Here is a 57,325-nt window from a genome sequence, read left to right as displayed (position 1 = left end):
TCCGACCAGGACACGGTGACCGCAGCGGTGCAGGGCGGGTTCCTGTCCGTGACCGCCGACGGGGTGAGTGTGCTGGCGGAGTCCGCGGAACTGGCCCAGGAGGTCGACGTCGCGCGTGCCCGCGAAGAGGCCAAGGGCGACGACGAAGAGGCCAAGACCAGGGCGCTGAGCCGACTGCGCGCGGCGGGGCACTCCGCCTGACGGGCCGCTGCAGATGGGCTCCGCGGGCGTGTGGTCTCTGGCCGGTGCAGGGCTGGTACTGCTCCTGCTGGTGGTCGGCCTGAGCGCGTTGTTCATCGCGCGGCGGCGGATCCTCCAGCTGCGCGCGGGCGGGATCGACGTGGCGCTGCGCACGCGCACCGGTGAAGGAGCCCGCGGTTGGCACCTCGGCGTCGCCCAGTACCGCGGTGAGGAGTTCACCTGGTACCGGGTGCTGAGCCTGCGCTCCGGTCCGAACTGGATGATCAACCGCGGGGACGTGGAGATCACCGCGCGGCGGGAGCCGTCGCTGGCCGAGTCCTACACGTTGCCGCAGGCGTCGACGGTGCTGCACCTGACGCGGCAGAACGGGCTGGAGCTCGAGGTGGCGATGGGTGCCGACGCGCTCACCGGATTCCTGTCCTGGCTGGAGTCCGCACCGCCCGGCCATTCGGTGCCCTGGGCTTCCTGAACAGGTACCGCGTTCGCGACGCGCCTCGGTGAACCGGGGCGCGTTTTTCGTGGCCTGGACCGCCGCAAAGTTGCTGGCGCTGGAGTCCGCCGCCGGGCGAGACTGGGCCGCGTGCAGGACGCATCAACTGAGCAGCGAGCGTTGTCCATCACCCCGGAGCCGATCGACGGCGCGGACGCCGCGGTGGCATTGCAGTGCTACGTCGACGAGCTGCGCGAACGGTTCCCGGGCGGTTTCGATCCGGGCAAGGCCGCACCGCCCGCGCCCGGTGACTTCGATCCGCCGCGCGGTTGCTTCCTGCTGGTCCGCGACGGCGATGGACGGGTGAGCGGGTGCGGCGCGGTGCGTGCCGAGCACGGCATCGCGGAGATCCGCCGGATGTGGATCTCCCCGGCCTTGCGGGGGTTGGGCGCGGGCCGGCGGTTGCTGCGGGAGCTGGAGCAGCGCGCCCGCGATCTCGGTTGCCGCACCGTCCGGTTGGACACCGCTGCGGAGCTGAACGAAGCCAGGGGGCTGTACAGCTCGGCGGGCTACGCGGAGATCCCCGCCTACAACGACAACGAATACGCCCGCCACTGGTTCGAGAAAGCCCTCGATTGACCGCACGTAAGCTCGTCGGGGTGCGGATCGAGGAAGTGGGCTACGGGCACCCGGACGCGCAACGGCTGGTCGCCGAACTCCAGCAGGAGTACGTGGTCCGGTACGGCGGGCCGGACGGCGACGTCGTCGAGGCCGCGCAGTTCCAGGCGCCGAACGGCGCTTTCCTGGTCGGGTACCGCGAGGGCCGGGCGGTGGCATCGGGGGCGTGGCGGACGGTCGACGCCGACGGCCTGCGGGGTGCGGAGCTGAAGCGGATGTACGTGCCGCCGGACGCGCGCGGGCACGGGCTGTCCCGGCTGATGCTCGCCGAGCTGGAAAAGCGTGCCGCCGCGGCCGGGCACGTCCGAATCCTGCTGGAGACGGGCGTGCACCAGCCGGAGGCCATCGCGTTGTACCGCTCCGCCGGTTACGTCCCGATTCCGCCGTACGGGCATTACGGCGACGACCCGTCGGCGCTGTTTTTCACCAAGACGCTCTGAACGGTTCGGCGGCTCAGGCGTTGCCGGCGGGGCGCCAGAGCACGTCGCCATCCGGGTTCGCCACCCGCGCCAGGATGAACAGCAGGTCGGAGAGCCGGTTGAGGTACTTCGCCGGGAGTTCCGCGGTGCGCTCGCCGTCCTGCTCGAGCAACTCCCAGGCGGCTCGTTCCGCGCGCCGCGCGACGCACCGCGCCTGGTGCAGCAGCGCACCGCCCGGGGTTCCGCCGGGCAGGATGAACGAGTTCAGCTTGGGCAGCTTCGCGTTGTACTCGTCGCACCAGCCTTCCAGCCGGTCGATGTAGGGCTGGGTGACGCGCAGCGGCGGGAATTGCGGATTCTCGGCGACCGGGGTGGACAGGTCCGCGCCCACGTCGAACAGGTCGTTCTGCACCGACCGCAGCACGTCGGCGACGTCGTCGCCGAACGTGGCGGTGGCCAGCGCCACGCCGAGCACCGAGTTCGTCTCGTCCACGTCGGCGTAGGCGATCAGCCGCGGGTCGGTTTTGCGCACTTCCGAGTTGTCCGAGAGCCGGGTGGTGCCCGCGTCGCCGGTCCGCGTGTAGATCTTCGTCAGGTGCACAGCCATGCGGCACAGCCTAGGCAGTCGCCGCCCGGCTCGGCACCGGCTTGGCGCACCCGCCCCCCGCGGAGCCGCCGCCGGGCCGTAACCTGCTGCTCGTGAGTGAGCACTTCCGCGTGCACGGCGGGGCGCGGCTGACCGGCGCGGTCGACGTGGTCGGCGCGAAGAACAGCGTGCTGAAGCTGATGGCGGCCGCGCTGCTGGCCGAGGGCACCACGACGATCACCAACTGCCCGGAGATCCTGGACGTCCCGTTGATGGGGGACGTGCTGCGCAGCCTGGGCTGCGAAGTGGTCGTGGACGGCAGCAGCGCGCACATCACCACCCCCGCCGAGATCAGCCACGAGGCGATCTCGCCGTCGATGGGCAAGCTGCGCGCCTCGGTGTGCGTGCTCGGGCCGTTGGTGGCGCGGTGCCGCCGCGCGGTGGTGACCCTGCCCGGCGGCGACGCGATCGGCTCGCGCCCGCTGGACATGCACCAGAACGGACTGCGGCTGCTGGGCGCGTCCAGCCACATCGAGCACGGCGCGGTGGTGGCCGAGGCCGAGAACCTGCACGGCGCGCAGATCTGGCTGGACTTCCCGAGCGTGGGCGCCACCGAGAACATCCTGATGGCGTCGGTGCTGGCCGAAGGCACCACCATGATCGACAACGCGGCGCGCGAGCCGGAGATCGTCGACCTGTGCGTGATGCTGCAGCAGATGGGCGCCAAGATCGAAGGCGCGGGAACCTCGACGTTGACCGTGCACGGCGTCTCCTCGCTGAAGGCGGTCGAGCACCGCGTGATCGGTGACCGCATCGTCGGCGCGACCTGGGCGTTCGCCGCGGTGGCCACGCGCGGGGACATCACCGTGCGCGGAGTGGACCCGCAGCACGTGAACCTGGTGCTGGAGAAGCTGCGCAGCGCGGGCGCGGAGATCACCACCGGGGACGAGGAGTTCCGCGTGGTGGCCGACCAGCGCCCGCTGGCGGTGGACTACGTGACGCTGCCGTACCCGGGGTTCGCCACCGACCTGCAGCCGATGGCGCTGGCGTTGTCCGCCGTCGCCGACGGCACCTCGATGATCACCGAGAACTTGTTCGAGTCCCGGTTCCGGTTCATCGAGGAGCTGGTGCGGATGGGTGCCGATGCGCGCACGGACGGGCACCACGCGGTGGTGCGCGGGCTGGACCGGCTCTCCAGCGCGCCGGTCTGGGCCTCGGACATCCGCGCCGGCGTGGGCCTGGTGCTGGCCGGGTTGTGCGCGGACGGAACCACCGAGGTCTGGGACGTGTTCCACATCGACCGCGGTTACCCGAACTTCGTGGAGAACCTGCGCGGTCTTGGCGCGCACATCGAGCGCGTCACCGACTGAGCGCCGCCTGCTCGCGCAACGGTGCTCGAGCCGAGTGAACGACCTGTTCGTCGCACTGGATTGGTCGAACGGACCGTTCGCCCGGGAGCCTGCCAGTCGCGAACTCAGTCGCTGGCGAACACCATCCGCAGGCCGAACCCGACCATCACGGCGCCCATCACGCGCTCCAGGGCGAGCTGCACGCGCTTCCGCGTCAGCAGCTGCCGCAGGCCGCCGACCAGCCACGAAGCCAGCCGCCAGTAGACGACCGCGACCGCGACGAACGCCAGCGTCAGCGCCAGCGAGGTCCACGCGCGCGGCTCTCCTGGCGAGATGAACTGCGGCAGCAGCGTCAGGAACAGCACGATGATCTTGGGGTTGAGCACGTTGCTCACCAGCCCCTGGCGGAACGCCGCGAGCCGGGTCAGCGGTTCGCCACCGGTGGTTTCGGCGACCGGTTCCACGGCCCGGTGCCGGTCCCGCCAGCTCTTCCACAAGGTGCTCGCGCCCAGCCAGACCAGGTAGGCGGCACCGGCGACCTTGACCGCCAGGTAAGCGGTCGCCGAGGCCGCCAGCAGCGCCGACAGGCCCAGCACCGAGATCACCGCGTGCACCAGCAGTCCGGCGCAGCACCCCAGGCCGGTCCACCACATGCCGGTCGTCCCGGCACGCAGGCTGTTGCGCAGGCCAAGTGCGGTGTCCGGCCCCGGGATCAGCGTCACCACGACGACGACCAGCAGGAACGGCAGGAGTTGAGCGGGCACGACGGAAGCCTAATCAACCATCCCCGGCTTCGGTTGCGAGATCGCTCACTCCCGGTTTCCGGCCCACGGCGGCGTAGCAGACCGAACGCTGCGGATCCGGTCCGACGTCCTCCGCGGATTCCGGGCGCCATTCCGGGGCGAACACGACGCCCGGCGAGAGCAGCTCGAACCCGGACATCATCTCGGTGAGCTGCCGCCTGCCGCGCAACGTGGCCGGGGTGGAGGTGTCGCGGTAGAGCTCGCCGAGTTCGGTGACCTCCGGAAGGTCCTCGTCGGTGCCGTGGGAGAGCGCCAGGTAGCTGCCGGGCGCGAGCAGGTCCCGGTAGCGCGCGATCAGTTCCGCGGGATGTTGCTCGTCCGGTACGAAGTGCAGCATCGCGAGCATCAGCACGCCGATCGGTTCGGCGGCGTCGAGCGTTCCGGACAGCTCCGGGATCCGGAACAGCTGCTCGGGGTCGCGCATGTCGGCCTGCACGATCGCGGCGCGCTCGTTGCCCTGCAGCATCAGCTGGCTGTGCGCGATCGCGACCGCTTCGTTGTCCACGTAGACGACCTTCGATTCCGGGGCGAGCCGCTGGGCGACCTCGTGCACGGCGCCGACTGTCGGGATTCCGGAACCGATGTCCAGGAATTGGCGGATTCCGCGGGCGACGTAGTAGCGCACCACGCGTTGCAGGAACAACCGGTTCAGCCGCGCGTATTCGCGTGCCCCCGGGAAGATCTCCAACGCGCGGTGCGCGAAATCGCGGTCGATCGCGAAGTTCGACGAACCGCCGAGCAGGTAGTCGTAGACGCGGGCCGCGCTGGGCTTGCTCAGGTCCGCACGGACGGGACTCCAGCTCGGCCTGCTGTGCACCGGGATGACACCTCGCTGATCATGGCTGCCGTCCGCCGCATCGTCGCGCACTGATCAACTTTTGCCAACCGGATCCGGCATTCTCGTGGAATCAACGGCCCGTTTCCGACCGGCGGGTTCGTTTTGGGGCTCAGCCTTCGTGCAATCGCAGTAGTTGATAGGCCGCGATCGTTTGCGCGTCGGTGATCTCTCCGCCGCGGATCATCCGCTCGAACTCCGCGCGCCCGAACCGGCCCGCGCGCATGTCCTGCTCCTCGGCCTCACGTTCGTGCTCTCCCGGGGTGAGCCCGGTGGCCAGGAAAACCCGCCCGCGCTGGCTGGACAGACCCGGCGCCACATCGAGCGATCCGAGGTCGGTGAGCCGCTCGGCGCGCAGGCCGGTCTCCTCGCGCAGCTCCCGCGCGGCCAGCTCCGGCCCGTCGACCTCGGCCCGGTCCGGCGCGGTGCCCTGCGGGAACTCCCAGCGCCGCAGGCCGAGCGGGTAGCGGAACTGCTCGACCAGGTGCAGCCGGTCGCCGTCCAGCGGGATCACCAGCGCGTAGTCCGGTTTGTCCACGACGCCGTAGATCCCGTCCGAACCGTCGGGGCGCCGGACGCCGTCCTCGCGCACGGTCATCCAGGGGTTGGCGTACACCTCGCGGGTGCTCGTCCTGTGCATGGTGGCAATGTTCCCGCGCCCGGGGCTCAGCGTTGCACGCGGTTCAGCTTCGAGCGGCGGATGCCGTAGCTCAGGTACAGCACCAGCCCGGCGAGGGTCCAGAACCCGAACACCACCCAGGTCACGCCGTACAGGCCGAGGATCAGGTAGCAGCACAAGGCCACGCCCGCCATCGGCAGCCACGGCATCAGCGGAGTCCGGAACGTTCGCTCCAGCTCTGGCCTGCGGTAGCGCAGCACCACCACGCCCACGTTGACGATGCCGAACGCGACCAGCGTGCCGATGCTGGTGGCGTCGGCGAGTTCGTTGAGCGGCACCAGCCCGGACAGCAGCGCGACCAGCGCGCCCACCAGCAAGGTGTTGAACGCGGGCACCGATCGCGCGTTCACCTTCGACAACCGCGCAGGCATCAGTCCGTCGCGGGACATCGAGACCAGGATGCGGGTCTGCCCGTACAGCACCGTCAGCACCACCGTGGCGATCGCCAGCACCGCGCCGAACGCGAGCAGCACCGACGCCCAGCCCTGGCCGGTGACCAGCTGCAACGCGGTGGCCAGCGAAGCCTCCGAAGAGCCGAGCACGTCCGTGCCGACCGCGCCGACCGCCGCGAACGCGACGAGCACGTAGATCGCGGTGACCACCGCCAGCGACAGCATGATCGCCCGCGGCAGGTCCCGCTTCGGATTGCGCGCCTCCTCGCCCGCGGTGGACGCGGCGTCGAAGCCGATGAACGAGAAGAACACCGCCGAGGCTCCGGCCGAGACACCGGCGACGCCCATCGGCGCGAACGGCGTCATGTTCTCCGAGCGGAACGCGGTCAGCGCCACGCACACGAAGAACACCAGCACGGCGATCTTCAGCAGCGTGGTGAACGTGGTGACCGCCGCGCTCTCCCGAACGCCCAGCATCAGCACCGCCGTGGCCAGCAGCACCACGACCATGGCCGGGACGTTCACCACGCCGCCCTCGCCCGGTGGCGCCGAGAGCGCATCCGGAATGGTCACGCCGACCGTGCCGCGCAAGAACTCGTTGAGGTAGCCGCCCCAGCCCACGGCCACCGCGGCCACCGAGACGCCGTACTCCAGCAGCAGGCACCAGCCGCAGATCCACGCGACCAGTTCACCCAGCGTCGCGTACGCGTAGGAGTAGGCGGAACCGGAGACCGGCACGCTGCCCGCGAGCTCCGCGTACGACAGCGCCGAGCACAGCGCGGCGAGCCCGGCCAGGACGAACGAGACGACCACGGCCGGGCCTGCCGCGGGCGCCGCCTCCGCCAGCACCACGAAGATCCCGGTGCCCAGGGTGGCGCCCACCGACAGCGCCATCAGCGGGATCAGGCCCAGGCTGCGCTTGAGCGGCGTGTGCGAGCCGTCGTCGGCGATCCGCTCGGCGGGCTTTACGCGGGTGAACAACTGGACGTAGGACACGAGCAGGCACGGTAGCCGCTCATCGCTGGTGATCCACCGGGAGTCGACGCCGGATCCGGCGATGCCGGCCCCAGCGACGCCGGATCCAGCCACGCCGAGGCGGCTTCTCGACTTCCCGATCAGCGCCCGTACCCTGTGCCGAGTGCGTCTCGTCATCGCTCGCTGCAAGGTCGACTACGTCGGCAGGCTCACCGCGCATCTGCCCATGGCCCAGCGGTTGCTGCTGGTCAAGGCCGACGGTTCGGTCTCGGTGCACTCCGACGACCGCGCCTACAAGCCGCTGAACTGGATGAGCCCGCCGTGCTGGCTGATCGAGGACCCGGGGCTGTGGACGGTGCAGAACAAGGCGGGGGAGAAGCTGGTCGTCACCCTCGAAGAGGTGCTGCACGACAGCAGGCACGAGCTCGGCCCGGAACCCGGCCTGGTCAAGGACGGCGTGGAGGCGCACCTGCAGGAGCTGCTGGCCGAGCACGTCGGCACGCTCGGCGACGGCTGGTCGCTGGTGCGCCGCGAATACCCGACCGCGATCGGGCCGGTGGACCTGATGTGCCGGGATGCCGACGGCACCAGCGTGGCGGTGGAGATCAAGCGGCGCGGGGAGATCGACGGGGTCGAGCAGCTGACCCGCTACCTCGAACTGCTCAACCGGGATCCGCTGCTGGCGCCGGTCAGCGGGGTGTTCGCGGCGCAGCAGATCAAGCCGCAGGCGCGGACGCTGGCCGCGGACCGCGGAATCCGTTGCGTGACACTGGACTACGACCAGTTGCGCGGGATCGAGCCGGACGAGTTCCGGCTGTTCTGAACCGCCACCGTGCGGAGTTTTCGAACAGAAGTTCGCTCGGCTGAGTGATGATTTTCTTGCCCGGGCGGGCAAGACTGGAAGGCATGATCACGTCTTCGATGCTTTCCCGCTCCCCGGTTCCTGGGGCCCCGGTTCCTGGGGGCCTGGGCTCTGGGTTCCCGGCTTCGCCCTCCCCGGCCCTGCACCGCCCGGCTCCGCACTGCTCGGCCGCGGGGTTTCCGCCCGCCAAGCTCGCCGGATCATCGCCTGCTCAGCTTCGAGCCTTCGCCCCGTCGTGCTCGGGTGCGGCGCTCGACGACCTACCCGTGCCGTTCGTCCGCGCCGCTCCGGCTGGGCGTTGTTCACCTCGCCGTTCGCGGTGTGCCGGAGGCTGGCCGATGGCTCGCGCGCGGAGTCCTGGCCGTCCCGGTTGATTTTCGTTTTCTCCTGTGTGGTGGTCCTGCCCGGCCGCTGCGGGCCAACGCGCTCCGGAACGGCGGCTGCGTGTCGCAGACGCCGCCGCGGGGCTGACTGACCGTCGCTGTTTCCGCTGTTCGGCGGAGTGTTCGCCGTCCGGTCGGGCGACGTTCAACGAATTGGTATCGGACCGGTGTGAGCGGTTCCACTGTGCGGTACTGTCCGTCTGCCACCGATCGGGTGGTGATTGGCGTTGGAATTTGTTGGGTCTGGAGGTGGGGTTGCCGTGAGCGTGCTAGCCCAGGATCAGTTGCGGCTCGACGCCGGCGCGGTCGACTACGTGCTGCTCGCGGTGTACTTCGCGTTCGTGCTCGGCATCGGTTACCTCGCGCGCCGCTCGGTGTCCACGAGCCTGGACTTCTTCCTGTCCGGCCGCGCGCTGCCCGCGTGGGTCACCGGCCTGGCGTTCGTCGCGGCCAACCTCGGGGCGGTCGAGGTCATCGGCATGTCCGCCAACGGCGCCGAGTACGGCATGCCGACGATGCACTACTTCTGGGTCGGCGCGGTACCGGCGATGCTGTTCCTCGGCATCGTGATGATGCCGTTCTACTACGGCTCCAAGGTCCGCAGCGTTCCCGAATTCATGCTGCGCCGCTTCGGCAAGCCCGCCCACCTGGTCAACGGCATCAGCTTCGCGGTCGCCCAGGTGCTCATCGCGGGGCTGAACCTGTACCTGCTGGCCAGCATCGTCAACGTGCTGCTCGGTTGGCCGCTGTGGGCGTCGGTGCTGGTGGCCGCCGTGATCGTGCTCACCTACACCGCGCTCGGCGGGCTGTCCGCGGCGATCTACAACGAGGTGCTGCAGTTCTTCGTGATCGTCGCGGCGCTGCTGCCGCTGACACTGGTCGGGCTGCGCAAGGTCGGCGGCTGGCAGGGCCTGATGGACCGGGTCGGCGCCAGTCCCGGCGGGCCGGAACAGCTCTCGGCGTGGCCGGCCACCGAGCTGACCGGGTTCACCAACAGCTTCCTGAGCGCGCTGGGCGTCGTGTTCGGTCTCGGGTTCGTGCTCGCCTTCGGCTACTGGACGACGAACTTCGTCGAGGTGCAGCGCGCGATGGCCTCCAAGAGCATGTCCGCGGCCCAGCGCACGCCGATCATCGGTGCCTTCCCCAAGCTGCTGATCCCGTTCATCGTCATCATCCCCGGCATGATCGCCGGGGTGGCGGTGCAGGACATGGTCGCCTTCAAGGCCACCGGGCAGGGCGGGGTCGACTACAACGATGCGCTCCTGCTGCTGATGCGGGACCTGCTGCCCAACGGCATCCTGGGCGTCGCGCTGGCCGGGCTGCTGGCCTCGTTCATGGCGGGCATGGCCGCGAACCTGAGTTCGTTCAACACGGTGTTCACCTACGACATCTGGCAGGCGTACGTCGTCAAGGACAAGCCGGACCAGTACTACCTGCAGATGGGCCGCTGGGTCACCGTCGGCGCGACCGTCGTGGCGATCGGCACCGCGTTCATCGCCGCCGGCTACGAGAACCTGATGGACTACCTCCAGCAGCTGTTCTCGTTCTTCAACGCACCGCTGTTCGCCACGTTCATCCTCGGCATGTTCTGGAAGCGGATGACCCCGACGGCGGGCTGGCTCGGGTTGGTGCTGGGCACCATCTCGGCGGTGACGGTGTTCGGGCTCGCTGAGACGGAGGTGCTGCACCTGCCGGGTCAGGGCGCGAGCTTCGTCGGTGCCGGTACGGCGTTCGTGGTGGACATCGTGGTCAGCGTCCTGGTGAGCCTGGTGACCCGGCCGAAACCGGAGGCGGAACTGACCGGGCTGGTCTACTCGCTGACACCACGGGCGACGTTGCAGGCGTCCACCTCGGGCGAGGACGCGGGCTGGTTCCGCAGGCCGGGCCTGATGGCCGGGATCGTCCTGGTGATCACGATCGCGCTCAACATCATCTTCGGCTGACGGAGGGAACCCATGGCCACTGAGACACCTCAGCGCAAGCACACCGCGGGCGCCTTCGACATCCGGTTGATCATCGCCGCGCTGTTCTTCCTGTACGGCATCGTGCTCACGGTGCTCGGCGCGACGGGCGGGCCCGAGGAGACGGCGAAATCCGCCGGGATGAACATCAACCTCTACAGCGGCGTCGGGATGCTGGTGTTCGCCGCGCTGTTCGCCCTGTGGGTGCGGTGGCGGCCGATCGTCGTGGATGCCACCGAGTCCGCTCCGGACTCCGGCGAAGACGGCTGACGGGAGGCGGTCGCAGCACCGCCCGAGGCACCCCAAGGCGCCCCCGAGGCACCCCAAGGCGCCCCCCGAGGCACGGAGTGCCGCTGGAGCCTGCCACGGGCGCGCAAGATTCCGTAGGCTGCCGAATCGCAACGACCATTGAGACGGTTGGAGGCAGCTCATGACCCGGACCGCCCGTGGCGGCGCCGATGCGCCGGTCGACGACATCGCCGAGCAGCAGCGGCCGATGTTCGACTCGCTCGATCCCCGCACCGATGAGGTCGTCGGGCGGCACCCGGTGCACGACGCCGCCGAGGTCGGCGAGATCGTCGAGGCCGCCCGCGCCGCCGGGCGCTGGTGGGCCGAGCTGGGCTTCGCCGAACGCAAGAAGCGGCTCGACCGGTGGCGGGTGCAGCTGGTGCGCAGGCTCGACGAGCTCGCCGGGGTGATCTGCGCGGAGACCGGCAAACCGCTCGACGACGCCAGGCTGGAACTGGTGCTGGTCATCGACCACCTGCACTGGGCGGCGAACAAGGCCGAGAAGGTGCTCGGCAAGCGCAAGGTCTCGCCCGGAGTGCTGATGGCGAACCAGGCCTGCACCGTCGAATACCAGCCGTACGGCGTGGTCGGCGTGATCGGGCCGTGGAACTACCCGGCCTTCACCCCGATGGGCTCGATCGCCTACGCGCTCGCGGCGGGCAATTCGGTCGTGTTCAAGCCCAGCGAGCTCACCCCGGGCGTCGGGCGGTGGCTGGTGGACAGCTTCGCGGAAGTGGTCCCGGAACACCCGGTCTTCTCGCTGATCACCGGCTTCGGCGAGACCGGCGCGGCGCTGTGTTCGGCCGGCGTCGGCAAGGTCGCCTTCACCGGTTCCACCGAGACCGGCAAGAAGGTGATGGCGAGCTGCGCGCAAACCCTCACGCCGGTGCTGGTGGAGTGCGGCGGCAAGGACGCCTTGATCGTGGACACCGACGCCGACCTGCGCGCCGCGGCCGATGCCGCGCTGTGGGGCGCGATGTCCAACGCGGGCCAGACCTGCATCGGCGTGGAGCGGGTGTTCGTGGCCGAGGCGGTGGCCGACCGCTTCACCGACCTGCTAACGGCGCGGGCGAAGAAGCTGCGCCCCGGTGGTGAACCGAGCGCGGACATGGGGCCGATCACGATGTCCTCGCAGGTGGAAGTGATCCGCGGGCACATCGACGGCGCGCTGGCCGCCGGTGGGCGGGCGCTGGTCGGCGGCGGTGACTCGGTGCGGCCGCCGTTCGTCGAGCCGGTGGTGCTGGTCGACGTGCCCGCCGAATCCGCCGCGCACGCCGAGGAGACCTTCGGCCCGACCGTCGTCGTGGAGCGTGTGCGCGACGCGGACGAAGGCGTGCAGCGGGCCAACGACAGCCGCTACGGGCTCGGCGCCACCGTGTTCTCGCGGGCGCGGGGGGCCGAGCTGGCGCGGCGGTTGCGCTCCGGAATGGTCGCGATCAACTCGGTGATCTCGTTCGCCGCGGTGCCGGGGCTGCCCTTCGGCGGCGTCGGGGACTCCGGGTTCGGCCGCATCCACGGCGAGGACGGGCTGCGCGAGTTCGCGCGGCCGCAGTCGGTGACCCGCACCCGGTTCAAGATTCCGCTGAACCCGATGAGCTTCAGCCGCGGCTCCCGCACCGTGCGGCACGTCGTGCAGCTCATCCGCGCCACCCGCGGGCGTTGACCGCGCCGCAGGGCGCCGGCGCGGCGCGGTCGATCGACGGGCCGCGCCGGGCTGGGTAAGTTCCCCGCCCGGCGATCATCGCCGCGCCTCGTGCGCCCGGCGGCGCGGATGCGATGAAGACGGCCTCGCGGGCACCTTTCGAGCGGGCGGACACGGCGGCGGAGAATCGACGGGGTGCGGGATCGGCGGCGGAAGTCGGCGGGCGCAGCGGGAACAGCCGCGAAGACGTGGACCGGGAGGCGAACGGTGAAGAAGATCATCAACGAGCCGGCGACGGTGGTCGCCGATGCGCTGCACGGCATGGCCGTCGCGCACCCGGAGCTGCTCCGGGTGCGCACCGACCCGGCGCTGGTGCTGCGTGCCGAGGATCCGGCGCCGGGCAAGGTCGCGGTGATCTCCGGTGGCGGCTCCGGGCACGAGCCGCTGCACGCCGGTTTCGTCGGCAGCGGCATGCTGTCCGCGGCCGTGCCGGGCGCGGTGTTCACCTCGCCGACTCCGGACGCGGTGCAGGCCGCGATCACCGCCACCGACGCCGGGGCGGGGTCGTTGCTGCTGGTGAAGAACTACACCGGGGACGTGCTGAACTTCGAGACGGCCGCGGAGCTGGCCGGGCTGGAAGGCGGCGACGTGCGCGCGGTCATCGTCGATGACGACGTGGCGGTGCAGGACTCCACGCACACCGCGGGCAGGCGCGGTGTCGGCGGCACCGTCCTGGTGGAGAAGCTCGTCGGAGCGGCGGCCGAGCGCGGGGACAGCTTGCAGCACTGCGAGGCGATCGCGCGGCGCACCGTCGGACAGGTGCGTTCGATGGGCGTGGCACTGACCGCGCCGACGGTGCCGCACGCGGGCGAGCCGAGCTTCAGCCTCAGCGACGACGAGGTCGAGATCGGCATCGGCATCCACGGCGAACCGGGCAGGCAGCGGCTGCCGATGGGGACCGCCGACGACCTCGTCGCCCGGCTCCTCGAACCGGTGCTCGCCGACCTGCCCTTCGCCGACGGCGACGAGGTGCTGCTGTACACCAATTCGATGGGCGCTACCCCGCTGATGGAGCTGTACCTCGCGCACGGCGTGGCCGAGCGGCTGCTGGCCGAACGGGGTATCCGCGTGCGCAGGCGGCTGGTCGGCCCGTACACCACGAGCCTGGAGATGCAGGGCATGAGCCTGACCTTGTTGAAACTGGACGACGAGCTGACCGAGCTGTGGGATGCGCCGGTGCGGACCGCCGCCTTGAACTGGTGAGCACCGGGCGGGAACGAGGACGGTCGCGGCTCGTGACCGGGTGGCGCCGGGCTGCGCGGCGCACCGCGCGGCATCGCCGCGCACAGGACAAGCAAACACGACGGGTGAACCTTGATGGGCTGTACGGCACAGGACGTGGTCGCCGCGGTGCACGCGGGCGCGGAGATCGTCGCCGCGTACCGCGACGAACTGGTCGAGATGGACCGGGTCATCGGCGATGCCGACCACGGGGAGAACATGGACCGCGGTTTCCGCGCGGTCGCCGCGAAATTGGACACCTCGGCACCGGAGACGCCCGGTTCGGCGTTGAAGCTGGTCGCCAGCACGCTGATCTCCACGGTCGGCGGTGCCTCCGGGCCGCTGTACGGCACCGCGTTCCTGCGCGCGGCTTCCGCCGCGGGGGAGGGGGACGAGCTGGACGGTCCGGCGGTCGCAGCGATCCTGAAGGCAGGGCTCGACGGCGTGGTCGCCCGCGGCAAGGCCGAAGTCGGGGACAAGACCATGATCGACGCGCTCTCGCCAGCGGCGGACGCGGCGAAGGCGGCGGCCGACGATGGCGCATCGGCAGGCCAGGTGCTGGCCGCGGCCGCTGAAGCAGCGCGCAACGGCGCCGAGTCCACCGAGCCGTTGGTCGCGCGCAAGGGCCGCGCCTCTTACCTCGGGGAGCGCAGCGCCGGTCACGTCGACCCGGGCGCGCGCTCGACCGCGCTGTTGTTGTCCGCGTTCGCAGAGAGGTCGGTGCGATGAGCGTCGGTCTGGTCATCGTTTCGCACAGCGAGCAGCTCGCCGCCGGAGTGGTCGAGCTCGCCGCGCAAATGGCTCCGGATGTGCAGGTGCGGCCGGCGGGCGGGCTGCCCGGCGGCGGTGTCGGCACCGACTACGAGGCCGTGTCGGCGGCGATGTCGGATGCCGGCTCGGGCTCCGGCGTGGTGCTGCTCTACGACCTCGGCAGTGCGCAGATGACCGCGGAGCTCGCCGTCGAGTCGCTCGGCGACCCGTCCACCGCGGTGGTCGCGGACGCACCGCTGGTCGAAGGTGCGGTCGCCGCCGCGGTCGCGGCGCAGAGCGGCAAGGACCTGGACGCCGTGGCGCGCGCCGCGTCCGCCGCCGGGGTCGGTGCGGCGGAGGAGGGCGCACCGACCGAGGCGGCCGAGGAGGTCCGCGACGAGCTCGTGCTGGAGAACGAGGTGGGTCTGCACGCGCGGCCCGCGGCGTTGCTCGCGCGCAGCCTCGCCGGGTTGCGGGCCAGCGTGCGGGTCCGGCTGGGCGACAACGAGGCCGACGGTGCCAGCGTGCTCGGTCTGATGGGGCTGGGTGCCCGCAAGGGCGACCGGATCACGTTGCTCGCCGACGGCGCGGACGCGCAACAGGCGATCCAGCAGGTCCGCGACCTCGCCGCGCGCAACTTCGACGAGTGAGCCGCACCGTCCGCGCAACGCGGGCGTTGCGACCGGTGCTGCGGCCGGTGATCGAGCGTTAGGGTTGCGAAATGCCGCCGCGACCGCGCTTCCTTGGCGTCCTGGTTCTGCTGGCTGCGGTGCTGCTGGTCGCCGGCTGCACCGGCGGACCGCCGGGCAAGCCCGCGCAGGCGGCTCCGCCCGGCCCGACGACCGCCGAGTCGGTCCTGGGTGATCCGCGCACGATCGACGCGTGCTCGCTGGCCGATCCCGCGGCGCTGAACGAGTCCGGGCATGGCGAGTTCGGCCGGGCGGAGAACGCGGGCACCGTTTCGCTCGATTACTGCCTGCTGCGGGTGCGGTTGCCCGAGGGCGGCCTCGCCCAGCTCAAGGTCGGTGAGCTCGCACCGGCCGAGCAGCAGCAGGGCGATCCGGTCACGCGCAACGGCTCGTTCGACGTCGTGCAGGACGCTCCGTTGCCGAGCCACTGCGCGCGGCAGATCGTCTTCCCGGACCGCACGGCCATGCGCGTCAGCGCCGACCTGCTGGACGGCAAGCCGGGCGGCCGGCTGTGCGGGCTCGCCGATGCCGGCACGCGGACCGCGGTCGCGGCGATCGATCAGCACCGCGTCGAGCACCGCGATTACCCGCCGAACTCGCTGGCGCTGGTGGACCCGTGTTCGGTGCTGGACACGGCGGACGTTCGCCAGGTGCCCGGCCTGGAGCGGGCCACCCCGAGCGGGCGGCCCGCCGCGCACCAGTGCCAATGGGGCCAGGCCGATGCGGCGTCGCCGCGGGTGCAGCTGGTGCACACCGCCGGTGACCCTCCCGCGGTGCTGCACGGCTCGGCGACCGAGGAGCAGATCGCCGGGCGCCGCACCGTGACCAGCGTCGTCGGTGGTGATCCTCGGGTGCCGCTGTGCTCGGCCGAGACCGGGCACGTGCCGTTCGGCGACGACCGCGGCCAGGTCGAGGTCGCGATGCTCGTCGTGGCGTTCCCGGACGGCGACGGCATCGATGCCTGCGACTTCGCCCGCGGACTGGCCGAGCGGGCTTGGCCGCAGCTGCCGCGGACGTGATCACCCGCACTGCGGGACGCGCCCGAAGGACTCTCGGAGCCCGGCGCCGTGCCGGTTACCGTGTTGGGCGTGCCGCGCCGCAACCGTCCGCAACGCCCCTCCGGTGGCCCGCCGCAGTCCGGGAATCGTCCGCTCGGTTCCGGTTTCGGCTGGTCGCGGGTGGAGCGTGATCCGGACGGCGAGTGGAACGTGCGCACCGTGCCCGCGGCGCAGGCGACCAAGACCTACCGCTGCCCGGGCTGCGACCACGAGGTCCGGCCGGGTGTGGGGCACGTGGTGGCCTGGCCCGCCGACGATTTCGGCGACGTCGAGGACCGGCGGCACTGGCACAACGGCTGCTGGCAGGCCAGACGCCGTCGCGGCCCCACCCGCCGCTGGTCCTGATCGCCTCTCGCAAGGGCCGTCCTGCCCGGGTGGTCGCGGTCGGGTCCGAGCGGGTGCGTTGAACCGAACCCGCCGCATCTCACAGCTTTGCGGCCGCATCGCCGTGCGAGGATCGTGGCGATGAGCACCGAGATCCGCGCCAACACCGCGCTGCCCGCCCGGCGGGAGCAGATCACCTTGCACACCGCCGACGGGCTCGGGCTCATCGGTGAACTCTCGGTGCCGGAGAACGCGACACCGCGCGCCACTCTGGTGTGCCTGCACCCGCTGCCCACGCACGGCGGCATGATGGATTCGCACATCTACCGCAAGGCTGCGTTCCGGCTGCCCGCGCTGGCGGACCTGGCGGTGCTGCGGTTCAACACCCGCGGCACGGTCAGCGAGGCGGGCCGCAGCGAGGGCAGCTTCGACGGCGGGAACTCCGAGCGCTACGACGTCGCCGCGGCGCTGGAGTACGCGGAGTTCCACGACCTGCCGAACGTGTGGCTGCTCGGCTGGTCCTTCGGCACCGACCTGACCCTGGTGCACGGCCTGGACCCGCTGGTCCAGGGCGCCATCCTGATCTCCCCGCCGCTGCGCTGGAGCAGCGAGGACGATCTGCGGTCCTGGGGCGAGTCGGGCAAGCCGGTGCACGCGCTGGTGCCGGAGTTCGACGACTACCTGCGCCCGGAGGAGGCCCGGCGGCGGTTCGCCGCGATCCCGCAGGCGCAGGTAACCGGCTTCCCGGACACCAAGCACCTGTGGGTGGGCAAGGCGGAGTCCGCGCTGGACGCGATCGTCGGCGTCGTGGCCCCCGAGGTCGGCACGCCGCTGCCGCGCACCTGGGACGGCCCTTCGGAGACGCGCCAGGTGACGATCGTCGAGCAGTGATCCGGCGCCCGGGTCAGGTCCGCTCGGCCCGGCACAGGTACGCGAACGGCGTGCTGCCGATCCGGGTGAGCACGACGGTCGCTTCCGCCGCGCCGCGCGGTTTCAGCTTGCGGCGCAACGCGTCCGGGTCGATGTCGACGCCGCGCGCCATGATCTCCAGCCGGCCGACGTCGTGCCTGCGCAGCAGGCTGCGCAGGGTCTTTTCGCTGTAGCGGCCGTGGTCGAGCACCCGGAACGCGCGCACTCCCGGCGGCGGCCGGTCACCGGTGAGGTAGGCGATGCGCGGGTCGAGCTGGGCCAGCCCGTGCCGCGCGGCGTACTGCCGCACCAGTCCGGCCCGCACGACCGCGCCGTCCGGGTCGACGATCCATTCGCCGGCGTCGAGGACCGGGCACTCGTCCGACTCGTCGTCGGTGAGTTCGTCGCGTCCACCGTCCGCGCGCAGCACCGTTGCGCGGCGGCGAACTTCCGGATCGGCGAGGCCGCCGAGCCACACCGCGGCTTCCCGCACCTGGCCGGCCAGCGAGACGATCTCGATTTCGGCGCCGCCGGGGATCGCGTCGAAGTCCAGCCCCGGCGCGCACTTCACGACCACGTCCCGGCCCGCGTGCACCTCCAGCAGCTCGTCCAGCGGTGGCACCAGGTCGGCCGGGTTCCACCGCCGCCGCCCGGCGTCGTCGCGGCGCGCGGGATCGGCGACGATCGCGGTACCGGTGCTGACCGGGCGCAACGCGTCGGCTCGCGCCAGCGCGACGCCAGGTCCGAGGTTGTGCCGGGCCATCGCGAGCCGCACTTCGTCCAGATCGGAGCCGATGCAGCGATCGGCGACGGCCGCGATCTCCCGCAGGTCCGCGCCGATCGAGCAGGTCACGTCGTGCACGTCCCGGCCGGTGAGCCGCCGCGCGCGGTGCCGGGCCACGGTCGCGGTGGTTGCCTGCTGCAGTGCGTCGGCGGTGAACAGCCACTCGCGCGCATTGTCCAATTTGGACTCGGCGCGGCGCCGGAGCACCGCGGTTTCCAAGGCGGCGGAGGCGAAGCGCGCGCCCGCGAGATCGCGCGCTGCGGTGACGTCGGTGAGCCGGGAGGCGCTGCTCAGCGGCCGGTCGGCCAACGCGGCCAACGCGTCCCGGCCGGCCTCGGAACGCAGGAAGGCCACGTCGTCGAGGTCGAAGGCGTAGCCCAACCGGATTCCTCCACCGCTCGCGTCCGGACCCGCAGCACTCTAACCGGCCCGTGTTCCGCACCCGCGCCCGCGATGAGGTTCGTCCCGCTGGAACAAGCCAACTGCCCCGCTCGCTCGTGAGGCACCTGCGAGGCCGACACGCGCGGGCACTACCCGAGCAGGCGCACGGCCTCTGGAGTGAACGGACCGCTCGCCCCAATAGATTGGGCGAAGGCGACTTTCACTCGGAACGTGCCGGGGTAGCCGACACGCCCGCGCGGGACGTGTCGTCGCGGAGCGAAAGGGGCGTTCGTCCGGGGTCGAGCGAAGGAGTCCGTCAACCGGGCTCGAAGGCGGCGGTGGAATCCGGTTTCCTGCCGGTGATCAGCACGTTGTAGAACAGGTCGCGCGGCAGCAGCTTCGCCAGCAGGTTCGCGTCCACCCAGGACAGCTGCTGCCAGGCGCGGTAGGCGAACATGCTCCAAGCCCGGCCGAGCTTGTCCGCGGCCACGGCGGCTTCGAAGGTGCGCACCGGCCAGCCGAACACCGCGGCCGACAGCTCCTCGGTCGTGGCCCGCACGTCCGCCGCGCCCGCGCCGAGCGCCATCCGCTCCAGCTCGGACGGCACGAACGTGTGCACGTCCACGACCGCCTCCAAAGCCGCGGCCCGGGACGACTCGTCCGGCTCCGGCCGCGGGCGGCGCCAAGACGGCGCCAGCTCGGTGGCGTTCGCGGTCAGCCACCACGTCAGCCGCCCCAGCCGACGCGCGTAGAAATCTCCGATGCGCGTCGGGTCGCCCGCGAACACGAACCGGCCGCCGGGTTTGAGCACTCGCAGCACTTCGCGCATCGCCGCGGGCACGTCCGGGACGTGGTGCAGCACGGCGTGCCCGACCACGAGGTCGAAGCCCTCGTCGCCGTACGGGATCCGCTCGGCGTCGCAGACCCGGCCGTCCACGCTCAGCCCGAGCGAGGCCGCGTTGCGCAGCGCGACCTCGACCATGCCGGGGGACAGATCGGTGACCGAGCCGCGTTCGGCGATGCCGCCCTGCATCAGGTTCAGCAGGAAGAAGCCGGTGCCGCAGCCCAGTTCCAGCGCGTGCCGGTGCGCGCCGGTGCCGCCGGTGGCCGCGCGGAACCGGCCGACCGCGTAGTCCACGCAGCGCCGGTCGTAGGAGATCGACCACTTCTCGTCGTAGGTGCGTGCTTCCCAGTCGTGGTAGAGCACGTTGGCGAGTTTCGGGTCGGCGCCCGCCGCTCGTACCTCTCCGGCGGTGGCGTGCGGGTGCGGCGTCGGATCGCGCGGGGCTTCGGTGCTCACGTGTGCGTCCTCCCGCGGCGGCCGCGGCGATGGGTGGCTCGAGCCATGGTGCTGCTTGCGCGGCCCGAGCCGCCATTCGCGAAGTGCGCGACCTGCTGTTGCGAAGGGCGCAGCTGCTATTGCGAAGGGCACAGCCGATTCCGACCCGCGTTCCGGCCGTGGTGAGCCTTCTTCGTGACCGAACTCCGCCGACGGCTACCCGAAGGCCGCGGCATCGTGGACGTACTCGGGCGGGCCGGGCGACCCCGGCCCGCCACTTCCGGTCACCGGCCGGTGAACTCGGCCTTGCCCGGCCCGTTCTCCACGAACGAACGCATCCCGGTCTTCTGGTCCTCGGTGGCGAACAACGCGGTGAACACCTGGGTCTCCAGCTGCAGCCCGGTCTCCAGGTCCACCTCGAGCCCGCGGTCGACGGCCGTCTTGGCCGCGGCCAGCGCACGCGCCGGACCGTTCGCGAACTGCTCCACCCAGCGCTGCGCGGCCGGGTACACGTCGTCGGCGGGCACCACCTCGTCGACCAGGCCGATCCGCAGCGCCTCGTCGGAGCGGACGAACCGGCCGGTGTAGATGAGGTCCTTGGCCTTGCTCGGCCCGATCAGCCGGGCCAGCCGCTGGGTGCCGCCCGCGCCGGGGATCACGCCGAGCTGGATCTCCGGCTGCCCGACCTTGGCGTTGTCGCCGAGGACCCGGCGGTCGCAGCTCAGCGCCAGCTCCAGGCCGCCGCCGAGGGCGTAGCCGGTGATCGCGGCGACCGTCGGTTTCGGGATGGCCCCGATCGCGCTCATCGCCGCGGACAGGCCGTGCTGCTCCTTGGTGGCCATGTCCGCGTAGGACTTCTCGGCCATCTCCTTGATGTCGGCACCGGCGGCGAAGACCTTCTCGCCACCGTGCACGATCACGGCGCGGACATCGGAGCGCTCGGTGGCCTCGGCCGCGGCTTCCTTGAGTTCGGTCTCGATCTGCTGGTTCAGCGCGTTCATCGGCGGCCGGTCCAGCCGGATGGTGCCGATCGCGCCTGCTGCTTCGAACCGGACGAATTCGCCCACGCCGCAACCTCCTCGTCGAACTGCTGCTCGCGGGGAGGCTATCCCGCTGACCACGACAGCGTCAGTGTCATCGATCTCAATCGGCCGCCCGGCCGTCGCGAACGGACCGCTGGGCCCACTGGGTTGGGTGAAGAGCCCGTTCACTCGGCGAGAAGCGCTCAGGCGCGCCTGCGGGCGAAGTAGCGGTCGCCGCTGCGCTGCAGCTCCAAGTCCTGGTCGAAGGTCTTGGACAGGTTGTCCTCGGTGAGCACGTCTTCCAGCAGCCCCTGGGCGACCACCGCGCCGTCGCGGATCATCAGGCCGTGCGTGAAGCCCGGCGGGATCTCCTCGACGTGGTGGGTGACCAGCACCGATGCTGGGGCGTCCGGATCCATCGCGAGCGCGGACAGCCGCCCGACCAGGTCCTCCCGCCCGCCGAGGTCGAGGCCGGCGGCGGGCTCGTCCAGCAGCAGCAGCTCCGGATCGGTCATCAGGGCGCGGGAGATCAGCACGCGCTTGCGCTCGCCCTCGGAGAGCGTGCCGAAGCTGCGCTCGGCCAGGTGCGCGACGCCGAGCAGGTCCAGCAGTTCCGCCGCCCGCTCGGTGTCCATCGCGTCGTACTCCTCGCGCCAGCGGCCCACGACCGAGTAGCCGGCGCTGACCACGACGTCGCGCACCTGCTCGTCGCCGGGCATCCGGCCGGCCAGCGCCGCCGAGCACAGGCCGATGCGCGGGCGCAGCTCGAAAACGTTGGTGCGGCCCAGCCGTTCGCCGAGCACGTCCACGGTGCCCTGCGACGGATGGCCCTCGGCGCCCGCGAGCTTGAGCAGCGTGGTCTTGCCCGCGCCGTTGGGGCCGAGCACGACCCACCGCTCGTCGAGCTCCACCGACCAGTCCACGTCGGACACCAGCGCGGTGCCGCCCCGTCGGACCCCGACGCCGTCCATCCGGATGACCAGGTCGTCCACGTCCACCTCCAGCCGTTCGCCGGCCGCTACGCTCCAGCGCCGTTCGGACCGCCCGGCGGTCCCCTCCGGGTGAACATTCTTCCGGTTCGGCGCTGCGTGCTCGCGGCGGGGCCGTGCGGTGCGCGGCGGCGCGCGGGAGCCGGTCACCGGCCGGGCTCAGCGGCGGCTACGTGTGTTGGACGTGCGTGAACCGATCGGCCTCGCCTGCCTCGGCCAGCGCGGCCGTGCCGATCTCGTTGAGCACCAGCCGAGGTTCGTCCAACGGTGCTTCGAGCCGTTCGCGGATCCGGACGAGCGCGGCGACTCCGTCCGCGGTGAGCTGCTCGATGCCCGACAGCTCCAGCACCACCACCTGGTTCGGCGCGCGGTTGTCGGCGACGAGGCGTTCCAGGTCAGGCGCGGTCGTGGCGTCGAGGCTCCCGGTGACGGTGACGACGGTGCGCTGGTCCGCGAACATCGTCACGGGGGATTTGCGGGGCGAAGCGGTCATGCGGTTCCTCCTGAAGGGATGTGCGTAGATCTGATCATCGCGGGACCGGCGGATCGCTCCCTCCGGACGAACCCCATATCTGCCCGGAAAACGAGCAGGGCGCTCCCCGTCCCGGAGAGCGCCCTGCGATCTAGCGGTCGTACGTCAGCCCACCGGGGCGCTACCGCCTTCGACGACGGGCAGCCCGGCGCCCGCCCAGGCGCGGAAACCGCCGACCAGGTCGGTGGCCCGGCCCAGCCCGAGCTCGCGGGCCTGCGCCGCGGCGAGGCTGGAGGCGTAGCCCTCGTTGCACACCAGGACCACCGGCTGGTCGGTGCGCAGCCCGTCGAGCCGGTGCGGGCTGGAGGGGTCCAGCCGCCACTCCAGCACGATCCGTTCGACGGTCAGCGCACCCGGGATCTCGCCTTCGGCCAGCCGGTTCGACTGCGGCCGGATGTCGATCAGCAGCGCGCCGCGCCGTTGCAGCTCGGCGGCCTGCTGCGGGCCGACGCGGTCCAGTTCGCTGCGCGCGTCGGTCAGCAGGTGGTCGATGCCGTACGGACCGGGGTCCGGGGTGCGTTGCACGGGTACCTCGCTCATCCGAGCTCCCTCCGGATCGGCCCGGCGGGCGCCGGGGTCTCGTCGGGCACATCGGCCAGGTCGGTGTAGTGCCGCACCGACAGCAGCGGCGGCGAGTAGGCGTGCACGCTCGCCGAGTTCACCGTGCTGGTGTTGCGCACCTGGTGAGCCCGGCCCGCGCCGAAGCCGATGGAGTCGCCCAGCTCGTGGCTCCTGGTGCGCACCGGCCCGGCCGGGTAGCGGTAGTCCTCCCGGACCTCGCCGAACAGCACCGCGAACGAGCCGGACGCGCCGCCGTGGTCGTGCGGTTCGGTGCCCTGCCCGGGAGCCCAGGACAGCAGCCACAGCTCGACGCCCGCGGTCAGGCCGAGCCGCGCCCACCAGCGCTCCCGCTCGTCGATCCGGACGATGTCCAGCAGCGAGCCGGTCAGTTCGGTGATCACCAGGTGGGTGAGGTCGCGCAGCTCGCGCGGCGTCCACAGGTCGTGGTCCGGCCGGATCGAATCGCGCAGCAGCGGCGAGTCGATGCCCGGGTGCAGTTCGTACGCGCCGAGTTCGGGGATCTCTTCGGTCGGGGTGTACTGGGAGATGTGCGTTGGTGCGGACATGCTTCGTTCCGTTCGTTCGCAGGTGCTCGGAACGGATCGACGTGCGCGGGCGCGCCCGGCTGCTTCGGTCCGGTGCTCGTGGAGCTGGGCGGCGAGCGTGCGCGGGCGGGCTCGTGGCGGAAGGTTCGCGGTGCCGCGCCGTCGACCCGGTAGGTCGCGGGGACTGGCGCGTCAGTGACAGGCCGACGTGACGACCAGGAACAGGTCGACCACGCGGTCGCGGGTCAGGAACGAATCCGGCACGGCCGCGATCCTGGCACGACGCCCTCGGCGGGACCAACATCCGCCGTTGCCGGTCCCGCCATCTGGTCACCCCGAGTCCGGTCTTGTCGGGCGAGCAGATCGTTCACCCGGTTCGAGCTGCCCGGTCAGGGTGGTGCGTCGGCGTGTCGGCGCGGTCCGCGTGCGCGCGATCGACTTCGAGCGAACGGACCGTTGGTCCGAATAGGTTGGGCGAACAGGCCGTTCGCTCGGAAAAGCTGCTCGCAAACCGGTGAGCAGGTCAGCGGCAGGCGAGTGAGCGGCAAGCGGATCAGCGGTCAGGCGGATCAGCGGCAGGCGGAGGGGCCGCCGGTGAGGCCGGTGCGGAAGGCGTCGACCCGGTCCGCGCCGGTGAGCGCCTGGCCGCCCTGCGCGTCGCGGGACACGGCGTCGGAGACCAGCAACGTCTCCACGGCTTCGTCGAGGTCACCCGCCGACAGGTCCGGTGTCCGAGCGGTGTACGCGCCGGTGAGGCAACTGGCCGCGCGCCCGGCATCGGGCCCGGTGGTGGGCCGGCCGAGCGCGCCCAGCGCGGCGATCGCCTGCCGCGAAGCCAGCAGCGTCGCGGTCGCCTGATCCCCGATGTCGTCGTGCAGCGCGCTGAGTCCGGCGCGGTCGAACACGACAGCAGGCCCGCCCGCGCAGTAGCTCACCGGCGCGGCAGCGCAGCCCGAACCCTCGGCGGGCCGGATCGGCGGGGCGGCCGGGCCCGGCTCCGCGACCAGCTCGTCGAAGAACTCCGCGCCGGGGCGCCGGGCGAGAACATCGTCGAACCGCTGGTTGCCGTCGTCGGCACGTCCGTTGGTCAGCCGGTCGCTGTCCGCGGGAACCTGCCCGCACTGGCCGGGACCGCGCTGGTAGCCGTCCTGGAAAGCGGTGATCCGGTCGAACGAGCTGCCGTGCGCATCCCCCGAACCGGCACCGACCGGATCCCGGAACACGATCAGCGCGTGCAACGCCTGGTCCCGCTGCTGATCGGTGAACCGCAGATGCGGCGCGTGCCCATCGGCGGCCGAGCGCATGAACGCCCCCGCGTAGCAGTCGGCTCCGGCTTCGGTGCGCATCGGATCACGGCTGCTGCCGACGTCCATGCCCGCGCGCTGCTGCACCGCGTGCCCGAGCTCGTGCGCGAGCACGACCGCGACCGCCGCGTCCCCGTAGTGCTCCCGCAGCACCGGCAGCAGCGCGCCGCGGTCCCAAGCGATGGCGTCGACCGAACCGCAGTAGTACGCGTTGCCCTCCAAGCTCTGCACCGTGCCGGAGCACGGCGGCGGGCGGCTGTCCGCGGCCGAGGTGTCGGCCGAGTAGAAGCCGCCGTCGAGGTCGTGCCAGGGCTTGCCGAACAGCTCGGGGAAGGTCGCCGACCAGTACGCCTGCACGTCGGTGACCACGCTCGCGGCGAGCCGGTCGATCGATCCGCCGTCGGTGCCGTGCACGAACGCGGGATCCACCCGCGGCGGGCCCGCGTCCGGTCGCGGTGCGCGCGCGGGTGCGCACCCTGCGAGCACGAGCGCCAGCAGGGCGACGGCAAGGACCAGCAACCGTGGTGCGCGCACCGCCTCAGCTTCGCATCATCGAGTTGATCATCTCGTTGCGGCTTCGGAACACGCTGTCGAACGGCGGGCGATATCCTCGCCCGCCGTGAGAGCCGTCCACCGATTCACCGTTCGAGCGCACCTGCCGGAACCGCTGGCGGCGCTGGGCACCCTGGCGACGAACCTGCGCTGGACCTGGCACCCGCCCACCCAGGACCTGTTCGCTGCGGTGGACCCGGAGGTCTGGTCGCGGGTGGGCGGTGACCCGCTGCGGCTGCTGGAGGAGGTCCCGGCGCAGCGGCTGCGCGAGCTCGCCCAGGACGAGGACTTCCTGGCCCGCACCCGCGCCGTGGACGACGACCTGCGGCACTACCTCACGGTTCCGCGCTGGTACCAGCAGCGGCAGTCCGAGGGGGCGGTGCTGCCTTCGGCGGTGGCGTACTTCTCGATGGAGTTCGGGGTCAGCGAGGCGCTGCCGAACTACTCCGGCGGCCTCGGCGTGCTCGCGGGGGACCACCTGAAATCCGGCTCCGACCTGGGCGTTCCGCTGATCGGCGTGGGGCTGCTGTACCGCTCCGGCTACTTCCGCCAGGCGCTGTCCGAGCAGGGCTGGCAGCTGGAGCACTACCCGGTGCAGGACCCGCGCGCGCTGCCGCTGGAGACGCTGACCGAACCGTCCGGCGCGCCGATCACCGTGCAGGTGGCGATGCCGGGCGGGCGGCTGCTGCGGGCGCGGATCTGGAAGGTGCAGGTCGGCAGGGTTCCGCTGCTGCTGCTGGACACCGACCTTCCGGAGAACGACGACGATCTGCGCGGCACCACCGACCGGCTCTACGGCGGCGACTCGGACCACCGCATCCGGCAGGAGATCCTGGCCGGCGTGGGCGGTGTGCGGGCGGTGCGCGCGTACTGCGAGCTCACCGGGCACGCCCAGCCGGAGGTGTTCCACACCAACGAGGGCCACGCCGGTTTCCTCGGGCTGGAGCGGGTTCGCGAGCTGACCGGCGAGCTGGACTTCGACGAGGCGGTCGCGGCGGTGCGCGCGGGCACCGTGTTCACCATGCACACGCCGGTACCGGCGGGCATCGATCGCTTCCCGGTGGACCTGGTGCGGCACTACTTCGGCGACGGTTCTTCGCAAGCGCTGCTGCCCGGTGTGCCGACGGATCGCGTGCTCGCGCTGGGCGCCGAGGACAACCCGGGCATGTTCAACATGGCGCACATGGGGTTGCGGCTGGCCCAGCGCGCCAACGGTGTCTCGCGGTTGCACGGCGGCGTGAGCCGCAAGATGTTCCGCGGGCTGTGGCCCGGTTTCGGCGTCGAGGAGGTGCCGATCGGCTCGGTCACCAACGGCGTGCACGGGCCGACCTGGTCTGCGCGGGAACTCGGCAAGCTCATCGGTGAGTCCGAAATGGACAGCGGTGCGGGATTGCGGGGCATGGAGCCGGTGAGCGATCCGCTGCTGTGGGAGCTGCGCAGCTCGCTGCGCGCCCGGCTGGTCGACGAGGTGCGCAGGCGGCTGCGGCACGCCTGGTTGCAGCGCGGTGCCTCGGACCTCGAATTGGGTTGGTGCGACTCGGTTTTCGACCCGGACGTGCTCACCATCGGCTTCGCCCGCCGAGTGCCGACCTACAAGCGGCTGACGCTGCTGCTGCGCGACACCGATCGGCTCAAGCGGCTGCTGCTGGACCCGGACCGCCCGGTGCAGGTCGTGGTCGCGGGCAAATCGCATCCGGCCGACGAGGGCGGCAAGGCGATGATCCAGCAGATCGCGAAGTTCGCCGACGATCCGCAGGTGCGCCACCGCATCGCGTTCCTGCCGGACTACGACATGTCGCTGGCGCGCTACCTGGTCTCGGGCTGCGACGTGTGGCTGAACACTCCGGTGCGGCCGCTGGAGGCCTGCGGGACGTCCGGGATGAAGGCCGCGCTCAACGGCGCGCTGAACCTGTCGGTCCGCGACGGCTGGTGGGACGAGATGTTCGACGGCGAGAACGGGTGGGCCATCCCGAACGCCGACGGGGTCACCGACCCGAACCGCCGCGACGACCTGGAGGCCGCCGCGCTCTACGAACTCATCAACACCAGCGTCGCGCCCGCGTTCTACGAGCGCACCGCCGACGGCGTGCCGGGCAAGTGGATGTCGATGGTGCGGCACACGCTGGCCAACCTCGGACCGCAGGTGCAGGCGTCGCGGATGGTGCGGGAGTACGTCGACCGGCACTACGGCCCTGCCGCGCGGTCGGTGCAATCCGTTTGCACGCAGGAATACCGGGGTGCGCGGGAGGTGGCCGGATACCGCGCGCGGCTGGCCGCGGCGTGGACCTGGGTGCAGATCCGCGACACCGCGATGAGCGTGGAGGACGGGCGCACGCCGTTGCTCGGCGGGCGGGTGACGGTGCGGGCCGAGGTGCACCTGGCCGGGCTGCAACCGTCCGATGTGGACGTCGAGGTCGTGGTCGGACGGGTGGACGATGACGACGAGTTGCACGACTTCATGGCGCATTCGATGCAGCACGGCGGTGGCGAGCATTACGAGGCCACGGTGACGTTGCCGCACGCCGGTCCCGCCGGGTACACGGTGCGCGTGCTGCCGAAGCATCCGCTGCTGTCCGGCCCCACCGAACTCGGCAGGATCGTGCTGGCCTGACCCCGCGCCGTCGCCCGGCCGCGACCTCGCCCGACGCGCCCGCGCGCCACCCGATCAGCGCTGCTCCTCCTGGAGTGAACGGACTGTCCGGCCGACTGGATTGGACGAACGGTCCGTTCACTCGGAGTGCCTCGCCTGATCGGCGGTTGCGGAATTGGACCGTGTGCGGGGAAAGGTGCCAAGGCGTGAGCGTCGTCGGAGTCGTGGCGGCGCCCGATAGGCTGCGGCGCGGCGGAAGCGAGCGGGGGCGGATTCCGCGACCAGATCGGACCTGCGAACAGGATGGGGCACCTGAAGTGGCAGCGGTTTCGGCAGGCACCGGGCGCAGCAGGCGGATCGTCGGCGTGCTGCTCGCGCTGATCTCGTGCGTCGCCTTGCTCGGCGGCTGCTCCCGGGTGATCAGCGGTACGCCCACCACGGCGGGCCGGGCCGCCACCGACGACGTCGCGGGCTTACCCGCGAGCAACGGGCCCAGTGGCCCGAAAAGCGGTGCGCAACCCTCCACGCTCCCGGTGGAAGGCACCGACAACGGTGAGATGGATCGGCTGGCCCGCGACGCGGTCGCCGATGTGCAGTCCTACTGGCGGCAGCGGTTCCCGGAATCCTTCGACGGCAAGGAATTCGAGCCGGTCAAGAAGCTGGTCTCCTACGATTCCGGTGCGCCCGGCGGGAATCTGTGCGGCAAGAGCACGCAGGGCGCCGAGAACGCCTTCTACTGCGCGCAGGAGGACACCGTCGCGTGGGACCGCGCGCAACTGCTCCCGCAGCTGCGCGCCAGTTTCGGCCCGATGGCGGTGGTGACCGTGCTCGCGCACGAAATGGGCCACGCCGTGCAGGCCCGCGCAGGCACCGCGCCGCCGGACGCTCCGGCGATCGTGCTGGAGCAGCAGGCGGACTGCTTCACCGGCACGTTCTTCCGGCACGTCGCCGAAGGCGGCGCCGAGCACTTCCAGGTCTCCACCGGCGACGGCCTGAACGAGGTCATGGGCGTGCTCAACTACATCCGCGACACCCCTGCGGACGGCGATTTCACCGGCACCGGTGCGCACGGCAGCGCGTTCGACCGGGTCACCGCCTTCCAGGACGGCTTCAGCGGCGGCCCGCAGCGCTGCGCGGAGCTGGACGCCGCGGAGGTCAAGCAGCGCACCACCCAGTTCCGGTTCTGGAAGGACGACCAGGAGCAGGACCTGCCGGTCGACCAGCGGAACCTGACGCAGGTGCGCGACAGCCTGCGCGAGGTGTTCCGGGACACCGGCGCGCAGCCGCCGCAGATCGTCGGCGAACCCCGCAGCTGCCCCGGAATGCGCGGCACCCGGCCGGTTTCCTACTGCCCGGCCACGAACACCGTCTCGCTGTCGATGGACGGGCTGCAGAAGATCGCCAACCCGCCCGCCAAGGACGACCCGAACTCCGGTTACGGCGACTTCGCCGCCTACGCGCAGTTCGCGTCCCGCTATGCGCTGTCGGTGCAGCGAGCGGCCGGTCTGCCGCTGGAAGGCGGCAACGCGGGGCTGCGCACGGCGTGCATGGTCGGGTCGTGGAGCGGGCTGCTGGTCGAGGACCCGATCGGGCAGCGCAACCCGGTCGGCAAGCTGCGCATCGCGCCCGGTGACGTCGACGAGGGCGTCGCCGCGCTGCTCGGCGACGACAGCCTCATCGCGGCCGGCATCAACGGCGAGCAGGTACCGGCCGGATTCGCCCGCGTGGAAGCCTTCCGCACCGGATTCCAGCAAGGCTTCGCGCCATGCAGCACCAGATATCCGTGAGCCGTGATTGCGCCGGATGGCCCTGCGCCCGCTCGGTGAGACGGCCGCACCCGGTGGAAAAAACCCTTGCGGCGCAACCACTTCCATCGCCGCGCGTCTACCGGTCATGGCTGGTGTTCGAGAGCTGAACTGGGACGGCCTGGTCAACGGCCGGGACCTGGGCGGGCTGCCCGCCCGTCGGGGGCGGAGCGTGCGGCGGGCAGCGCTGGCCCGCTCCGGCAACGTCGCGCGGTTGCGCCCGAAGGGCTGGTCGGCGCTGTGGGGGCACGGCGTGCGCACCGTCATCGACCTCACCGACCCCGGCGAGGACGGCCCGGACCGCGCGCCGCGGCCGCCCGGACTCAGCACCGTGCGGTTACCGCTGGACGACAGTTCCGACACCGAGTTCTGGCAGCGCTGGGGTGGCCCGCTGTCGTGCACACCGCTGTACTACGCGGAATTCCTGGAGCGCTACCCGGAGCGCGTTGCCGAGGTGGTGCGTGCCGTGGCCCGCGCCGAACCGGGCGGTGTCCTGGTGCACTGCGGCGGCGGCCGGGACCGCACCGGCCTGATCGTGCTGGTGATGCTCGCGCTGGTCGGCGTCCCCGCGGAGGAGATCGCCGCCGATCACGCGCTGAGCCACGAGCCGCTGCGGCTGCTGGCCGCGGCCGAGGGCCGGGACGACGACGCGCCGAAGATCGCCGAACTGCTCGCCGAGCACGGGCGCACCGCCGAGGACGTGCTCACCTCGATCACCGAGACGGTGGATTTCCCGGCCTTGCTCAGCGCGGCCGGGCTTTCCGAACTGGACTTGCAGGCGCTGCGCGCCCGGCTGCTGGACGACCGAGCCGGTTCGCGGCGCAGCAGGGGCGGGCCGATGCAGGCGCGCAGGCGTTCCGCGCGCCGGTCCGTAGGCTTCCACGCATGTGGTTGTGGTTGCGCGCGTGGCTGCGACGCGACCCGCGGCAGGCTCGCTTCCTGACCGCGGCGTCGCTGCGCTGGGTGCTGCGCAACCGCGCCTTCACGCCCTGGTACCTGGTCCGGTACTGGCGGCTGCTGAAGCTGCGCGTGCGGCAGCCGCACATCGTGCTGCGCGGCATGGTCTTCCTCGGCCGCGACGTGGAGCTGAGCTGCCGGGCGGGCCTGGCCCGGATGGAGATCGGCCGCTGGGCGCACTTCGGCGACGGCACCGCGGTGCGCTGCCACGAGGGTTCGCTGCGCATCGGCGACAAGGTGGTCTTCGGCAGGCACGACACCGTCAACTGCTGGCTGGACGTGGAGATCGGCGCGTCCACGCTGGTCGCGGACTGGATCTACCTGTGCGACTTCGACCACGGCACCGGTGACCTCGCCCGCCCGATCAAGGACCAGGGCATCGTGAAGACACCGGTGCGCATCGGCCCGGACTGCTGGCTCGGCGCGAAGGTCACCGTGCTGCGCGGCACCCGCGTCGGCCGCGGTTCGGTGCTGGGCGCGAACGCCGTGGTGCGCGGCGACGTGCCGGAGAACTCCATCGCCGCGGGCGTTCCCGCGCGTGTCGTGCGCCACCGGGCCGATGCGGAATGAGCGCTGCGGCACACCGGTTCGGGGATGCCGGTTGCTTGCATGACCACTGCTCAGCGGCTACGCCGCTGACAAGACAAGGACCCAAGACCAAAGTGAGCCCTTATTCGGAGGCGCCGCCCCGGTCCGGTTCTCTATCCTGGAACGAAGTATGGGCAAGTCACCTGTGAACTCCCCGCTGGCCGATCTGCGCGAACGCCTGCCCGGGCTGATGTTCGGCGATCAGCAGCGGCTGCGCCGCCGCATCGAGGGCGCGCGCAAGATCCGCGACGCGCAGGCGCTGGACTCGGTGGCGGACGAGATCGCCAGCGACGTCGCCGCCGCCGAACTCCGCGTCGAGCAGCGCCGCGCGGCGATGCCGCGGATCAGCTACCCCGAGCAGCTGCCGGTCAGCGCCCGCCGCGACGACCTGCTCGAAGCGATCCGGGACAACCAGGTGGTGATCGTGGCCGGTGAGACCGGCTCCGGCAAGACCACCCAGATCCCCAAGATGTGCCTGGAGCTGGGCCGCGGCGTGCAGGGCGTGATCGGCCACACCCAGCCGCGCAGGCTGGCCGCGCGCACCGTGGCCGAGCGGGTCGCCGAGGAGCTCGGCACCGGGCTCGGCGACGCGGTCGGCTACCAGGTGCGGTTCACCGCGCGCACCGGCGATGCCACGCTGGTCAAGCTGATGACCGACGGCATCCTGCTGGCCGAGATCCAGCGCGACCGGCTGCTGCGGCAGTACGACACGCTGATCATCGACGAGGCGCACGAGCGCAGCCTGAACATCGACTTCATCCTCGGCTACCTCAAGGAGCTGCTGCCGCGCCGCCCCGACCTGAAGGTGATCATCACCTCCGCGACGATCGACCCGGACCGGTTCTCCCGGCACTTCGACGACGCTCCGGTGGTGGAGGTCTCCGGGCGCACCTACCCCGTCGAGGTGCGCTACCGGCCGCTGGTGGAGGAGTCCGCGGACCCGGACGAGCCGGTCGTCGAGCGGGACCAGCCGCAGGCCATCTGCGAGGCCGTCGGCGAACTGTCCGCCGAGGGCGACGGCGACGTGCTCGTGTTCCTCAGCGGAGAACGGGAGATCCGCGACACCGCGGACGCGCTGGAACAGCTGCGGCTGCGCAACACCGAGGTGCTTCCGCTGTACGCGCGGCTGTCCGCGGCCGAGCAGCACCGCGCGTTCCAGCCGCACACCGGCCGCCGGATCGTGCTGGCCACCAACGTCGCGGAGACCTCGCTGACGGTGCCCGGCATCAAGTACGTGATCGACCCGGGAACCGCGCGGATCTCCCGCTACAGCTTCCGCACCAAGGTGCAGCGGCTGCCGATCGAGCCGATCTCGCAGGCGTCGGCGAACCAGCGCAAGGGCCGCTGCGGCCGGGTGTCCGAAGGCATCTGCATCCGGCTGTACTCCGAACAGGACTTCTTGGCGCGCCCGGAGTTCACCGATCCGGAGATCCTGCGCACCAACCTCGCCTCGGTGATCCTGCAGATGACCTCGCTGGGGCTCGGCGACATCGGCTCGTTCCCGTTCGTGGAGCCGCCGGACAGCAGGCAGATCACCGACGGCGTGCACCTGCTGCACGAGCTGGGCGCGCTGCAGGAGTCCAAAAAGGACGCCCGGCGCGAGAACGGTTCCGGCCGCAAGCTGACCGAGGTGGGCCGCACGCTCGCGCGGTTGCCGATCGATCCGCGGCTGGCGCGGATGGTGCTGGAAGCCGAGCGCAACGGCTGCCTGCACGAGGTCCTCGTGATCGCCGCTGCACTGTCCATCCAGGACCCGCGGGAGCGCCCGGCGGAGCACCAGCAGGCGGCGGGCGAGAAGCATTCCCGGTTCAGCGACTCCGAATCCGACTTCCTGGCGTTCGTGCACCTGTGGCGCTACCTGCGCGAGCAGCAGCGGGAGCTGTCGTCGAACCAGTTCCGCAAGCTGTGCAAGGCGGAATTCCTGAACTACCTGCGCGTGCGCGAGTGGCAGGACCTCTACTCGCAGCTGCGGCAGATGGCGAACGGGCTGGAGATGTCGCTCAACGACGAGCCCGCCGACGCCGCGCGCGTGCACCAATCGCTGCTTTCCGGGCTGTTGTCGCACATCGGGCTCAAGGACACCGACAAGAAATCCGGCAAACCGCAGCGCGGCGCCACCGAATACCTCGGCGCGCGCAGCGCGAAGTTCGCCATCTTCCCCGGTTCTTCGCTGTTCAAGAAGCCCCCGCAGTGGGTGATGGCCGCCGAGCTGGTGGAGACCTCCCGGCTGTGGGCGCGGGTGGTGGCCCGGGTCGAACCGGAGTGGATCGAGCGGCTGGCCCAGCACCTGGTCAAGCGCAGCTACAGCGAACCGCACTGGGAGAAGAACCGCGCCGCCGTGGTGGCCAGCGAGAAGGTCACGCTCTACGGCGTGCCGCTGGTGGCGGGCCGCAAGGTCACCTACGGCAAGGTCGACCCGCAGCTGAGCCGGGAGCTGTTCATCCGGCACGCGCTGGTGGAAGGGGACTGGGACACCGATCACCAGTTCTTCCACGACAACCGCAGGCTGCTGGCCGAGGTCGAGGCGATGGAGGAACGCGCCCGCCGCAGGGACATCCTGGTCGACGACGAGACGCTGTTCGAGTTCTACGACCAGCGCGTCGGCGCGGACGTGGTCTCCGGGCGGCACTTCGACAGCTGGTGGAAGAAGACCCGCCGCGAGCAACCGGACCTGCTCAACTTCGAGAAGTCCATGCTCATCAACCAGGAATCCGCGCGGGTCACCGGCCACGACTACCCGGACACCTGGCAGCAGGACGGGCACCGGCTGGCGCTGACCTACCAGTTCGAGCCGGGCGCGGACGCCGACGGCGTCACCGCGCACATCCCGCTGCCGGTGCTCAACCAGATCGAACCGGCCGGGTTCGACTGGCAGATCCCGGGGTTGCGCGAGGAATTGGTGGTGGCGCTGCTGAAGTCGCTGCCGAAGTCGTTGCGCCGCAACTTCGTTCCGGTTCCCGACCACGCGCGGGCCGCGCTGGACCGGATGCCGGTGATGGCGGCGCCGCTGCCGGACGCGCTGGCCGAGCAGCTGCGCCGGATGACCGGCGTGACCGTTGCGCCGCAGGACTTCGACTTCGACTCGGTGCCCGAGCACCTGAAGATGACCTTCCGCGTCATCGACGGAAAGGGCGGCAAGGCCGGGGAATCCAAGGACCTCGGCGAGCTCAAGCGCCGGTTGCGGCCGAAGTTGCGCGCGGAGATCTCCGCGGCCGCCGACTCGGTGGAGCGCTCCGGAGTGCGTTCGTGGGACTTCGGCGAACTTCCGCAGACCTTCGAGAAGGACCGCGGCGGCAACGCGGTGAAAGCCTACCCGTCCCTTGTGGACGAAGGGGACAGCGTCGCGGTCCGGATGTTCGACACCGAGCACGAGCAGCGCCGCGCGCTGTGGCAGGGCACCCGCAAGCTGCTGCTGCTGAACCTGCCGTCGCCGGTGAAGTCGTTGCAGCGCGGCATGAGCCCGCGCACCCGGCTGGTGCTCAGCGCCGCACCGCACGGCGATGTGGTGCAGGTGCTCGAAGACTGCCGCAGCGCCGCGGTCGACAAACTCGTCGCGGACGCCGGTGGTCCGGTGTGGACGCAGAGCGGTTTCGCCGCGCTGCAGGAGCGGGTGCGCGGCAGGCTCGGCGAGGTCGCCGCGGACGCGGCTGCCAGGACCGAGCGGGTGCTCGCGGTGGCGCAGCGGGTCGATTCGGCGCTTGCCGAACGGTCCCGGTCGATGCCCGCGGAGTCGCTGGCCGATGTCAAGGAACAGCTGGAAGGGTTGCTGCATCCCGGTTTCGTCACCGAGTTCGGCTGGGACCGGTTGCCGGACGTGGAGCGCTACCTGCGGGCTCTCGAGCAGCGGCTGGAGAAGGTGCAGCACCACCCGCAGCGCGACCGGGACCGGCTCGCGCAGGTCGACGACGTGCAGGAGCGCTACCGGGACGCGCTCGACGCGCTGCCCGCCGGGCGCTCGCCGGGCGAGGAGCTCCTGCGGGTCGGCTGGATGATCGAGGAGTTCCGGGTCTCGCTGTTCGCCCAATCCCTCGGCACCCCGCACCCCATCTCCGCCAAGCGCATCCACCGCGCCTTGGACGAACTCACCCGCTGACCGGCTTCGCCGCCCGACACGCCCCGCCGCCACTCAACAGAACGCCTACCACCCGGAGCGAAATAGATCGGACGAATGGTCCGTTCACTCGGAAAGATCGAGTGGCGACACGGGTGGAGTGGCCGGAATCAGCGGCGGTCGAGGACGTTGCCGGTCGCGATCTTGGGGCGGGCCAGCGCGGGGTGTGCGCCGGGGACCGCGGCTGCGTAGACCGCGGCGGTGCCTGCGGCGATGGTGTGCCAGTCGAAGTCGTTGCGCAGCCGGGACTTCGCCCGCCGCGCCCGGATTCGCGCGACCGCCGGATCGGCCAGCACCCGGCTCACCGCGTCCGCCAGCCGCTCGGGCGCAGCGGGCGGGAACGTCACGCCGGTGCGCCCGTCCACCACCAGTTCGCCGAGCCCGCCTGCCGTGGAGGCCACCAGCGGCGTCCCGGCCGCGGCGGCTTCCAGCGCCACGACCCCGAACGGCTCGTACCGGCTCGGCAGCACGACCGCGTCCGCAGCGGCCAGCAGCGCGGCGAGGTCCGTGTCGGGCAGGTGCCCGGCGAACCGCGCGGAGACGCCGAGCTCGTCGGCCCGCTCCCGCAGCCGACTCTGGTAGCTGCCGCGTCCGGCGATGACCAGTTCGGTTCCGCGGTGGCGCTGCCGGATCAGCGGCAGCGCGGCCAGCAGGTCCTGCACGCCCTTCTCGAACTCCAGGCGGCCGAAGTGCAGCAGCAGCGGAGACCGCCCGCGCCCGGCCCGCGCGGCCGCCACCGCGTGCTCCGGCACCTCCCAGGTGCGCGGCTCGATTCCGTTGTGCAGCACGGTGATCCGCTCCGGCGGCAGCTCGAACAGCGCGCTGACCTCGTCGCGCATCGCCGCCGAGCAAGTGATCAGCGCGTCCGCGCGCTGCGCCAGCCACCACTCCACGGAATGGATCTGCCGGTTGTGGCTCTGCGAGAGCCAGCCGCCGTGCCTGCCCGCTTCGGTGGCGTGCACGGTCGCCACCAGCGGCACCGAGCAGGCGTCGGCGAGCGCGATCGCCGGGTGCGTGACCAGCCAGTCGTGCGCGTGCACCACGTCCGGGCACCATTCCCGCAGCAACCGGTAGCCGGCGCGGAGCATGGCGTGACCCATCGCCAGCGTCCACGCCACCAGGTCGTGCTCGAAGGTCAGGTGCGGCGGGTCCTCGGCGGCCCGCACCAGCCGCACGCCATCGGCGACCGCGTCGGTACCGGGATGCGTCGAGGCATCCGTGCCGCCGGCCTGCCTGCACAGCACGACGACTTCGTGGCCCTGCGCGGCGAGGTGCCGGGCCAGCGCGTGCACGTGGCGGCCGAGTCCGCCGACGACGACCGGCGGGTATTCCCAGGACAGCATCAGCACGCGCATGAGATGAGATTCCTTCCGGCAGCTCCCGGAACAGGACGTTTGCACGCCGGGCCCGGCCGCGCATGATCACTCGATCCGCGCGGGCACTACCGCAACGAGCGTGCGTCGAGGTGCCCGAAGATCCCGTCCTGCGACCGGAGCCCGCGAGCGAACTCGGCCGCTTCGGCGTGCGCACCGCGCTCCACCAGATCGACGAGCCGGTGCGCCCGTGCCGCGTGCAGCCGCGCGCGCCCGCGCGCGTAATCCGCACCGGTCTCGTGGCTGATCATGAACGCCCAGTCGCTTGCCAGTGCCAGCAGCACCTCGCGCAACAACTGGTCCCGCACCGGATCGCGCGCTGCTGAGCCGGGAACGCGCCGCAGGTGCCGCAGCGCCCGTTCCTGCAGCGCCCGGTTCGCCTCGGCGATGTCGGAGACCGCGTCGCCGCACCACGTCCGCCAGTCGTTGCCCACGCCCCACGAGGTTTCCGGCAACTGCACCGGCGCACCGACGTGACCGGCTTGCACGGCCCCGCGCAGCGTCGTCACGCGCACTCCCGCCGCAGGCAACGCGCGCAGCACCTTCTCCAGCCATGACGGACCCTCGAACCACCAGTGCCCGAACAGCTCGGTGTCGAAGGCCGCCACGACCAGCCCGCCGCGCTGCGCCAACCGGTTCGTGACCGCTGAGACGAACTCGCGAGCGTGGCCGTCGACCGCCGCGGCGGCTCGCGCCGGGTCGTACGGCTCCTTGTCCCCGGGATCCACGTCGCGCCCGGTGATCCGCGCCGGTTTGAGCCCCACGGCGTGGTCGAACGTGTGGAAGTCGCGGTAGTCGGAATGCGCCGGATAGCCGGTGGCCGACCAAACCTCCTCGCTGAGCGCGACGTCGCGGCCGAAGCACAGCACATCGCCGCCGACCGGGTGCGCCACCGAAACATCCTCCAGCGCGCCGCCGTCCACCAGGAATCGCCGCACCCCGGCCGCCGCGTACTCCCGCTCCATTCCGGGCCGGTGCGCGCATTCCGGCGCCCAGATTCCGTCCGGCCGCACGCCCCATCGCAGTTCTGCGTCGTTTAGTCCGATCTGCAGCGCGAAATCCCGCATTTCCGGTTCGAGCATTGGCTGGAAGGGATGCGTGGCGGGACCACCGAGCAGTTCGACCGTCCCGGACTCGATCAGCGGCCGCAGCACCGGCGAAGCGCCGTGCCGCCACCGCGCCCCGAACTCGGCCAGCCGCTCACCCGCGGCGCGGTGCTCGGCCGCGGCCAGTTCCCGCAGCACCGGGTCGCCGCGCCAGCGCGCCGCCGCTTCGTGGCTGCGCAGCCGCCAATTCCCCAGCCAGTGGTGGAAGGACCGCAGGCAGCGCGGATCGTCCAGCCCCGCGGCCAGCGACGGTGTGATCCCCAGCGTGAGCACGTCCCGGCGGCCTTCGGCGGCGAAGCGCTCCAGCATCCCCGCCAGCGGCAGGTAGCAGTGCGCCCACGCCTGGTGCAGCCATTCCTCTCCGACCGGCCAGCTGCCGTGCCCGGCGAGCCACGGCAGATGGCTGTGCAACACCAGGCAGAACGCGCCGATCGGTTCGGTCACGCGGAGACACTACGACCGCCGCAGCAGCGCCGCCGCGAGCGACCGGCGAGTGCGTTCACACCACCGGCGAGACCGTGAGGCCGAGCGCGCCAGGTCCGGCGTGCGCGCCGATGATCGCGCTGGTCTCGGCGATCACGACCCGCCGCGCCTGCGGCACCGCGGCGCGCAACTGCTCGGCCACCTCGTTGGCGCGGTCGGCGTACTGGAAGTGCTCGATGCCGATGTCGACCGGCCCGTTCCCGGCGCGCTGCGCGGCCTGCCGCACGGCCTTCTTCAGCGCCCGGTCCGGGCCGCGGCCCTTGACCATCGGTTCCAGGACGCCTTCCCGCAGCACCAGCACCGGTTTGATCGACAGGGCGCTGCCCAGCAGCGCTTGCGCCCGGCCGACGCGCCCGCTGCGGCGCAGGTACTCCAAGGTGTCCACGTAGATCATCTGCGTGGTGCTGCGCAGCCGCCGGTCCAGCACCGAGAGCACGCCCTGGGTACCCGCCCCGGCCGCCGCGGCTTCGGCGGCGGCGATCACCGGGTAACCGATTCCCAGCCCGCACAGCCGGGAGTCCACCACGTACACCGGCAGGTTGATCTCGGCGGCGGCGCTGCGCGCGGAGTCGCAGGTCTGCGAGAGACCTTCGGAGATGTGCACCGACACGATCGACTCGACGCCCGCCGAGACCGCGTCGGTGTAGTTCCAGAAGAAGGCGGGCGGCGGGGGAGGGCTGGTCTCGACCGCGACGCCGTCGCGCATGGCCTGCGCCAGGTCGGGGTGCGGGATTCGGCGTTCGTCGTTCTCCAGCTCGCCGAGCTTCAATTCGAGCTGTACGACGCAGATCCCCAGTTTGTCGGCGACATCGACCGGGATCGAAGCGGTCGAGTCCGTCACGAGGGCGACGCGGTTGTTCATGGCGTGCAGGCTAGTCCCGAGATGTTCGCTTCTGGATGTGGTTTCTGTAGGTGGCGGTACTCACCGCGGTATCGGAGTCGACGGAGTAAGTGAGTACTGTCACGGGATACGCTGGTTGCACCGGGGCTACCGACAAGTAACATCCGGGGTGGTTGGCGTCACTGTGCCACCGACACTGTGACGTGGCAAGGTCGAACTTCCCGGTAACGATGCGCAACCGTCGGCCGGAACCCCGCAAGCACGTATGAGTCGTCGTCAGTCCGCAGGAGGTCGAAGAGGACCCATGAACATCGTCGTCCTGGTGAAGCAGGTGCCCGATACGTGGTCCGAGCGCAAACTCGCTGACTCCGACCACACGCTCGACCGCGAGTCGGCGGACGCCGTGCTGGATGAGATCAACGAACGTGCGGTGGAAGAGGCGCTGCTGATCAAGGAGGCCCAGGGCGGCGAGGTGACCGCCGTGTGCATGGGTCCGGATCGCGCGACCGACGCCATCCGCAAGGCGCTGTCGATGGGTGCGGACAAGGCGATCCACCTGTCCGACGAGGCGCTGCACGGCTCCGACGCGGTGCAGACCGCGAAGGCGCTGGCCAAGGTCATCGGCACCGTCGAGTCGGTGGACCTGGTGATCGCGGGCAACGAGGCCACCGACGGCCGCGTGGGCGCGGTCCCGGCGATGCTGGCCGAGCTGCTGGGGCAGCCGCAGCTGACCTACGCCCGCAAGGTCTCCACCGACGGTTCGACCGTGAGCATCGAGCGCGAGACCGACGCCGGTGTGGTGAGCCTGGAGGCGAACCTGCCCGCGGTCGTGTCGGTCACCGAGAAGATCAACGAGCCGCGCTACCCCTCGTTCAAGGGCATCATGGCGGCCAAGAAGAAGCCGGTCTCCGCGCTGACGCTGGCCGACGCGGGCATCGACCCGTCCGAGGTCGGGCTGGCCAACGCCGGTTCGCAGGTGACCGAGTCCGCGCCGAAGCCGCCGAAGGAAGCCGGTCAGCGCGTCAACGACGAGGGCGACGGCGGCACCAAGATCGTCGAGTTCCTGGCCGCCGAGAAGCTCGTCTGAGTCCACTGGTTTCGCGAGGAGAGTCAAAGTCATGTCTGAGGTTCTGGTCCTCGTCGACCACGCCGGTGGCGAGGTGAAGAAGGTCACCGCCGAGCTGCTGACCGCGGCGCGGCGTATCGGTGAGCCGTCGGCGGTGGTGGTCGGTGAGCCGGGCACCGCCGACAAGCTCAAGGGCGCGCTGGCGTCGCAGGGCGCGGAGAAGGTCTACGTCGCCGAGTCCGCGGACGCGGGCGGCTACCTGGTGACCCCGTCGGTGGAGGTGCTGGCCTCGCTGGTGGGTTCGGCGTCGCCGGCCGCGGTGCTGGTGCCGGGTTCGGTGGACGGCAAGGAGATCGCCGGGCGGCTCGCGGTCAAGCTCGGCTCCGGTCTGCTGTCCGAGGTCGTCGACATCGACGGCGACGGCGTGGGCAGCCACTCGCTGTTCGGCGGTACCTACAACGCCAAGGCCAAGGTCGCCTCCGGTACGCCGGTGGTCACCGTGCTGCCGGGCAGCGTGGACGCCGAGCCGACCGCCGGTGCCGGTGCGGAGCAGGCCGTCGAGGTGCCCGCGCTGGACGGTTCGAAGAACGCGAAGATCACCGGCACGCAGCCGGTGGAGGCCGGGGACCGGCCCGAGCTGACCGAGGCCAGCGTGGTCGTCTCCGGTGGTCGCGGTGTCGGTTCGGCCGAGTCGTTCGAGGTCGTGGAGACCCTCGCCGACTCGCTGGGTGCCGCGGTTGGCGCCTCGCGCGCGGCGGTGGACTCCGGTTACTACCCGCACCAGTTCCAGGTCGGCCAGACCGGCAAGACCGTGTCGCCGCAGCTGTACATCGCGCTGGGCATCTCGGGTGCGATCCAGCACCGCGCCGGGATGCAGACCTCGAAGACGATCGTGGCGGTCAACAAGGACGCCGAGGCCCCGATCTTCGAGATCGCCGACTACGGCGTCGTCGGCGACCTGTTCAAGGTCGCCCCGCAGCTGACCGAGGAGGTCGGCAAGCGCAAGGGCTGAGCGCTCGAACGCTTCGGCGGGCCGCGTCCATTCGGGCGCGGCCCGCTTTTTCGTCTCAGGGCCGGGCGGCGAGCCCGCGCGGACCGGGAACGACCAGTTGGCCGTCGGTGATCACCATGAAGCGTTCGAGTCCTGGCACGACGGTGCTGACCACGGTCAGCTCCGCGCTGGTGTGCAGCTCGCGCACGAGCGGGGTGAAGCCGTGCGAGGTGAGGATGCGAACGAGCCGTTCCAGGTGGCCGTCCGGAGCGCCCGGGGCGATGGTCGGTGCGTACGGCACCACCTCGGCTTCGAGCAGCCTCGGGCCGAGGTTCATCAGGTAGCAGTCGTGGAACGGCGGGTACTCGGCGGTCCAGTCCCGTTCCTTGTCTTCGTCTTCGCGTTGCGTGCTGCCCGCCATTAGTTGCAGCAGCTCGATCAGCGCCCGCCGGATGGCGTGCTCGCGGGACAACGACGCGCCTGCACCGCGCACTCGCGCCGGTTCACCGGGCTGCGGCGGGAGGTAAGCGAGCACGGCGGGGATTCCGAGGCTCGTCGTCATGTCGATGAGCTGCACGCTCCCGCCGCTGCGTTGCCGCGCGATCCCGTGCAGTTCGGCGAGGTTGTCGGGAAGGGTAGCGGGGTCGACGACGGTCAGCGGCGCCGGGCTTGCGGCGAGGAACGTGTTGATCAGCATCAGCGAGAAGGCGTCGCGCTCCACGATCTCGTTGATCGCGTGGACGGTGGCCTCTTCCCGCGTGGAACCCGCCGCGCAGCCGCTGTTGAGCGAATAGCGCAGCACGCCCGCGTAGTCGTAGGTGTCGCCGAGTTCGCGGCGTTCCGGCTCGAAGGCGTCGCTGACGTAGTCGGGAGACGTCAGGAACGCCGGCAGCAGGGTCGCCGCGTCGTCGGACAGGTTCCGGAACGGCAGGCAGGCGATCGGCTCGTCGGGGCCTTCCGCGAGGCGGGCGCCCACGACATCACCGGTCAGCTCGGTGGCGGCTTCGCGCGCTGAGCGCAGGACGATGTCGGGGGTCTTGTGCTGCTCGCGGCCGAAGTGGTGCTCCAGCGCCTCGAAGATCGCCCCGACCTGGGCGGGCAGCCGGTATCCCTTGCCGGAGCCTGCTCCGCTCGGCACCGGCTCGCCGTTGCGGTCGTGCAGGACGCACCGCCACAGCGCGGGGTCATCGCCGAGCGGGTCGAGTTCTGCGGTCCACCCGAACCGCCGGACGGCTCGCTCGCCGTTCGACAGCGCCGTCCGCCAGTCGCAGGACCGCTCACCGGCTTGCGCGTGCTGATCTCCGTCGATGGTGCGCAATGCAACGCCTCGCTTTTGATCGAGTGTTCGTGGGAGCGGTGCAAGCGATTCGCGGACAATTCGTTCGCGCTGAACAGGAATCGTTGCTGAAACCGCACGGTCGGCTGCGTGGTGGATTTCGGCCGGGCACCCGGCGAGGTGTGCCGCTTGCGCCGGGTGCCCACGTCGTCAGCGCTTTGCTGCGCCGGTCCGCTGCTGGTCCTGCTGCTGGTGCTCGCGAACGAGGTGCGCGATCACCTGCTGCTCGGCCTTCGACAGTTCGAGCTTTTCCGCTCGTGCGGCGGCAATATCCTTGGCAATGAGAACACCCATTTTTTCCTCCGTTGCGGGGTCGACGCGGGCGATGAGCCCATTGTGCGCATTCGGAGTTTGCGCGGGTGGGCGAGATCGCGTCAACGGGGCGCATTCGGATGGACTACGACGGAAGTAGCACATTCCGCAAATGTGCTGTTTTCGGTCCGGTTCTGCCGAATCCGTTGCGGCGCGCGAAATTCCGCGCCGGTGCGAGTTCTCAGCGATTCTCGTCGCGGCCGCGGCAGGCGAGCTTGTCGGCGCGCTCGTTCTCCGGGTGCCCGGCGTGGCCCTTGACCCAGTTCCACTCGACGGTGCCGTGCCGCTGCGCTTCGGCTTCCAGCCGTTGCCAGAGCTCGGCGTTCTTCACCGGCTGCTTGGACGCGGTCTTCCAGCCGTTGCGCTTCCAGCCCGCGAGCCATTCGGTGATGCCCTTGAGCACGTAGGTGCTGTCGGTGTGCACCAGCACCACCGGCATCGGGCGGGTCAGCGCCGCGAGCCCTTCGATGACCGCGGTGAGTTCCATCTTGTTGTTCGTGGTGCCCGGCTCACCGCCGTGGAGCTCGCGCTCGTGCGTTCCGTAGCGCAGCACCACGCCCCAGCCGCCCGGGCCGGGATTGCCGCTGCACGCGCCATCGGTGAACAACTCGACGCGGTCGCGCGCCCCGGCTTCGTCCTGCTGCGGCATCCCCGCAACCTAGCGCGCGGGCGAACCCGGCCCGCCACCCCGGTCACCCGCGGACCACGAGACTCCCGCGCGACACGCGCACGCGTCGTTCTGCCGGGGAGCTTTCGCGCCGAGTGAACGGCACGTTCGACCAGTCTTGTGGGACGAGCGGTCCGTTCGCTTGGAGAACTCCGGGGGCGCGGGAACTTCCGGGATGCGGTGTTCGTTGGGCCGGTCAGGGCAGGCCAGTGCGGTAAGTACCGGGCATTCACCGAAAATTCCTATTGCGTGTCCTCAGCGGTCCTACTGCGCTTTCTGCGCGCGGCGATACACCTGCGGGCATGTCCGAGTCGACGCTGCTTGCCAGCACCGCTCCAGCGGGATCTCCGACCACTGCCACCACTCCCTATTCGCTGCTCGTGGCCCGGGACAGCGACGAGGTGCGGGCCGCGCAGCGGCTGCGCTACGAAGTGTTCGCCGAAGAGATGGGCGCCACCGTGCACGGCGACGCGCCGGGCGTGGAGACCGATCCGTTCGACGAGCACTGCGACCACCTGATCGTCCGCGACGACCGCACCGGCGAAGTCGTCGGCACCTACCGGATGCTGCCGCCGGAGCGCGCTCGGGAAGCGGGCGGGCTCTACTCCGAGACCGAGTTCGACCTGTCCGCGCTCGGGGAACTGCGCCCCGCCCTGGTGGAAACCGGCCGTTCCTGCGTGCACCGCGACCACCGAACCGGCGGCGTGGTGAGCCTGGTGTGGGCCGGAATCGCCCGCTACATGCTGCTCCACGGGCACACCTGGCTCGCCGGGTGCGCCTCGGTGCCGCTGGACGACGGCGGCGCGCTCGCGGCGAAGGTGTGGGACACGGTTTCGGCGAAGCACTACGCGCCGGAGGACTCGCGGGTGCAGCCGTACCTGCCGTGGAACCCGGAACCCGTCGAGCGCACCCACCGCGGTCCGCTGCCCCCGCTGCTGAAGGGCTACCTGCGGCTCGGCGCGCAGGTGTGCGGGCGGCCCGCGCACGACCCGGAGTTCGGGGTCGCGGACTTCTTTGTGCTGCTCGACTTCACCCGGATCGACCCGCGCTACCTGCGGTTCTTCCTCGGTGCCGCGGCATGACGCACAGATGGGCGCCGGATTCGCCGTGCGGCCCGGGCTGCCTGCCCAGGCCGGGGTCGGTGCGCCGCGCGGGAACGCACCGCGTGGCGCTGCGGCTGGCCGGGGCCGCCGGGCTGATGCTCGCGGGCATCGGGGTCGCGGTGGTGTTCGCGCTGCTGTGGCGGTCCGCGCGCACTGCGCTGGTGCGGTCGTGGTTCCGGGCGCTGCTGCGGGTGCTGGGCATCCGGTTCGCGGTGCGCGGTGAGCACCGGCTCGATTCCGGGGCGTTGGTGGTCACCAACCACGTTTCGTGGCTCGACGTGGTCGCGCTGATGGCGGTGCGCCCGATGCGGCTGCTGGCCAAGACCGAGGTGCGGTCCTGGCCGGTGATCGGGCCGCTGGCCGGGCGCGTCGGCACCCTCTACATCGACCGGGAGCGGTTGTCCGCGCTGCCCGGGGCGGTGCGCACGATCGCCGACTCGCTGCGCGGCGGCGCCGTGGTCGGAGCCTTCCCGGAAGGCACCACGTGGTGCGGTCTCGCGTCCGGCAGGTACCGGCCCGCGGTGTTCCAGGCGGCGGTGGACGCGCGGGTGCCGGTGCAGCCGGTGGCGCTGCGGTTCAGCGCCGGTGGGCGGCCGACGACCGCTGCGGCGTTCGTCGGCGAGGCGACGCTGCTGGAATCCGTGCTCGCGGTGGCTCGGGTCCGGGATCTGGTGGTGGAGCTGTCGCTGCTGCCCGAGATGGACGCGGCCGCGGTTGGCGATCGCCGGGAACTGGCTCGCCGCACCGAACGCGCCGTGGCAGAGGTCACCGCACCCGCCGAGCCGCACCTCCCGCACCTGCCGCAGCCCGCGGCGGCGTGAGCCCGGGCGGTCACCCGCGGGCTCAGGACCCTTCCGGCGGTGCGGTGTAGGCCGCCGTCGTGCGATCCGCGCACGCCGTGGCCTGCGCCTCCGGCGTTCCGGCGGCGATGTTCGCCGCGCACCACGCCTTGCTGCTGAGCCACGCGAACCGGCTGCCCTCCGCGGACCCGATCCATTCCGCCCCGTACGCCGAGTCGCCGGTGAAGTGCACCGCGAGCCCGAGCAGCCCCATGTCCCAGCCGACGCCCACGGCTCCCGGCCCGTACTCGGCCCAGTTGTCGTTGTCGAGTTCGATGTGGCGCAGCTCCATCCGCGTGCTGCTCGCGTCCTCGGCGGTCAGCCGCACCTCGATCCAGCTCGTCGCGCCGCCGAACTCCCAGGTCGCGTCGAAGCCGTTCGGCGGGTCGCAGCGCTGCACGGTGCCGCCCGCGTTGCCCTCCAGCTGGTAGCGGCCGCCTTCGGACAGGTCACCGCTGATCGGCATGAACCACCGGGGAATCCGCTCGGCGTTGGTGCAGGCGTCCCAGACGTCCGCCACGGGCGCCGGGCAGCTCTGCGCGATCGTCACGACGTTCGCCGTGCCTGCTTCGAGTTCGCGAGTGCCCACCGTGCGGGTGACGGCATTGATCTGCTGCTCGACCTCGGGCATCGGTGCTCTCCTTCGCCGAAAGTGCGCATCCCGGGCGCGATTGAACCAGGCGTTGCGCCCGTGCGGGCGACTTCGCTGGACTTGTACCCCCGTGCAAGTTGCAGGCTCGCCGGGTGCGCGTTGACGGAACCTCAGAAAGCGCCTTGTGGAGCCCGGGGCGGCGGAACTTCACCATCGGCCTGGTCCTGGTGATCACGTTGGCCGCGTTCGAGGCGATGGGCATCGGCACCGCCCTGCCGACGATCGTGCGCGAGCTGCACGCCGAGCAGTGGTACTCGTGGCCGTTCACCGTCTTCCTGGCGGCGAGCGCGATCGGCAACGTCGTCGGCGGGCGCATCGCCGACCGCCGCGGCCCAGGGGCGCCGTTGCTGGTGGCGATGCCGACCTTCGGCCTCGGGCTGCTGATCGCCGGATTCGCCCCGGACATGCCGAGCCTGCTGGTGGCGCGCGCCATGCAGGGCATCGGCGCCGGTGGGCAGATCGTGGCGCTGTACGTGCTGATCGCCAGGGTCTACCCGGAGCGGGATCGGCCTGCCGCGTTCGGTGCGCTGTCCGCGGCCTGGGTGGTGCCCGCGCTGGTCGGGCCCGCGATCACGGGGTTGCTCACCGAGCACCTCAGCTGGCGCTGGACCTTCCTCGGGCTCGCGCCGTTGATGCTGGTGGGGGCGTTGCTGCTGGTGCCGACGGTGCGGCGGCTCGGGGCCGGTGAGACCGCATCCCCGGCCGGTGCGCCGGGATTGCCGCTGGCTGCGGTGGGTGCTGCGGCCGGGGTCGTCGGGGTGAACTGGGCGGCGCAGACCGCGACGGACGGGAACACCTCCGTGCCGGTCGTGGTGATCGGCGCCGTGGCGCTGGTCGTGCTGGCTCCGTCGCTGCGAATGCTGCTGCCGCGCGGCACCTTCAGCGGGCAGTCCGGGATTCCGGTGATGGTGCTCGCGCGCGGGCTGCTCGCGGGGGTGTTCATCACCGCGCAGGCGTTCGTGCCGCTGACGCTGTCGGTCGTGCACGGCTACTCGCCTGCCACGGCCGGAATTCCGCTCACCGTCGGATCATTGGGCTGGTCGGCCGGCGCGTTCTTCCAGAGCTCCCGGCGCGATATCCGGCGGGAGTACCTGGTCGGCGCCGGTCTGCTGCTGGTGGCTACCGCGGTCGCCGGACTGGTGCTGATCGCGCCGGTCTGGGGGCCCGCGTGGGCGGTGTTCGGGCTGTGGTCGCTGGGCGGTGCGGGCATGGGCATCGCGATCTCCAGCACCTCGGTCCGGGTGCTGTCGCTGTCGGAACCGCAGCGGCGCGGGTTCAACTCGGCCGCGCTGCAGCTCTCGGACATGCTCGGGCAGGCGCTGCTGGTGGGGCTGGGCGGAGTGCTCGTGGCCGCGATGTCCCGGCCCGGTGCCGCCACCGCCGGGGTGGTGCCGCTGGACCTGCTGCTGGCCTGCGTCGCGGTGCTGTGCGCCGTGCGGGTCCTGCGCCGGGCGGCCGCGGCTGGGACCTGAGCCGCGCGACCGCGCCTGAGACCTGAGCCGCCCGGAGCCGACGAGCCCGGCCGGACCGGTGCACGCCTGGTTTACCCTGGTGTCGCGATGACTTACCTCGACCACGCCGCCACCACCCCCATGCGCGCGGGGGCGGTCACGGTGATGAGCGAGGCGTTGGCCCAGCTGGGCAACGCCTCCTCGCTGCACACCTCGGGCAGGCGCGCGCGCCGCGCCGTGGAGGAGTCCCGCGAGGGCATCGCCGCGGCACTGGGAGCGCGCCCCTCCGAGGTGCTGTTCACCGCCGGAGGCACCGAAAGCGACAACCTCGCGGTCAAGGGCATCTACTGGGCCAGGCGCGCCAAGGACCCGAACCGGCGCCGCATCCTCGCCTCGGCGGTGGAGCACCACGCGGTACTGGACGCGGTCGAGTGGCTGGCCGAGCACGAAGCCGCGGAGATCACCTGGCTGCCGGTCGACCAGGTCGGCCGGGTGCGCCCGGAAGCGCTGGAGGAGGCGCTGCGCGCGAACCCGGACGACGTCGCGATGATCACCGTGATGTGGGCGAACAACGAGGTCGGCACGGTCAACGAGATCTCGCGGCTGGCCGCGGTCGCGGACCGCTACGGCGTGCCGCTGCACACCGACGCGGTGCAGGCGGTGGACACCGTGCCGGTCGACTTCGCCGCCTCCGGCGCCGCTGCGCTCACCATGACCGGCCACAAGCTCGGCGGTCCCTACGGCGCGGGCGTGCTGCTGCTGGCTCGCGACGTCGAATGCACTCCGGTGCTGCACGGCGGCGGCCAGGAGCGCGAAGTGCGTTCCGGCACGCTGGACACCCCGAGCGTGCTGGGCTTGGCCAGCGCGGTGCGGGAAGCGGTGCGCGAACGCCCGGAGCACGGCCCGGCGCTGGCGAAGCTGCGCGACGAGCTGATCAGCGGCGTGCTCGCCGCGGTGCCGGACGCCGTGCTCAACGGCGATCCGGGCGCGGGCGGGCAGGACGGCGAATGGTCCCGGCTGCCCGGCAACGCGCACTTCACCTTCCCCGGCTGCGAAGGCGACAGCCTGCTGATGCTGCTGGACGCCAACGGAATCGAATGCTCCACCGGCTCCGCCTGCACCGCCGGAGTGGCCGAGCCGAGCCACGTGCTGCTGGCGATGGGGGCCGAGGCGCGGGCCGCGCGCAGCTCCCTGCGATTCTCGCTGGGGCACGACTCCACCGAGGCCGACGTGCGGGCGCTGACCGAGGCGATCGGGCCGGTGGTGGAACGGGCGCGCAACGCCGGGCTGACCGGGTTGCGCAGGGCGGCGGGTCCGACGACCGCCACGACGGAGGTGTGAGAGCAGTGCGAGTACTGGCAGCGATGAGCGGCGGGGTGGACTCCGCGGTCGCCGCCGCCCGCGCGGTCGCCGCCGGGCACGACGTCACCGGCGTGCACCTGGCGCTGTCGGCGAAGCCCGGCACGCTGCGCACCGGTGCCCGCGGCTGCTGCACGGTCGAGGACTCCCGGGACGCGCGCCGCGCCGCGGACATCCTCGGAATCCCGTTCTACGTCTGGGATTTCGCCGAGCGGTTCACCGAAGAGGTGATCGAGACCTTCGTCGGCGAGTACGCCGCCGGGCGCACGCCGAACCCCTGCCTGACCTGCAACGAGAAGATCAAGTTCGAGGCGTTGCTGGAGAAGGCGATGGCGCTGGGCTTCGACGCCGTCTGCACCGGCCACTACGCGCGCCTGGTGGTCCGGGACGGCGTGCCGGAGCTGCGCCGCAGCCGGGACGATGGCAAGGACCAGTCCTACGTGCTGGCCTCGCTGACCGCCGAGCAGCTGCGGCACTCGATGTTCCCGCTGGGCGACTCGCTGAAGTCCGAGGTGCGCGCGGAGGCCGACGAGCGCGACCTGGCGGTGGCGCAGAAACCGGACAGCCACGACATCTGCTTCATCCCGGACGGCGACACCCGCGGGTTCCTGGAGTCCAAGCTCGGCGAGCGCCCGGGTGAGCTGGTCGACGCCGAAAGCGGCGCGGTGCTGGGGCACCACACCGGCGTGCACGGGTTCACCGTCGGCCAGCGCAAGGGCCTCGGCATCGAAGCGCCCGCCGCGGACGGCAAACCGCGCTACGTGCTCTCGCTGGAGCCGGTTTCCGGGACCGTGAAGGTCGGTTCCGCCGAGGACCTCGGCGTCACCGGCATCGACGCGAAGCGGCCGATCTGGCCTTCGGAGCGGGAATTGGACGGTGCCACCGAGTGCGTCGTGCAGGTGCGCGCGCACGGCGGCACCGCCGGAGCCGTCGCGGAGGTCGCCGACGGCGGGCTGAGCGTCCGGCTCGACGAGCCGCTGCGCGGCGTGGCGCCGGGCCAGGCGATCGTGCTCTACCGCCCCGACGACGCGGGCGACGTCGTGCTCGGCAGCGCCTTGATCTCCGCAACCCGCTAACCCGAGCGACGTTCAGGAGTGAACGGACCGTTCGTCCGAATAGATTGGTCAAACAGGCCGTTCACTCGAGACCGTTTCGGAGTGAACGGACCGTTCGTCCCGATCGGCCGGAAGGGCTCGGCACTTCGCGAACGTCGGTCAGCGGCCGCGCAGGACGGCTTCGAGCTCGTCGAGGGCGCCGAGCGCCTGGGTGAAGCTGAACACGTAGAGGTTCCGCAGCGGCACGGCCCCGCCCGCGCGCACCGGGGGCAGGTTCCGGTACGCGCCCTGGTCGAGCAGCGCCTGCATCGCGGGGTCCACCGCGCCGTCCGGGTTGACCTGGTAGAAGATCACGTCCGAGTCGGCCAGCACGCCGATCTGCTCGAAGGACTGCTCGACCGCGCTGCCGGTGCGCCCGGCCGAAGCGCCCGCGAACCGGGCTCCGGCCTCGGTCAGCACCACCCCGCTCCACGAGTCCGGCAGGCACAGGTTCCACGAGCCCTGCTTGAACGACGCGATGAGGCTGAACTCGGTGCGCGCCAACGCATCCGCGTGCTGCTGCCGGATCTGCGCCGCCCGCTGCAGGTAGCGCTCGCGGAGCCGGTTCATCGGCTCCGGGCGGTTCACCGCGTTCGCCGCTTGCAGCGCCATGTCCTGCCACTGCCCGGAAACCAGCGAGGTCAGGATCACCGTCGGCGCCAGCGAGCTGAGCTTCTCGTAGGTGTCGCCGCCGCTGAGCGTGAACGCGCTGTTGCCGATGATGAGATCGGGCTGCGCGGCGAGCACCCGCTCGAACTCCGGCTGGTAACCGCCCACCCGCGGTAACGACCGGTATGCCGCCAGGTGCTGCGCGGGCATCCAGTCGTCGAGTCCGTCCACAGTGGCCGCCGGTCGCACGCCCACGTCCAGCAGCGCCAGCGTCGCGTACTGGTCGAGGCACACCACGCGCTGCGGATTCGCCGGGATGCGCACCGGGCCGAGGTGCGTGTCGATGCTGCGCGACGGTCCTTCCGGCGCCGCCCCGCCGGGTTGTTGCGCGCACCCGGCGACTCCGGCGGCGGCCAGCGCGGTCGCGGCGTGCAGCAGGCCGCGGCGGGAAAGTGACGGCATCGGAACTCCTTGGCGACGGTCTTGCTCTCGTTCGGCGCGGGTGGTCCGGCGAGCAACCGGAACAGGCGCCGAGCCGGATCCCCGGATCGAGCATGGTTAGCCTAACCTTTCAGGCCGCCGGGATCACCCGTCCGGTGCGCTTGCTGGGAATCCCTCGCGATCAGCCGCGGGCCGCCACGTCAGAATGGCCGGGTGAGCGATGAAGCAGCGTGGAACCCCGGCACCGCCACCGCCCTCGGCTCCATGCCGGGCACCGACCCGTTGGAGACCGCGCGGGTCGTGGCGGGCGAGCTGCCCGGGCTGATGCCGTTCCCCGAACTGCCCGCGCGCGGCGTCGGCGCCGACCTGATCGGGCGCGCCGCCGGTCTGCTGGTGGATCTCGCGGTGCAGGTCGTGCCGTCCGGTTACCGGGTGACCGGCAGTCCCGGCCGGGATCAGCGGCGCGCGGTGGACCTGCTGCGCTGGGACCTGGACGCCGTCGAGCAGGCGGTCGCCGAGGCGGGCGCGCCGCGGGCGGTGAAGGTGCAGGCGGCCGGGCCGTGGACGCTGGCCGCCGGGGTCGAGCTGGAGCGCGGGCACCGCGTGCTCACCGACCCGGGCGCGCTGCGGGACTTCACCGCGTCGCTGGTGGAGGGCCTGTCCCGGCACGTCGAGCAGGTCGCGGCGCGCACCGGTGCGCGGGTGGTGGTGCAGCTCGACGAGCCGTCGCTGCCCGCGGTGCTGGCCGGATCGCTGAAGACTCCCTCCGGCTACGGCAACGTTCTCGCGGTTCCGGAGCCGGAGGTGCGGGAACTGCTGGGCGAGGTGATCGGCGAACTCGCGGACGTCTCCGGCGCGCCCGTGATCGCGCACTGCTGCGCCGACCGGCCGCCGGTGACGCTGCTGCGGCGGGCCGGTGCGGGCGCCGTGGCGCTGGACGCGACCGGGCTCGGCTCGGTGTCCGGGGCGTTCGCCGACGAGCTGGGGGAGGCGTGGGAGGAAGGCACCACGCTGCTGCTCGGCCTGGTACCCGGAACCGAACCGGCGAACCGCCCGGACGCTCGGGAACTGGCTCGGCCGGGACTGGAGCTGGCCGCACGACTCGGTTTCGGGCCGCGGGTGCTGATCGAGCGCAGCATGGTGAGCCCCGCTTGCGGCCTCGCCGGGGCGACGCCGGACTGGGCGCGGCGGGCGTTCGGGCTGGTGCGGGATCTCACCGAGGTTTTCCAGGAGGAGGCGCACCGCTGAGGGCCTTGCGAGGTCATCCGGCCGCCGAGGCCCGCGGTCGGATGCGCTTCGGGGTTCCCGCGGACCGATCATGCAAGATCAATCTATGCGGTTCGGGTCACTCGGATGTTTCAACGGTGGTAGGAAAAACGTCGTGTCCAACACCGGCGAAGTGGCGCGGTTCTCCTGGGTGCACCGCAGCACCATCCAGGACGCCGCCTGCCTGACCTTCGTGCGCGGCGTCGACGCGGACCGCGTCGGGCGCGGCTTCGGTGCGGTCACCGAGCACGTGCAGAAGCTCGACTTCGACGAGTTCTGCGAGGAAGCGTTCGCGCACCAGGACCGCTACCCGGTGATCGGCCTGCGCACCGGGGACGGCTGGACGCTGGTGGCCGAGGACGGCGGGCTGCAGGGCACCCGCCGCGAGGTGCTGCGGCGCGTCAGCGCGGGCACCGCGGCGGTGTCGGCGTTCTGGGACGTCAACGGGCTCACCCGGTTCTCGCACGCGGTGGACGGGGCGGTGCGCACCTCGTTCGAGGCGTTGATGCCGGAGTACCGGCTCGGCGTCGCCCCGGACGAGCTGGAGGAGATCCGCGCCGGGCTGCCGTGGGCGGGCAGCGGCTCGGAGGAGCGGGGTGAGAACAGCGTCGAGCTGATGCTCGCGCTCGCCGCCCGGATCACCGGATGCCCGCTCACCCCGGAGTGGCTGGAAGGCGATTTCCTCACCTACCCCGTCGCGCCCTGGCCGCAGGACCTGCCCGCCTCCCCGGAGGAGCTGCTGGACGAGGTCGGGCTGGCGCGCATCTGGCCCGAGCACCCGGATTCGGCGGCGCTGCTGAGCGAACTCCGCCGCGCAGGGTCGTCGAGGTGCGGGCGTGCCGCGGTGGGTGTGGCGCGGTACGTGCTGGACGTGGCCGACGGGTTCGGGTGGCCCGAGGTGACCGAGACGTTGCGGGCCTTGGAAACCGGCGCGGAGTTCGACGCCGGGCGGATCGGTGAGCTCGTGCGGCTGCGCCGCTGGGAGTTGCACCGCGGTCCGGCCACCAGCGCCGACCGCGCCCGCGTGCGCGCGCTGGAGGTGCTGCGGCAGGCCACCAACGACGATCCGCTGGTGGGCCTGCTCGGGACGCTGGCCGAGTCCCGCAGGCTCCGGCTGGAGCAGGCCACCATCTCCGACCTGGCCGCGGCCGCCCTGTCCTGACCCCCACTCGTCCGAAGTGCGAACCGCTGGACCGATGGGAGCGGGCGAACGGCCCGTTCACTGCTGACGAAGCCGCGCGGGCGCCCGCCGCGGACTCGATGCGGATCGGCGGGAATCGCCACGGCGGGCGGCGGGCGGCTTGCACAATGAGCGCATGATGAGGTTCCTGCGCCGCCGCCGTGCCGATGCCGACGCAGCCGAGGCCGCGGAAGCCGGTGCCGATGGCACGTCGACCGGCGCCGCACCGCTCGACACCGCGCCGGAATCCGGAGTCACCGCCGATGCGCGTGCGAAGGCCGATGAGTTCTGGCGCCGCTGGGAAGAACTGCTGCCGGAGGTCGCCGCCGCCCTCGGCGAAGGCGCCCCGCAGCGCTTCGACCACCAGCTCGCCGAGGCCGTCGCGGGCGTGCACCCGGACCTCACGTTCTCCGTCGAGCAAGGCGAAGAGGCGGTGTACGCGCTGGTGATCAGCGCGCAGGCCGATCCCGAGCTGCGGCCTTACACCGACGCGTGGAAGGCGGCCGCCCCGGAGGCCGACGCCCTGTTCGAGTACCACGACTCGGTTCCGCCGGTGCCGGACCCGACGCAGGTGACGGTCAACCTCCGCGACCGGCGCTACGCGCTCGACGAGGTGCGGGTGTTCGCGCGCGTCGACGAGGGCGAAGGGCTGGTGGACGTGGCGGTCTACCACCCCGGTTTCGCCGGTTTGGAGTCCGAGGCGCGTTCGGCGCTGACGTTCCTGCCGCTGGACGCCGCGCTCGGCGAACGGCTGGCCGCCGACCGGTTGGGCCGGGTGGAGACCGCCGAGGCGGAACCGTCCGGGGCGGTGGGCCTGCTGGAGTTCCGCGACCTGGTCCGTCGCCTCGACGACCCGAACAGCTCGGAGTGAGCGACCCGGTCGCCCCGGACCAGTCGGGCGACCCGTTCGCTCGCCGATCCGTTCGTTCAGCGACCCCTGACGGCCGACACGCCCGCACCGCCGCCTGATCCGCGCAACTTCTTCCGGCGCGAGCGCTCCCGTTCGCCCGTCCTGGCCGGTCCAGCGGTCCGTTCGCGCCGAAAAGCACCGGGTAGCCCCGCCGGCGGGCGGCAGCGGAGGTGATCCGCGCGAACTGTCCGGACGGCTGGTTAGGCTTTCGGGCGTGACCAGCAAGAAGCGGGCCGGTGCCGACTCCGGCGAGAGCGTCCAGCAGAACCCGGCCGACGACGGCGACCGCGCCACCGAGCTGCCCGACGACCCCGCGGCAGCCGCGCGCACCGAGGGCATCGAGGACGTGCCCGCGGACGTGCGCGAGCGCTACCAGGCCCTCGTCGAGGAGGTGCGCGGGCACCAGTTCCGCTACTACGTGCTGGACTCGCCGACGATCGCCGACTCGGAGTTCGACGAGCGGTTCGTCGAGCTGCAGCGCATGGAGCAGCAGCACCCGGCGCTGCGCGCACCGGACTCGCCGACGCAGGTGGTCGGCGGCACCTTCGCCACCGAGTTCAACGCCGTTGACCACCTGGAGCGGATGCTCAGCCTGGACAACGCCTTCGATACCGAGGAGTTCCGCACCTGGGTGGACCGGGTGGAGCGCGAGGTCGGCGCGGACGCGCACTACCTGTGCGAGCTCAAGATCGACGGGCTGGCGATCAACCTGCTCTACCGGGACGGCCGCCTGGAACGCGCGCTGACCCGCGGCGACGGGCGCACCGGCGAGGACGTCACGCTCAACGTGCGCACCATGGCCGACGTGCCGGACCGGCTCACCGGCACCGCCGATTTCCCGGTTCCGGCGCTGGTGGAGGTCCGGGGCGAGGTGTACTTCCGCGTCTCGGAGTTCGCCGACCTCAACGCCGCCCTGGTCGAGTCCGGCAAGGCGCCGTTCGCCAACCCGCGCAACGCGGCGGCGGGTTCGCTGCGGCAGAAGGATCCGCGGGTGACGCGCACCCGTCCGCTTCGGCTGATCTGCCACGGCCTCGGCAAGCGCGAGGGTTTCGAGCCGAGCAGGCAGTCCGAGTCCTACGCCGCGTTGAAGGCGTGGGGCCTGCCGGTCTCCCGGCACACCCAAGTGTTGTCCACAGTGGACGAGATCGTGCGGCTGATCGGCTACTGGGGCGAGAACCGGGACACCGCCGAGCACGAGATCGACGGCGTGGTGGTCAAGGTCGACGAGGTCTCGCTGCAGCGCAGGCTCGGCACCACCTCCCGCGCCCCGCGCTGGTCGATCGCCTACAAGTACCCGCCGGAGCAGGCCACCACGGTGCTGCGCGACATCAAGGTGAACGTGGGCCGCACCGGCCGGGTCACCCCGTACGCGGAGATGGAGCCGGTGCAGGTCGCCGGTTCGACGGTGTCCATGGCCACGCTGCACAACTCCGACGAGGTGCGCCGCAAGGGCGTGCTGATCGGCGACCGGGTGGTGATCCGCAAGGCGGGGGACGTGATCCCGGAGGTGCTCAGCCCGGTCGTGGACGTCCGCGACGGCCGCGAGCGCGAGTTCGTGATGCCCACCGAGTGCCCGGAGTGCGGCACCGCGCTGCGCAGGCAGAAGGAGAGCGACGTGGACATCCGCTGTCCGAACGCCCGCTCCTGCCCGGCGCAGCTGCGCGAGCGGTTGTTCCACCTGGCCGGGCGCGGCGCCTTCGACATCGAGGTGCTGGGCTACGAGTCGGCGGTCGCGCTGCTGGGTGCCGGCGCGCTGGTCGACGAGGGCGACGTGTTCCACCTCGACGAGCAGAAGTTGCTGGCCACCGACCTGTTCCGGACCAAGGAGGGCAACCTCTCCGCGAACGGCGCGAAACTGCTGGGGAACCTGGAGGCGGCCAAGCGCAAGCCGTTGTGGCGGGTGCTGGTGGCGCTGTCCATCCGGCACGTGGGACCGACCGCGGCGCAGGCGCTGGCCCGCGAATTCGGCTCCATGGAGCGGATCGAGCAGGCCGCGGAGGAGGACATCGCCGCGGTCGACGGCGTCGGCCCCACGATCGCGGGCGCGGTGCGCGAGTGGTTCGAAGTGGACTGGCACCGCGAGGTCGTGCGCAAGTGGCGCGAAGCCGGGGTGCGGATGGCCGATGAGCGCGACGAGTCGGTGCCCCGCACGCTCACCGGTCTGTCCATTGTGGTCACGGGTTCGCTGAACGTCTATTCCCGGGACGAAGCCAAGGAACTCATCATGGCCCGCGGCGGCCGCGCGGCCGGGTCGGTGTCGAAGAAGACCGCGTTCGTCGTCGCGGGCGACAACCCGGGGTCCAAGTACGACAAGGCGGTGCAGCACAAGGTTCCGGTGCTGGACGAGGAAGGCTTCACCGTCCTGCTCGAGCAGGGCCCGGACGCCGCGGCCGAGGCCGCGCTCGACGTCGGCGAACCGAAGCAGGACTAGGAGCTGCTCGGGGAGTTCGCGCCGGTGGCCGGGCTGAGCACATCGCAACCGGCTGACGCCGCTTCTCGAACCCAACGCTCAGCTCGCCACCGCTTCGGTGCGCTCCGTTCTCGGCAGCATCGCCGTGGCGAGCGCTGTGGCGAGCATCAGCCCGGTCATCAGCAGGAACGCGTGCCCGTAGGCGGCGGCGAGCGCCTCGGGCGCGCGGTCGGCGGTGGCGGTCGCCGCCGCCACGGCCGCGAGTCCCACGGCGCCGCCGACCTGCTTGGTGGTGTTCATCAGCCCGGATGCCGCGCCCGCGTCCTCGGCGGCGACTCCGCT

At 71.6% G+C, this 57,325-nt stretch carries 53 protein-coding genes (2 of these 53 running past the window's edge); 31 read left to right on the top strand and 22 right to left on the bottom strand.

Annotation, left to right across the window (positions count from 1 at the left end; translation table 11 throughout):
* The 4 genes from INP57_RS12490 to INP57_RS12475 form a co-directional block, all read left to right on the top strand.
* Positions 1-201, top strand: partial view of a F0F1 ATP synthase subunit epsilon gene (locus INP57_RS12490; RefSeq protein ID WP_200070302.1) — the 3' portion only. 165 nt of this gene lie to the left of the window's left edge; the window shows 201 of its 366 coding nt (coding positions 166-366); the start codon falls outside the window, past its left edge; the stop codon is at positions 199-201.
* Positions 202-214: 13 nt separating this feature from the next.
* Entirely contained in the window at positions 215-670 is a 456-nt protein-coding gene (locus INP57_RS12485) for a DUF2550 domain-containing protein (protein ID WP_200070301.1), read from the top strand.
* A 111-nt stretch (positions 671-781) separates the two neighbouring features.
* Entirely contained in the window at positions 782-1,270 is a 489-nt protein-coding gene (locus INP57_RS12480) for a GNAT family N-acetyltransferase (RefSeq protein ID WP_307850035.1), read from the top strand.
* Positions 1,267-1,749 (top strand): GNAT family N-acetyltransferase, encoded by a 483-nt coding sequence (locus INP57_RS12475; protein WP_233627362.1) that lies wholly within the window; start codon positions 1,267-1,269, stop codon positions 1,747-1,749. The genes INP57_RS12480 and INP57_RS12475 overlap by 4 nt, the downstream gene beginning before the upstream one ends.
* A 13-nt stretch (positions 1,750-1,762) precedes the next feature.
* Here the strand turns inward: INP57_RS12475 and INP57_RS12470 are convergent, their stop codons facing one another.
* A complete protein-coding gene (locus INP57_RS12470; protein ID WP_200070299.1) occupies positions 1,763-2,335 on the bottom strand; it encodes a cob(I)yrinic acid a,c-diamide adenosyltransferase in 573 nt (190 codons plus the stop codon).
* A gap of 92 nt (positions 2,336-2,427) precedes the next feature.
* On the opposite strand from INP57_RS12470, the gene murA reads away from it, so the two are divergent.
* Complete coding sequence (gene murA, locus INP57_RS12465) at positions 2,428-3,684, top strand: UDP-N-acetylglucosamine 1-carboxyvinyltransferase (protein ID WP_200070298.1); 1,257 nt, start codon at positions 2,428-2,430, stop codon at positions 3,682-3,684.
* Positions 3,685-3,788: 104 nt separating this feature from the next.
* On the opposite strand, the gene INP57_RS12460 is transcribed toward murA, so the two are convergent.
* The 4 genes from INP57_RS12460 to INP57_RS12445 all read right to left on the bottom strand — a co-directional run bounded on the left by INP57_RS12460 (position 3,789) and on the right by INP57_RS12445 (position 7,368).
* A complete protein-coding gene (locus INP57_RS12460) occupies positions 3,789-4,427 on the bottom strand; it encodes a LysE family translocator (protein ID WP_200070297.1) in 639 nt (212 codons plus the stop codon).
* Between the two features lie 13 nt (positions 4,428-4,440).
* On the bottom strand, positions 4,441-5,334 hold the full coding sequence (locus tag INP57_RS12455) for an SAM-dependent methyltransferase (protein ID WP_295146507.1): 894 nt from the start codon (positions 5,332-5,334) through the stop codon (positions 4,441-4,443).
* A gap of 79 nt (positions 5,335-5,413) precedes the next feature.
* Entirely contained in the window at positions 5,414-5,941 is a 528-nt protein-coding gene (locus tag INP57_RS12450; RefSeq protein ID WP_200070296.1) for an NUDIX domain-containing protein, read from the bottom strand.
* A 26-nt stretch (positions 5,942-5,967) separates the two neighbouring features.
* Complete coding sequence (locus INP57_RS12445; protein ID WP_200070295.1) at positions 5,968-7,368, bottom strand: amino acid permease; 1,401 nt, start codon at positions 7,366-7,368, stop codon at positions 5,968-5,970.
* Between the two features lie 142 nt (positions 7,369-7,510).
* Here INP57_RS12445 and nucS point away from each other — a divergent pair, with 142 nt between their 5' ends.
* From nucS to INP57_RS12395, 10 genes are all read left to right on the top strand, one after another.
* Positions 7,511-8,170 (top strand): endonuclease NucS, encoded by a 660-nt coding sequence (gene nucS, locus INP57_RS12440; RefSeq protein WP_200070294.1) that lies wholly within the window; start codon positions 7,511-7,513, stop codon positions 8,168-8,170.
* A gap of 682 nt (positions 8,171-8,852) precedes the next feature.
* Positions 8,853-10,535: a sodium:solute symporter family protein gene (locus INP57_RS12435; protein ID WP_200070293.1), complete on the top strand. Its 1,683-nt coding sequence runs from the start codon at positions 8,853-8,855 to the stop codon at positions 10,533-10,535.
* A gap of 12 nt (positions 10,536-10,547) precedes the next feature.
* Positions 10,548-10,823, top strand: coding sequence for a hypothetical protein (locus tag INP57_RS12430; RefSeq protein WP_200070292.1), 276 nt, complete (start codon positions 10,548-10,550; stop codon positions 10,821-10,823).
* A gap of 160 nt (positions 10,824-10,983) precedes the next feature.
* Positions 10,984-12,504, top strand: a complete 1,521-nt coding sequence (locus tag INP57_RS12425) for an aldehyde dehydrogenase family protein (RefSeq protein WP_200070291.1) — start codon at positions 10,984-10,986, stop codon at positions 12,502-12,504.
* A gap of 246 nt (positions 12,505-12,750) precedes the next feature.
* Positions 12,751-13,746: a dihydroxyacetone kinase subunit DhaK gene (gene dhaK / locus INP57_RS12420; protein WP_200070290.1), complete on the top strand. Its 996-nt coding sequence runs from the start codon at positions 12,751-12,753 to the stop codon at positions 13,744-13,746.
* 114 nt (positions 13,747-13,860) lie between these two features.
* Complete coding sequence (dhaL, locus tag INP57_RS12415; RefSeq protein WP_200070289.1) at positions 13,861-14,493, top strand: dihydroxyacetone kinase subunit DhaL; 633 nt, start codon at positions 13,861-13,863, stop codon at positions 14,491-14,493.
* Complete coding sequence (gene dhaM / locus INP57_RS12410; protein ID WP_200070288.1) at positions 14,490-15,164, top strand: dihydroxyacetone kinase phosphoryl donor subunit DhaM; 675 nt, start codon at positions 14,490-14,492, stop codon at positions 15,162-15,164. Before dhaL ends, dhaM begins: the two co-directional genes overlap by 4 nt.
* Positions 15,165-15,235: 71 nt before the next feature.
* A complete protein-coding gene (locus tag INP57_RS12405) occupies positions 15,236-16,222 on the top strand; it encodes a DUF3558 family protein (RefSeq protein ID WP_200070287.1) in 987 nt (328 codons plus the stop codon).
* 69 nt (positions 16,223-16,291) lie between these two features.
* The gene (locus INP57_RS12400; RefSeq protein ID WP_200070286.1) at positions 16,292-16,606 is read left to right on the top strand and encodes an Rv1322 family protein; all 315 of its coding nucleotides are present in this window, start codon (positions 16,292-16,294) and stop codon (positions 16,604-16,606) included.
* A 120-nt stretch (positions 16,607-16,726) separates the two neighbouring features.
* Positions 16,727-17,476, top strand: a complete 750-nt coding sequence (locus tag INP57_RS12395) for an alpha/beta hydrolase (protein WP_200070285.1) — start codon at positions 16,727-16,729, stop codon at positions 17,474-17,476.
* A gap of 13 nt (positions 17,477-17,489) precedes the next feature.
* Here the strand turns inward: INP57_RS12395 and INP57_RS12390 are convergent, their stop codons facing one another.
* The 8 genes from INP57_RS12390 to INP57_RS12355 form a co-directional block, all read right to left on the bottom strand.
* Positions 17,490-18,659 carry a THUMP-like domain-containing protein gene (locus INP57_RS12390; protein WP_200070284.1) on the bottom strand — a complete coding sequence of 390 codons (1,170 nt, stop codon included), beginning with the start codon at positions 18,657-18,659 and terminating at the stop codon, positions 17,490-17,492.
* Positions 18,660-18,975: 316 nt separating this feature from the next.
* Positions 18,976-19,959, bottom strand: a complete 984-nt coding sequence (locus tag INP57_RS12385) for a class I SAM-dependent methyltransferase (RefSeq protein ID WP_200070283.1) — start codon at positions 19,957-19,959, stop codon at positions 18,976-18,978.
* Between the two features lie 263 nt (positions 19,960-20,222).
* Positions 20,223-21,005 (bottom strand): enoyl-CoA hydratase/isomerase family protein, encoded by a 783-nt coding sequence (locus tag INP57_RS12380; protein ID WP_200070282.1) that lies wholly within the window; start codon positions 21,003-21,005, stop codon positions 20,223-20,225.
* 158 nt (positions 21,006-21,163) lie between these two features.
* Positions 21,164-21,931, bottom strand: a complete 768-nt coding sequence (locus INP57_RS12375; protein ID WP_200070409.1) for an ABC transporter ATP-binding protein — start codon at positions 21,929-21,931, stop codon at positions 21,164-21,166.
* A gap of 187 nt (positions 21,932-22,118) precedes the next feature.
* Positions 22,119-22,442 carry an STAS domain-containing protein gene (locus INP57_RS12370; protein ID WP_200070281.1) on the bottom strand — a complete coding sequence of 108 codons (324 nt, stop codon included), beginning with the start codon at positions 22,440-22,442 and terminating at the stop codon, positions 22,119-22,121.
* 144 nt (positions 22,443-22,586) lie between these two features.
* Positions 22,587-23,021 carry a rhodanese-like domain-containing protein gene (locus INP57_RS12365; RefSeq protein WP_200070280.1) on the bottom strand — a complete coding sequence of 145 codons (435 nt, stop codon included), beginning with the start codon at positions 23,019-23,021 and terminating at the stop codon, positions 22,587-22,589.
* Positions 23,018-23,608: a cysteine dioxygenase gene (locus INP57_RS12360; RefSeq protein WP_200070279.1), complete on the bottom strand. Its 591-nt coding sequence runs from the start codon at positions 23,606-23,608 to the stop codon at positions 23,018-23,020. Before INP57_RS12360 ends, INP57_RS12365 begins: the two co-directional genes overlap by 4 nt.
* Before the next feature lie 548 nt (positions 23,609-24,156).
* Complete coding sequence (locus tag INP57_RS12355; RefSeq protein WP_200070278.1) at positions 24,157-25,425, bottom strand: neutral zinc metallopeptidase; 1,269 nt, start codon at positions 25,423-25,425, stop codon at positions 24,157-24,159.
* 85 nt (positions 25,426-25,510) lie between these two features.
* On the opposite strand from INP57_RS12355, the gene glgP reads away from it, so the two are divergent.
* The 5 genes from glgP to hrpA all read left to right on the top strand — a co-directional run bounded on the left by glgP (position 25,511) and on the right by hrpA (position 35,476).
* Positions 25,511-28,054, top strand: a complete 2,544-nt coding sequence (glgP, locus tag INP57_RS12350) for an alpha-glucan family phosphorylase (RefSeq protein WP_200070277.1) — start codon at positions 25,511-25,513, stop codon at positions 28,052-28,054.
* Positions 28,055-28,350: 296 nt separating this feature from the next.
* Positions 28,351-29,820 carry a neutral zinc metallopeptidase gene (locus tag INP57_RS12345; protein ID WP_200070276.1) on the top strand — a complete coding sequence of 490 codons (1,470 nt, stop codon included), beginning with the start codon at positions 28,351-28,353 and terminating at the stop codon, positions 29,818-29,820.
* A 106-nt stretch (positions 29,821-29,926) separates the two neighbouring features.
* Positions 29,927-30,781 (top strand): tyrosine-protein phosphatase, encoded by an 855-nt coding sequence (locus tag INP57_RS12340; protein ID WP_200070275.1) that lies wholly within the window; start codon positions 29,927-29,929, stop codon positions 30,779-30,781.
* Entirely contained in the window at positions 30,724-31,365 is a 642-nt protein-coding gene (locus INP57_RS12335; RefSeq protein WP_200070274.1) for an acyltransferase, read from the top strand. Before INP57_RS12340 ends, INP57_RS12335 begins: the two co-directional genes overlap by 58 nt.
* Positions 31,366-31,513: 148 nt before the next feature.
* Complete coding sequence (gene hrpA / locus INP57_RS12330) at positions 31,514-35,476, top strand: ATP-dependent RNA helicase HrpA (RefSeq protein WP_200070273.1); 3,963 nt, start codon at positions 31,514-31,516, stop codon at positions 35,474-35,476.
* A gap of 128 nt (positions 35,477-35,604) precedes the next feature.
* On the opposite strand, the gene INP57_RS12325 is transcribed toward hrpA, so the two are convergent.
* The 3 genes from INP57_RS12325 to INP57_RS12315 all read right to left on the bottom strand — a co-directional run bounded on the left by INP57_RS12325 (position 35,605) and on the right by INP57_RS12315 (position 39,318).
* Positions 35,605-36,849: a glycosyltransferase family 4 protein gene (locus INP57_RS12325; protein ID WP_200070272.1), complete on the bottom strand. Its 1,245-nt coding sequence runs from the start codon at positions 36,847-36,849 to the stop codon at positions 35,605-35,607.
* An 86-nt stretch (positions 36,850-36,935) separates the two neighbouring features.
* Positions 36,936-38,417, bottom strand: a complete 1,482-nt coding sequence (locus INP57_RS12320; RefSeq protein ID WP_200070271.1) for a 1,4-alpha-glucan branching protein domain-containing protein — start codon at positions 38,415-38,417, stop codon at positions 36,936-36,938.
* A gap of 55 nt (positions 38,418-38,472) precedes the next feature.
* Positions 38,473-39,318 (bottom strand): DegV family protein, encoded by an 846-nt coding sequence (locus tag INP57_RS12315; protein WP_200070270.1) that lies wholly within the window; start codon positions 39,316-39,318, stop codon positions 38,473-38,475.
* A gap of 283 nt (positions 39,319-39,601) precedes the next feature.
* On the opposite strand from INP57_RS12315, the gene INP57_RS12310 reads away from it, so the two are divergent.
* Both INP57_RS12310 and INP57_RS12305 read left to right on the top strand, forming a co-directional pair.
* Positions 39,602-40,384: an electron transfer flavoprotein subunit beta/FixA family protein gene (locus tag INP57_RS12310; protein WP_200070269.1), complete on the top strand. Its 783-nt coding sequence runs from the start codon at positions 39,602-39,604 to the stop codon at positions 40,382-40,384.
* A 31-nt stretch (positions 40,385-40,415) separates the two neighbouring features.
* Entirely contained in the window at positions 40,416-41,375 is a 960-nt protein-coding gene (locus INP57_RS12305; RefSeq protein WP_200070268.1) for an electron transfer flavoprotein subunit alpha/FixB family protein, read from the top strand.
* 55 nt (positions 41,376-41,430) lie between these two features.
* Here INP57_RS12305 and INP57_RS12300 read toward each other — a convergent pair whose 3' ends face one another.
* The 3 genes from INP57_RS12300 to rnhA form a co-directional block, all read right to left on the bottom strand.
* Complete coding sequence (locus INP57_RS12300) at positions 41,431-42,672, bottom strand: YcaO-like family protein (RefSeq protein ID WP_200070267.1); 1,242 nt, start codon at positions 42,670-42,672, stop codon at positions 41,431-41,433.
* Between the two features lie 168 nt (positions 42,673-42,840).
* Positions 42,841-42,984, bottom strand: a complete 144-nt coding sequence (locus tag INP57_RS12295; protein ID WP_200070266.1) for a hypothetical protein — start codon at positions 42,982-42,984, stop codon at positions 42,841-42,843.
* A 199-nt stretch (positions 42,985-43,183) separates the two neighbouring features.
* Complete coding sequence (rnhA, locus tag INP57_RS12290; RefSeq protein WP_200070265.1) at positions 43,184-43,651, bottom strand: ribonuclease HI; 468 nt, start codon at positions 43,649-43,651, stop codon at positions 43,184-43,186.
* Between the two features lie 320 nt (positions 43,652-43,971).
* Here rnhA and INP57_RS12285 point away from each other — a divergent pair, with 320 nt between their 5' ends.
* Positions 43,972-44,751 (top strand): GNAT family N-acetyltransferase, encoded by a 780-nt coding sequence (locus tag INP57_RS12285; protein ID WP_200070264.1) that lies wholly within the window; start codon positions 43,972-43,974, stop codon positions 44,749-44,751.
* Entirely contained in the window at positions 44,748-45,593 is an 846-nt protein-coding gene (locus INP57_RS12280) for a lysophospholipid acyltransferase family protein (protein ID WP_200070263.1), read from the top strand. The genes INP57_RS12285 and INP57_RS12280 overlap by 4 nt, the downstream gene beginning before the upstream one ends.
* Positions 45,594-45,615: 22 nt before the next feature.
* On the opposite strand, the gene INP57_RS12275 is transcribed toward INP57_RS12280, so the two are convergent.
* Positions 45,616-46,242: an SRPBCC family protein gene (locus INP57_RS12275; protein WP_200070262.1), complete on the bottom strand. Its 627-nt coding sequence runs from the start codon at positions 46,240-46,242 to the stop codon at positions 45,616-45,618.
* 113 nt (positions 46,243-46,355) lie between these two features.
* On the opposite strand from INP57_RS12275, the gene INP57_RS12270 reads away from it, so the two are divergent.
* From INP57_RS12270 to mnmA, 3 genes are all read left to right on the top strand, one after another.
* On the top strand, positions 46,356-47,735 hold the full coding sequence (locus INP57_RS12270) for an MFS transporter (protein WP_307850032.1): 1,380 nt from the start codon (positions 46,356-46,358) through the stop codon (positions 47,733-47,735).
* 87 nt (positions 47,736-47,822) lie between these two features.
* Complete coding sequence (locus tag INP57_RS12265; RefSeq protein WP_200070261.1) at positions 47,823-49,055, top strand: cysteine desulfurase family protein; 1,233 nt, start codon at positions 47,823-47,825, stop codon at positions 49,053-49,055.
* Positions 49,056-49,060: 5 nt separating this feature from the next.
* On the top strand, positions 49,061-50,149 hold the full coding sequence (gene mnmA / locus INP57_RS12260) for a tRNA 2-thiouridine(34) synthase MnmA (protein ID WP_200070260.1): 1,089 nt from the start codon (positions 49,061-49,063) through the stop codon (positions 50,147-50,149).
* 138 nt (positions 50,150-50,287) lie between these two features.
* On the opposite strand, the gene INP57_RS12255 is transcribed toward mnmA, so the two are convergent.
* A complete protein-coding gene (locus INP57_RS12255) occupies positions 50,288-51,238 on the bottom strand; it encodes an ABC transporter substrate-binding protein (protein ID WP_200070259.1) in 951 nt (316 codons plus the stop codon).
* Positions 51,239-51,430: 192 nt separating this feature from the next.
* On the opposite strand from INP57_RS12255, the gene INP57_RS12250 reads away from it, so the two are divergent.
* The 4 genes from INP57_RS12250 (at position 51,431) to ligA (ending at position 57,004) form a co-directional block, all read left to right on the top strand.
* Positions 51,431-52,465, top strand: a complete 1,035-nt coding sequence (locus INP57_RS12250; RefSeq protein ID WP_307850031.1) for a methionine synthase — start codon at positions 51,431-51,433, stop codon at positions 52,463-52,465.
* Between the two features lie 133 nt (positions 52,466-52,598).
* On the top strand, positions 52,599-53,645 hold the full coding sequence (locus INP57_RS12245) for a DUF6461 domain-containing protein (protein WP_200070258.1): 1,047 nt from the start codon (positions 52,599-52,601) through the stop codon (positions 53,643-53,645).
* A 157-nt stretch (positions 53,646-53,802) separates the two neighbouring features.
* Entirely contained in the window at positions 53,803-54,534 is a 732-nt protein-coding gene (locus INP57_RS12240; RefSeq protein WP_200070406.1) for a hypothetical protein, read from the top strand.
* Between the two features lie 253 nt (positions 54,535-54,787).
* On the top strand, positions 54,788-57,004 hold the full coding sequence (gene ligA, locus INP57_RS12235; protein WP_374220941.1) for an NAD-dependent DNA ligase LigA: 2,217 nt from the start codon (positions 54,788-54,790) through the stop codon (positions 57,002-57,004).
* Positions 57,005-57,082: 78 nt separating this feature from the next.
* On the opposite strand, the gene INP57_RS12230 is transcribed toward ligA, so the two are convergent.
* Positions 57,083-57,325, bottom strand: partial view of an MFS transporter gene (locus INP57_RS12230; RefSeq protein WP_233627359.1) — the 3' portion only. It continues 1,131 nt past the right edge of the window; the window shows 243 of its 1,374 coding nt (coding positions 1,132-1,374); its start codon lies beyond the right edge, outside the window; the stop codon is at positions 57,083-57,085.

Origin of the sequence: Saccharopolyspora galaxeae, from assembly GCF_016526145.1 — a bacterium.
Classification (GTDB): domain Bacteria; phylum Actinomycetota; class Actinomycetes; order Mycobacteriales; family Pseudonocardiaceae; genus Saccharopolyspora_C; species Saccharopolyspora_C galaxeae.
This window is presented reverse-complemented; position numbering and strand designations above follow the sequence as displayed.

Excerpts from the sequence above, each read along its gene's own strand:
- hrpA (WP_200070273.1), top strand. The coding sequence starts at position 31,514 with ATGGGCAAGTCACCTGTGAACTCCCCGCTGGCCGATCTGCGCGAACGC.
- INP57_RS12315 (WP_200070270.1), bottom strand. The coding sequence starts at position 39,318 with ATGAACAACCGCGTCGCCCTCGTGACGGACTCGACCGCTTCGATCCCG.
- INP57_RS12395 (WP_200070285.1), top strand. The coding sequence starts at position 16,727 with ATGAGCACCGAGATCCGCGCCAACACCGCGCTGCCCGCCCGGCGGGAG.
- rnhA (WP_200070265.1), bottom strand. The coding sequence starts at position 43,651 with ATGCCGCAGCAGGACGAAGCCGGGGCGCGCGACCGCGTCGAGTTGTTC.
- INP57_RS12310 (WP_200070269.1), top strand. The coding sequence starts at position 39,602 with ATGAACATCGTCGTCCTGGTGAAGCAGGTGCCCGATACGTGGTCCGAG.
- INP57_RS12325 (WP_200070272.1), bottom strand. The coding sequence starts at position 36,849 with ATGCGCGTGCTGATGCTGTCCTGGGAATACCCGCCGGTCGTCGTCGGC.
- INP57_RS12340 (WP_200070275.1), top strand. The coding sequence starts at position 29,927 with ATGGCTGGTGTTCGAGAGCTGAACTGGGACGGCCTGGTCAACGGCCGG.
- INP57_RS12370 (WP_200070281.1), bottom strand. The coding sequence starts at position 22,442 with ATGACCGCTTCGCCCCGCAAATCCCCCGTGACGATGTTCGCGGACCAG.
- INP57_RS12360 (WP_200070279.1), bottom strand. The coding sequence starts at position 23,608 with ATGTCCGCACCAACGCACATCTCCCAGTACACCCCGACCGAAGAGATC.
- INP57_RS12450 (WP_200070296.1), bottom strand. The coding sequence starts at position 5,941 with ATGCACAGGACGAGCACCCGCGAGGTGTACGCCAACCCCTGGATGACC.
- INP57_RS12275 (WP_200070262.1), bottom strand. The coding sequence starts at position 46,242 with ATGCCCGAGGTCGAGCAGCAGATCAATGCCGTCACCCGCACGGTGGGC.
- INP57_RS12255 (WP_200070259.1), bottom strand. The coding sequence starts at position 51,238 with ATGCCGTCACTTTCCCGCCGCGGCCTGCTGCACGCCGCGACCGCGCTG.
- dhaM (WP_200070288.1), top strand. The coding sequence starts at position 14,490 with ATGAGCGTCGGTCTGGTCATCGTTTCGCACAGCGAGCAGCTCGCCGCC.
- INP57_RS12485 (WP_200070301.1), top strand. The coding sequence starts at position 215 with ATGGGCTCCGCGGGCGTGTGGTCTCTGGCCGGTGCAGGGCTGGTACTG.
- INP57_RS12430 (WP_200070292.1), top strand. The coding sequence starts at position 10,548 with ATGGCCACTGAGACACCTCAGCGCAAGCACACCGCGGGCGCCTTCGAC.
- dhaL (WP_200070289.1), top strand. The coding sequence starts at position 13,861 with ATGGGCTGTACGGCACAGGACGTGGTCGCCGCGGTGCACGCGGGCGCG.
- INP57_RS12470 (WP_200070299.1), bottom strand. The coding sequence starts at position 2,335 with ATGGCTGTGCACCTGACGAAGATCTACACGCGGACCGGCGACGCGGGC.
- INP57_RS12375 (WP_200070409.1), bottom strand. The coding sequence starts at position 21,931 with ATGGACGGCGTCGGGGTCCGACGGGGCGGCACCGCGCTGGTGTCCGAC.
- INP57_RS12425 (WP_200070291.1), top strand. The coding sequence starts at position 10,984 with ATGACCCGGACCGCCCGTGGCGGCGCCGATGCGCCGGTCGACGACATC.
- INP57_RS12265 (WP_200070261.1), top strand. The coding sequence starts at position 47,823 with ATGACTTACCTCGACCACGCCGCCACCACCCCCATGCGCGCGGGGGCG.
- INP57_RS12295 (WP_200070266.1), bottom strand. The coding sequence starts at position 42,984 with ATGGGTGTTCTCATTGCCAAGGATATTGCCGCCGCACGAGCGGAAAAG.
- INP57_RS12285 (WP_200070264.1), top strand. The coding sequence starts at position 43,972 with ATGTCCGAGTCGACGCTGCTTGCCAGCACCGCTCCAGCGGGATCTCCG.
- INP57_RS12280 (WP_200070263.1), top strand. The coding sequence starts at position 44,748 with ATGACGCACAGATGGGCGCCGGATTCGCCGTGCGGCCCGGGCTGCCTG.
- INP57_RS12305 (WP_200070268.1), top strand. The coding sequence starts at position 40,416 with ATGTCTGAGGTTCTGGTCCTCGTCGACCACGCCGGTGGCGAGGTGAAG.
- INP57_RS12405 (WP_200070287.1), top strand. The coding sequence starts at position 15,236 with ATGCCGCCGCGACCGCGCTTCCTTGGCGTCCTGGTTCTGCTGGCTGCG.
- INP57_RS12335 (WP_200070274.1), top strand. The coding sequence starts at position 30,724 with ATGTGGTTGTGGTTGCGCGCGTGGCTGCGACGCGACCCGCGGCAGGCT.
- INP57_RS12240 (WP_200070406.1), top strand. The coding sequence starts at position 53,803 with ATGAGGTTCCTGCGCCGCCGCCGTGCCGATGCCGACGCAGCCGAGGCC.
- INP57_RS12365 (WP_200070280.1), bottom strand. The coding sequence starts at position 23,021 with ATGAGCGAGGTACCCGTGCAACGCACCCCGGACCCCGGTCCGTACGGC.